Origin of the sequence: Sphingobacterium sp. UBA2480, from assembly GCF_002341965.1 — a bacterium.
Lineage (GTDB): Bacteria > Bacteroidota > Bacteroidia > Sphingobacteriales > Sphingobacteriaceae > Sphingobacterium > Sphingobacterium multivorum.
This window is the reverse complement of the sequence record NZ_DDPA01000008.1, coordinates 230,687-288,357: the sequence shown is the minus strand read 5'-3', so window position 1 is coordinate 288,357 and position 57,671 is coordinate 230,687. Positions and strand designations below refer to the sequence as shown.

Sequence of the window (57,671 nt, the reverse complement as noted above, 5' to 3'; positions counted from 1 at the left end):
ACTTTACAATTGGTACATATACTAATTTATTGAAAATTCATTGGCATTGCAAAAAAGAATAGTGAAGTAATGAAAGAAATGCGTGGGTGAAATAACAGATAACCCTATCTTTTTTTAAAATTGTGGCAAGCGATTGTTGTATTGTTTGTTATATTTATAATGAACAATCTGTATGTTTGAGGTTATTCCAAAAATTAATTGACAAAGACAATCGATTGCATTTCGGTAGCTCAGTAAAACTGACTTTTTATCCACTTTTTTGCTTCGTTTTCAGTCATTTATTTTGCTATCTTTGCTCATCCAAAAAACGACTGTTTATAAGAGAGTTAATTGCCTAATTATTATGTCGCTAACTATCTATAAGCGTTAACTTTTTGCACACATGAGCAATATACACTTCCAAGAAAAATTCGAAAGTCGCCACAATGGCCCAAGTCCAGTTGAAGCGAATGAAATGTTGGCTAAATTAGGCGTTTCGTCAATTGACCAGCTTATTGACCAAACGGTCCCTTCTCAAATTCGTGCTCCAAAGCCTTTAAATCTTCCCAAAGCATTGTCTGAGGTAGCCTATTTAAAGCGTATTGCGGAAATCGCTGAGAAAAATAAAGTTTTTAAATCTTTTATTGGTCAAGGTTACTACGATGTAATCCTTCCGGGCGTCATTCAACGCAATGTATTTGAAAACCCAGGATGGTATACGCAGTATACGCCTTATCAGGCGGAGATTGCACAAGGTAGGTTACAAGCTTTATTGAACTTCCAGACTGTAATTTGTGATTTCACAGGTTTAGAAATTGCCAATGCCTCTTTGTTGGATGAAGCTACGGCTGCAGCTGAAGCCATGTTTATGCTTTATTCAGCTCGGAAAAATAAAGATGCTAATGTTTTCTTGGTGTCGAACAATGCCTATGCGCAGACGATTGATGTATTGAAGACCCGTGCTTTGTCTTTTGGTATCGAGCTTAAAATTGCGGCTATTGCTGAATCAGAATTAACAGACGATGTATTTGCTGCATTTGTTCAATATCCTGCTGCTGATGGCTCCATTGTCGATTATAAATCATTTGCGGCTACAGCTCACAGTAAGCATATTACCGTGTGTGCGGCGGCAGATTTGATGAGCTTAGCATTATTAACGCCTCCGGGAGAATGGGGTGCAGATGTTGTTGTTGGTAATTCCCAACGTTTTGGTGTACCGATGGGCTTTGGTGGTCCTCATGCAGCCTATTTTGCGACACGCGACAGCTTTAAACGTAATATCCCTGGTCGTATCATCGGTGTTACTTCCGATTCAAATGGAAAGTATGCATTGCGTATGGCTTTGCAGACTCGTGAACAGCATATCCGCCGTGATAAAGCTTCTTCTAATATTTGTACTGCACAAGCTCTTTTAGCGATTATGGCTTCTTTCTATGCCGTATACCATGGCCCTGAAGGAATCAAAAATATAGCCTCACGTATCAATGCATTGGCTAGCCTGTTGGATCAAGCAATACAATCATTGGGTTATACGCAATTGAATGCAGCTTATTTTGACACACTACGTGTAGACTTAGGTGGTCATGCTGGTGCTTTGAAATCTGAAGCATTAAATAACGAATTAAACTTCTATTACAATGGTTCGGAAGTTTCAATTGCTATCGACGAAACAACGACATACGAAGATATCAAGACAATTGTCAAAGTATTTGCTAAAATTCAAGGTAAAACATTGAATGACGTAGATTTCGATGCATTGGAAGAGAATTTAGGTTCTTCAATTCCTGCCGATTTAGTACGTACTTCTGCCTACTTAACACATCCAAACTTTAATAGCTATCATTCTGAACATGAGATGTTGCGCTATATCAAATCTTTGGAAGCAAAAGATTTATCGCTTTGCCACTCGATGATTCCATTGGGGTCATGTACGATGAAATTGAATGCTACAGCAGAAATGGTACCAGTTACTTGGGCGAGATTTGGCGGTTTGCATCCATTTGCTCCTGCAGATCAAACTTCTGGATATATGCAAATGATTGGAGAATTGAACGATTGGTTGTCGGAGATTACTGGTTTTGCAAAAATGAGCTTCCAACCAAACTCAGGAGCACAAGGTGAGTATGCTGGTCTGATGGTTATTCGCGCTTACCATGAAAGCCGTGGTGATCACGGACGTAATATCTGTTTGATTCCTGCTTCTGCACACGGAACGAACCCTGCTTCTGCTTCTATGGCTGGATTGAAAGTGGTTGTTGTGAAATGTGATGAATTGGGAAATATCGATATTCCAGATTTAAGAGCAAAAGCGACTGAACATGCTGCAAACTTGAACTCACTGATGGTGACTTATCCTTCTACACACGGTGTATTTGAAGAGTCTATTATTGAAGTCTGTGAAATTGTTCATGCAAATGGTGGTCAGGTTTACATGGACGGTGCGAACATGAATGCACAGGTTGGATTGACAAGCCCAGGCCATATTGGCGCTGATGTTTGTCACTTGAACCTCCATAAAACATTCTGTATTCCTCACGGTGGAGGAGGTCCAGGTATGGGGCCTATCGGTGTTGCAAAACACTTGGTTCCTTTCTTACCTAACCACGAAGTGGTTTCTACTTCTGGTGAAGAGGGCATCTCTGCCGTTTCTGCAGCTCCATTTGGTTCAGCATCAATCTTGCTTATTTCCCATGCCTATATTTCAATGATGGGTGGTGAAGGTTTGACAAATGCGACAAGAACAGCAATATTAAATGCAAACTATATTAAAGCGCGTTTAGAAAATGCATATCCTGTACTTTATTCAGGTACTAACGGACGTTGTGCACACGAAATGATCTTAGATTGCCGTGGATTCAAAAACTTTGGTATCGAGGTTGCAGATATTGCAAAACGTTTGATGGATTATGGTTTCCACGCACCCACTGTTTCTTTCCCTGTTGCAGGAACATTGATGGTTGAGCCTACTGAATCAGAGTCTAAGGCTGAATTGGATCGTTTCTGTGATGCATTAGTTGCTATCCGTGAAGAGATCGCAGCGGTTGAAGCAGGAGAGGTAGATCAAGCTAACAATGTACTGAAACATGCACCACATACCGCTTCGGTTGTAACCGCAGATGAGTGGGACAGACCCTACAGCCGTCAAACAGCCGCATACCCATTGGAGTATGTAAGAGAACGTAAATTCTGGCCTTCGGTAGGACGTGTAAACGACTCTCAAGGTGACCGTACATTGATTTGTTCGTGTCCATCAATTGAAGAGTACGCCGAAGCATAGTCTCGGTTGCTATAATGAAGGCCTCTATATTCGTATAGAGGCCTTTTTTTGTGCAATCTGTTCAGGTGCATGGGTAAAAGAAAAATAGAACGGTACTCTGGTTAAACTTTACCGTCGAAGGATCGTATACAAACAGATTTTAAAATTTAGATTAATTATATTATTTTGTTCTTTTTGGCGTTTTAATTAAAACTGATAATCATGAAAAGACAATGGAAAGTAATGCCTGTTCTCTTAGGACTGGGCCTTTTGGTCGCGAGCTGCGGCAACAGTAAATCCAGTGAAGGGAGTGAAGATGCTAAGGAGAAAGAGGCTGGGATTTCGGATGTAGTTAAAGGAGTATCCAACTTGGATAACCTGAGTGATGGAGCAAAAAAATTGGAAGACCTTCAAGCCAAACTTAAATCCGAAAAACCATTAAGTTCGGAAGAGTTGAAGGCTTTTTTACCGGAAAGCTTAGATGGTTTAAAAAGAACTTCCTATTCTGGCGGATCCATGTATGGGGCAGAGGTTGTATCTGGAGAGGCGACATATACTGTAGATAACCAAAAGGAAATTAAAGTCAATATTATTGATGGGGCGGGCGAGACAGCTTCGGCAATCGTGGGCTTAGCGCAAATGGGCTTCATGGTAGATTCAGAGAAAATTACAGATACTGAAATAGAAAAAACTGGCGAGTTTGAAGGCAAACGGGCAAAAACAACGGATAGCAAAGGAGTGGAAGGCTCAACGGCGAAAAGTTCCGAAATAAGTTATCTCGAGAAAGATCGCTATTTAATTACCCTTCGGGGAAATGGGTATAGCCTGGACGAGCTAAAAGGTTTTTTGACAAAATTAAACGTCAGCGCACTAAAATAATAAAAACGTAATTATACTATAAAGAAGAAATGCATAGTTGATAGGGAAAAGCTCAAACATTGGTTTGGGCTTTTTTAACACTGTATTGTCCCAGTTTAACAACCAACATTGTCCCATATATGCATGAGAAAAGAGCGTTTGGAAAATATCCCGGACAATAAGATGGACTTAATTAATTTGTTTTTATTGGCAAATTTGCCTTAGTTTGTGCTGAAACATTTCAATATGAAGATACTAAAATTTTCCATCAATCTTTGTGTCGCAACGGCATTATTGGCTTCCTGTGCGGGGGGGAAATACGCAAAGACTGAAAGGGTATATAAGAAGCAAGCAAAAGAATTGTCAAAACTCTATAAACAATCGCCTGTTACCGGTCAATTGGAGAAGGTGAATGTCAAAGATCAACAATGGATCGCCTCGATTAATTTCGGTATCCGTAAGCCCAATTTTGTTGTTATTCATCATACAGCACAGGATTCCTTGGGACAGACCATCCGTACATTTCATTCCGCGAAAGCAGGTGTAAGCTCCCATTATGTGGTCGGTCGGGATGGGAAAGTAGTGCAGATGGTCAATGACCTCTATCGTGCGCATCATGCAGGGTTGGGGAAATGGGGCAATGATACGGACCTCAATTCTTCTTCTATTGGCATTGAGCTAGACAATAATGGGACCACTGACCCTTGGACTGATGCACAGATAAATGCCTTGACGCAGTTGCTGGCCTATTTAAAAACGACTTATAGAATTCCGCAGGCAAATTTTATTGGACATATGGATCTGGCACCAACTCGAAAAAACGATCCATCACGTTTTCCTTGGAAAAAACTGGCTGATCAAGGATTCGGTTTTTGGTATGAGGACTATTTAGAGACGCCTCCAGCAGACTTTAATCCGAAAATGGCATTACGTATCATCGGATACGATGTGAGTAACCTGGATGCAGCAATAAAAGCATTTAAGATTCACTACATTCAGCAGGACGTAAATACAGCGTTCATGGGAGAGAATGACCTTAAGATTCTTTATTCCATCTATAAAAAATTCTTATAGTGCTTCACCAAACGAAAGAAAAAAGATCCTGCTTTTTAAAAGGCAGGATCTTTTTTGTATGGTATATGACCGTTATAATTTGTTTTTATATATACTGAAATACGTATCAAAAGCACGTTCATAGATGAGTTTGAACCAGGGCGTAAACTGCTGGGGTGCCTGTTGTATTGCATCTTGAATTTCCTGCCGATTCAAGTATTTTGTTTCGGCAACTTCTTCTTCGTTAAATTCTGGAGTTCCATTAAATTTTCCAAATAAGACATAATCGAATTCATGCTCCGTAAGTCCGTTGTCAAATTGAGCCTTATAAACGAACGAGAAGGTATCTTGAAGGTCCATTGCTGTAATGCCCAGTTCTTCCATTAAGCGCCTTTTGGCGGCCTCTACGTTAGTTTCTCCCAGACGCTGATGCGAGCAACAGCTATTGGTCCAAAGTCCGCCACAGTGGTATTTACTTAAAGCTCTTTGTTGCAGCAGTAATTCATCTTGATCATTGAACAAAAATACACTAAAAGCACGGTGCAATAGCCCTTTTTCATGGGCTTCATATTTCTCCATGCTACCAATCATATTGTCATTGCTGTCAACCAGGATTACATTTTCTTGCGTCATAAGGCATAAAAATAAAGATAGCCCAATTTAAGAAAATTGGGCTAGATAATGAATTTAAATTTTGCAGACGATTTGCTTATACGGTTTTTACAAATTTCTCGTCGTAATTTTCAATATCGATGATATAGCCGTTTTTAATTAAGAATTCAAACAAAGGTTTGGCTTCTTCAGAAACGGGCATATTGTGCGTCGTAATAATCTTATTTTCTTTTTTCAAGAGATAAGGATATGCATAGAGTTTCACATTTTTGTTGAACATTCCAGAGATATAGGAAAGGAGTTCATTTGTGTATAGCTCTTTATTATAATTATCTGAATTGAAAATGTTCTTTAAATTGTAAACGTTGGTTGCAATTCCAATGTTTTTGGGCTTAAAGTTGCTTATAAACTCTGCTAAATGATTATTTCTTCTAAAGTTGCTAACGATAATATTATTGCCTGTTGCACATAATTCGTCAGCTCTAGAAGCAAATTCCTGAAGGTCCTCACCTGTAATTTCATGCGTGTCTTCCAGGACATTTCCCATCAGCACCTCAATTAATACAATGGTGTCTGCGTCAGTTGCACCCGTATTTTTTTTGAACTGTTCAACGGCAAGATTGAAGAGATCAAAGTTTGGAAGGGATTTCTGACGGTATTTGGTACGAAGTAAAATAATGTTCTTTTTGTACAGATAATCTTTGATTTGTACTGCTTTGCCATCAGGCTGGAATATTGCGGCTTTAGCAAATCCCTTTGCGATCAGGTATAAGTTGATGAGACGTTGGTTGACGTTTTCAAACAGCGGTCCGTTTAATTTAACTAGGTCAATCTCAACGGAACCAACAGAAAGGTTATCGACCAATGATTCGATCATGGTCTGCACATTGTCTGTATAATAATAAGCTGCAAATAACAGGTTAACACCAATGATACCTAAAACTTTTTGTTGTAATTGGTTGTCGCTGTCTAGCAGTCTTACATGGACAATAATATCATTTGTAGGGCCTCCCACTTCATGCTGGAAGCGAAGTCCGATCCAGCCATGAGGTTCATTTGTCTTCGTGAAATTGAGCGTTGTTACGGTATCTGCAAAGGCAAAGAATTTTTTGTTGCAGTATTTATCGCCATGAAGCCGTTGGGTAAGAAGATCGAATTCATGGGAGAGCATTTTCTTTAAACGTGTTCTGCTGACGTAACGACCATCAGCCTCTTCACCATAAATCGCATCACTGAAAGCCATGTCGTAAGCCGACATTGTTTTAGCAATTGTGCCTGATGCTGCTCCTGCGTTGAAAAAGTTACGTGCGACTTCCTGTCCAGCACCGATTTCTGCAAAGGTTCCATAAATCTCTGGGTTTAGATTTATTTTCAGGGCCTTTCGTTTGGTTTCAAAAATTTCTCTTGCCATGACGCAAAGGTACAAAAATCAGCCTGCTAGTGAAAATTAAAAGTATGAGTGAAAAAAACAGAATAAAATTAGGCTTGTTTTATAACAAGCCTAATTTATTAAAAGCATAAAATAGCGCACTCGCATGGAGTGCCTGGTTGAATTTGTTGTCCAGTAGCATCCTTTTCGCTTCTTCAAGCGGTATACGATAGACATCGATTTCCTCATGTTCATCCAATGCCTGTTCCTGAACTTTTTTGCCGCCTGTCATCAGATAAGTATAAGTGATATTGCCACTTGTCGCCGGATTGGCATAAAGTGCGGCGATCTCTTCAATCTGATCAAATTGATAGCCTGTTTCTTCAAGCATTTCACGCACAGCGGCATTTTTAGGATCTTCTCCCGCTTCTGTTGTCCCTGCGGGAATCTCCAATGCAATAATGCCGGCTCCATGGCGGTATTGCTTAATGACCAAAAGCTCGTTCTGCTCAGTGATTCCGATCATATTGACCCAATCTGGATACTCCAGTACGTAATAATGATCATTGATCCGTCCATCCGGAAGCTCACAAGTATCTCTGCGCAGCGTGGCCCAAGGCTCTTTACAGATATATGCAGAGGATAATAGTTTCCACTTTTCCATTAGCCTACAATATCTTTCATCATACGGTCAACCTTCTCTTCCAAAACAGTTTGCACATCGACATAATCTGCCGTATCCGTTAAGTTTTCTTTTACAGAACAGTAAAATTTAATCTTGGGTTCTGTTCCTGAGGGTCTGGCAGAGATCACATCGCCATCTACTGTAATAAATTGCAACACATCAGACTTTGGTAACGAGATTGCTCTTCGCTCCCCTGTACTCATATCTGTGGTTTGGGAAAGTTGGTAGTCCCTGATTTCTTTGACTTTTATTCCTCCCAGTATCGTTGGTAGATTGTGACGTAGGCCATTCATCATGGCTTGAATTTCTTCGGCACCAGCTTTTCCTTTTTTTGTAAGAGAAATGAGCTTTTCTTGATAACAGCCAAATTCTTTGTAGATATCTAACAGGACTTCGTAAACTGTTTTTCCTTTTGTTTTGAAATAGGCGGTCATTTCGGCTAGGAAAGCACAAGAGTTTGGAGCGTCCTTGTCACGCACTAAATCGCCTACTAAGAAACCATAACTTTCTTCTCCGCCCACCAGATATTGTGCTGAATCACCTAAATTGGTAATCAATTCACCGATATATTTGAAGCCAGTAAGGGTTTCATAGTGTTTTACACCATAATGATCTGCGATATCGGCTTGTAAGTTGCTGGTGACGATGGTTTTTACAATATATGGATTCGATCCGAGTTGTTTTAGTTCACTTTTTGCACTGAGGACGTAGTATACCAATAAACTGCCGATCTGATTACCATTGAGCAGTTGGAACTCGCCCTTATTATTTTTTACGGCAATACCTACACGATCGGCATCAGGGTCTGTTGCTAATACAAGATCTGCATCAATTTCTTCTCCTTTTTTCTTTGCTAAGGCCATCGCATCTTCCTCTTCGGGGTTTGGATAGATTACCGTTGGAAAGTTGCCATCAGGTGTGGCTTGTTCAGCAACGACTGAAACATGTTCAAATCCCCAGGCCTCCAGCATTTTAGGGACAATGGTAATTCCAGTTCCATGTATCGGCGAAAAAACAATTTTCAAGTTTTTTTGAGCGAGTACCGCTTCAGGATGAATACTTAATTTTTTATTGGCATCGATATAGAGCTGATCAATTTCATCGCCGACGGGAATGATATTGTGTGTGTTCCCTTCAAATTTAATGTCGTTCACAGCATTGATTGCGTTTACTTCATCGATTACATTGTTATCATGTGGGGCTGTCAGCTGGCATCCATCATTCCAATAAGCCTTATAACCATTGTATTCCTTTGGGTTGTGCGAAGCCGTTAGCATAACACCACTTTGACAGCCGAAATGGCGGATGGCGAACGACAGCATTGGGGTCGGGCGCAATGCCGTGAACAGATGTACCTTGATGCCGTTGGCTGCAAACACGTTGGCAACCAGCTGGCCAAAAGCCTGCGAATTGTTACGGCTGTCATAAGATACCGCTACTTTAATCTCCTGATCTGGGAACTGTTTCTTTAGATAGTTGGCTAATCCTTGAGTTGCTTTGCCGATCGTATACTTATTCATACGATTAGAGCCAACGCCCATAATGCCTCTTAAACCTCCGGTTCCAAATTCAAGATCCTTGTAAAAAGAATCCGTAAGTTCCGTCTCCTCATTATTGTCGATTAAATCCTGAACTGCTTTTCGAGTTCCTTCATCATAACTTGGGGTTAACCAATCTTCGATTTTCTTTTGTATGTCCTTATCTAAATTTTTCATTATCGTTAAGTTTGGTTAAAATTTACAAAATACTATGCGTCACATCCGGCATAAGCGCGGTCTATGACTGTAATATACCATTTTTCTCCCTCTTTTGTCACATGAAAAACAAAGGGTTCCTCATGCTCATTGGAGGTCATAATGGCTCTATAACTTCTGGATTCTATATTTCTTAGTCGCTGTAATTCAGTATTACTAATTTTGGCATCAAGAATTTCATTCATGAACTTTGCCGTCTGAGATAGTTCATTCGGGCGGGATTTTTTATCATAATAGAATCCGGATTTATCCCACTTCATCGTACCACAATCAAAAATAGGTAGTTTTCCGGACTTCAAAGGGCCCTTGTACGTTAACTTTTCATAAGAATGATATTCTGGCACAGGTTTAGAAAAATTAAAACTGTTTTGGTGTACATAAGAGTCAAGTGCGCCGGGACGGTAGATCATATAAATTCCCAATTTGGGATGTATGTAGGTATTTATTGTTTTACTGTCCTGTTCCGAATAGGCCTTGGCAAGTTTCTCCAGTACTTCCTCCAGTGTTTCGGAGCTCTCTTTCTTTACGTCCTTTTCAGTCGTGTCACGTTTTTGTATGGTATCTACAGGAATTGAATCCTGCACGATTTTTACAGCCTTATCTTCTTTTTTACTATTTCTGCAGGAGATCGTGCTTGCAGTGAGACAAATAAGAATAAAGAAAAAGAGATTTCTCATGATGATTTTGTTTAGTATTACTTCTTAGAAGTCAAGTTTTCAATGATTGACTTTAAAATAGAGCGCGTTGACGGAAGCCACCATTGTTCGAGGATGTGCTGGATTGTCTCTTCTCTATTCTCGCGCAATTTAAGGATTATTTCCTTTCGGAAGTTCAATTTGGATGTCTGCCATGTCTTTTGGTTGAACTGCGTGATCTGTTTTAATTTTTTTGCTGCGGTATTGAAGAGTATATTAGCGGGAACAATGTCATCAATAAGACCCTGTGTTTTTGCTTCTACAGGAGAAAGCAATTTACCTTCGAGCAAATTCTGATACGCATTCCGTTTTCCGATCCAAAACGCATAAAGCTGAAATATACTTTCAGGGACGATTAGTCCGACAGGAATCTCGTTAAGACCAATCACAAAATTCCCTTCGGCCATAATCCGATAATCGCAGCAGAGCGCCAGTACGCAGCCCCCAGCGGGGCTATGACCAGATATTGCCGCAACTATTGGTTTTGGAAAAGCGGCGAGTAGCGATGTCGCTTCCAGAAATAAATTCCAGAATTCCCGAATTTGTTCTTCATCATATTGGAATAGGGTAATTAGATCAAGTCCTGCGCTAAAGAAGTTTTCCTTGCCAATCAATATTGCACCATAAATAGCTTCATTTTGCTGGGAAGATTCCAAGGTATCTATCAGTTCCTTCAATAGCTGTGTGTCTATGGCGTTTGATTTTCCCCTGTCGAGGAAAATGCTTAAAATATGATCTTCTATTTTGGTTTTAATATGTTCCATAACCTTGTTTCTAAATTTAACGATTTGTTTGCTCTGCTATTGTGGTTTTACGGCTATTAAATATTCGAGATGAGCAATTTTGCCATCCATACTTATTCCCTCAACGGTTAGTTTGTAGGTTCCGGGTTCGTCAGAAGTGAAGAATTCGAAATGTGTTTTCCCATCTTTTGGCGTGATCAGATTCGGTTCCCAGGCGATTGTTGTCCTTAGGTCGCGTGTAAGCTTATTTTGGATTGTTGCATCGTATTGAGGTTTGAAAAAGGTTCGGGGGACATATAGCCCTTTTGGCGTGATCGTTAGAATTCCTGTAGGGGTATACGATGAGGAGATGGCATCTCCCGATTTACTGGTAATCACGATAACACCGTTGCCCCCATACATGCCATAAATTGCCGTGTTTCCAATACTACGCAAGACTTCAACACTCGCAATGTCGGCCGTGTTGATCATATCTATTTGTTCGGGTTCAATATACATTCCATCGAGAACAACTTGCATCGGACTATTCATCGATCTTGTGCTATAAGGGATACCATTTCGAAAAATAACACCATTTAGCCGTCCATTGAGGCATTGAGCAAATGTAGCACAGCCGGATAATTCGTCTGCAGAGATGACTTGATCGGCGTTTCCTGGCCCATTGAGGTTTCTGGAGTTTTTGTCGGCTTTAGTTGTTCTTACCCTGTTGACCTGTACCTCTTCCAATCGGATACTTTTTTCTATAATACCAGCCGCTTCCAATTCGCCAAGAAACTGTTGACTATTTTTCAGTTGTGTAAGCAAGGTGGTATTGATGTCGTTAAGCAACAAGGGTTGATCTTTACTTGCATTAGGTGGTGGGGTGAGCGGGTTGTCGATAACAATATCAACTCTTTTTTTCTCTTTAGGGCCATCACCTGTCACAATAAACTTGACACTGTCTGCAAATAAAAGTTCGTCAAATGAAAATCGGCCATTATTATCGGTCAGTGTATCTATACTCAGCAACATGTTGCTCGTCGGTATAATTGTTACTTTGGCATTTGGAACGACAGCCTTGCGGGCCGTTTTCTTGATGGTCCCAGCTATGGTAAGTCCTTTTTCAGGAGGGAACCCAGGGGTTGCTGTACTTGTATAATTCTTCCAGTCCAACTTGCGCCAACCTTGAATCAGCATGAGATTGTCCAGTTCTGTCAGTCTGATGTTTGTTAAATCCGCAAAGTAATAATTGGGACGTTCAATAAAGCCGCGAAGATCAGATTTCAATAGAAGCTCCGAGACAATAGATGAATAATAGCGGTCTGTCGTAGAATCAACCTTACTGAGGTTTACCACTGATGCAGAGAGCGCAGCAAACCTCGTGGTGTCACTATCTTCATAGTTAACGGAAAGATTTGCGATCACTTTATCGCGTGTTGTGAAGCTGGGTTTGTTGAGTTCTACGGAGACAGGAAGTAAAGTCGATGTCGTATTGTAGTTAAACACGAGTCTTTCCACAATAGGAATCATTTGGTCTGTTAAGATGGACAACTGTAAAACTCCGGATGGCAGGTTTTTTTTGGGAATATTGAATAGGATCTCCGCTCCGTTTAGTTTCTGCTTGGCGGCATGAAGTACAAGGCCATTGTATTGGGCTATTAGATAAATATCTTTGCCATTGACCAAGTCTGCAGTAGCGGAAAGTTGCGCTGCAATCTTATCCTTTAGTACCGAATTTACGGTTAGAACATATCCGGAATTCTGTACAGGCGGTAATGACGCACTTGTTGACGATCCATCTTCGAAGAGGGCTGTAGCGACGTATTTTTTTCCTGTCTGTAAGACGAGCGGGATACTTCCCATTCCCAGTGAATTTGTTTCAAAATCGGCAACTGTTGTTTGATTTTCCTCCACAACTTTTATTTTTGCTTTTTTTCCTAAACCATTAGGGCTAAGGATTTTGAACCCAGTTTTGGATAATATGTTGTTGACTAGTTCGCCACTTTCGGGGAAAATTTGGATGCTATTTTGGTTGTTTGGATCCGGGATGACAAAACTTTTTAGAATACGTCTTTTATCCAGCGAAAGAAATTGTAAAGACAGTGTCCCGCCTTTAAAATCATCTTTCAATTCCAGCGCTATTGTTCCATTATCGTTTGATTTCAGTCGGCCGGATTTCTCTTTATTGTTGTTCGGTTGTAGGGTATAACTGATGTTGTTATTAATCAGCGGGGCTCCCTGAATGGTTTTCAGATTAATCTGGAACATGTTTTCTGTTCCGTTTTTGACCAGTTCACTTTTCGTTATGATATGATCAGATCGACCATTTGTAATGGGGACGACGCGTTCATAGAAATTGGCTACAGAGTCATTTTGCATCCATCGGGTAAATGATCTAACGCGGTAGGAGCCTTCTTCCAAAGTGTCCGGCAGATTGAAGTCGCCTATACTTAGACCGAGTGTAATAGGAATTTTGATACTCTTAATGATCTTATTGGTGGGAGAAATCAATTCTACATTAGCAATTTTACTGATGTTGCTCAAATAATTAAAAGGGGCGGTGGTACAGTAAAGTTTAAACCACATGGTTTCGCCAGCCGAATAATCATTTTTGTCCAAATGGAGATAAATCTTTTCCTTGATGTGCCGTTCATGGTAAGTATCCAGTTTCTGCAAGGTCTGATCGATCTGGGCCGACGCCAGCAAAGCGAATAACAGGCAGTTTACTAACAGCAGTAATTTAGCGTACATATGACTAATGTTTTATGAAAATTAGAAAATATTTTTCCTTTAATCAATTTATAAATCAAAATATTAGTCTCATTTTAAACGATCTGATACCTTAAAATTAGCATAAAAAAAATATCTTTGTGTTATGAATATCCTAATAATCGGTTCAGGAGGTCGTGAATCTGCCTTCGCCTATAAGTTGTCGAAAAGTCCACGTTTAGATCAATTGTTTATTGCTCCAGGAAATGCTGGAACAGGTGCGTATGGTCAGAATGTAAATATTAAAGTTACCGACTTTGCTGCTATTGCTTCCTTTGTTTTGGAGAATAATGTGCAAATGGTGCTCGTCGGTCCCGAAGAGCCTTTGGTAAAAGGTATTCATGATTATTTTTTAAATCGGGAAGATTTAAAAAATATCCCGGTAATAGGGCCGCAGCAAGAGGGCGCTCAATTGGAGGGCTCAAAAGATTTTTCAAAGCAGTTTATGGATCGCCATGGGGTACCTACTGCCGCTTCAAGATCGTTTGATGCAACATCATTGGAAGATGGATTGACTTACCTTGAAACGCAAAAATTGCCGATTGTGCTTAAGGCTGATGGTTTAGCAGCAGGCAAAGGAGTATTGATCTGTGAGACGCTGGAAGATGCCAAAGCGGAGCTAAAAGCGATGATCGCAGACTCAAAATTCGGAGAAGCTAGCCGGGTTGTGGTTGTTGAAGAATTTTTAAAAGGAATTGAATTGTCTGTTTTTGTTTTGACAGATGGTAATTCATATAAAGTACTTCCTTCTGCAAAAGATTATAAACGTATTGGAGAAGGCGATACAGGCCTAAATACGGGGGGCATGGGATCGATATCTCCGGTTCCTTTTGCAGATGAGACATTTTTGAATAAAGTAGAAGAGCGTATTATCCGGCCGACAGTTGAAGGACTTAAAAAAGATGGCATTCCATATAAAGGATTTATTTTCATTGGTTTGATGAATGTGGAAGGAGAGCCTTATGTCATCGAGTATAATGTTCGTATGGGAGATCCAGAGACTGAATCTGTATTGCCGCGTATTGAATCGGATCTGTTAGATTTGCTGGAAGGTGTTGCACAGGGTAATCTGGAGCAACGTTCCTATACGGTATCTCCTAAAACTGCCGTAACTGTCATGTTGGTTGCGGGAGGTTATCCTGGAGATTATGAGTCGGGAAAAGAGATCGCCAATATTGAAAATGTCAAAGAATCCATCGTATTTCAAGCAGGTACGAAAGAAGTAGATGGTAAGATTGTTACTGCAGGTGGACGTGTAATTGCTGTTACCACATTGCAAGATTCGCTGTTCGAAGCCCTTCAGCAGGCAACTGCAGATGCCGGAAGGATATATTTTGAAGGTAAATACTTCAGAAGAGATATCGGTTTCGACCTTATTTAAAAAATATTTAAAATTATTTTTGGAATACTGATTTTAAGGTCTATATTTGCAACTCCAAAAACAACAATGTTATTGGAGTTGCATAAAAAGGCCCGTTCGTCTAGGGGTTAGGACGCAAGATTTTCATTCTTGAAACAGGGGTTCGATTCCCCTACGGGCTACACATCTAAAAGTCAAAACATACAAAAACCTACAAATTAAACATTTGTAGGTTTTTTTGTTTTTCAGTATCTACAAAACTTTCACGAATTCCCAAGAGAAAAGTGAGTCATTTTCTAGAGTTTACTTACTCACTGAAATAGATTTAACATCTTGATCTGTTTTAGTTGCAAGGCTACATTTGTTTCACTTAAATGATGTTGTCATGAGTACGAATTATTCCTTGCTCTTCTACTTGAGGAAACCAAAAAATTATGTTAGTGGCCCCAAGCCAATCTACATGCGGATTACCGTCGAAGATATCCCAAAAGAAGTGTCCACAGGACGAGAATGCGATGCTGCTAAATGGAATTCTAAAGCCAACCGTGTAAAAGGCACAACAGAAGCAGTCAAGACCCTCAACAGTTATCTTGATACGCTCGTCAGTAAAATAAGTACGCTCCATACGACTATGATAGCTGCATGAGAAGAAATTACCGCAGAGGCCCTTAAACTTAGATTTCAGGGAAAGGGTATCAAACGCAAAAATTTCTTGGATGTGTTCAAGGCGCACAACGAGCAGATGGAATCCCTTCTAGGCAATGGATTTAAATCCAATACACTTAAAGGGTATAAGACCTCTTTTTCATATGTTGGCGTATATCTAGAAAAAGAATTTAGACTGCCAGATATTGATACGAGAAAGATTGATCATGGTTTTGTAGCAGGATACGAATTCTTTCTGCGAGCCAAAATGGGTTGTTCAGCTGTATCGGCAGAAAAGTACATGAAACATCTTCGCAAGATTATCAAGATCTGTATTGCGCATCGTTGGATCACCGATGATCCGTTTGCCTTCTACAAGGTCAAGGCAAAGGCCAAAGAAAAGGAGTTTTTAACAGATGCAGAACTTCGTAGGATAGAAGAAAAGCTGTTCAAGATACCACGGCTGGCGCATGTCCGAGATATCTTTGTCTTCTGTTGTTATACTGATCTGTCGTATGCGGATGTAAAGAAACTAAAATGGACTGATATCGCCGAGGGTGTGGACAGAAAGCTCTGGGGCTTCACCTGCAGGGAGAAGACTGAAACATCATCAAATATTCCGATATTACCCAAGGCACTTGAAATTATTGAACGTTATCGTGACTATCCACCGTGTGTGTCAAAGGATATGGTACTTCCTGTGCTGAGTAACCAGAAAATGAATAGTTATCTCATGGAAATCGATGATCTGTGCGAGATCACCAAAGAACTGACCTCCCACAAATCACGCCATACCTTCGCGACTTCCGTCACGCTTGCCAATAGTGTACCTATTGAAACAGCCTCTAAGATGCTTGGACATACGGATATTAAGACCACACAGCATTATGCGAAGCTATTGGACAATAGGGTTGCCGTGGATATGGACGGATTGGAAGGAAAGATTAATACTCAGCCAGCCCCATTGAAGCAAACTGTTGTGAGGACATTATGTACTCCGCAAACTTTTACTTTCATAAGTACAAAATAATAATACAAGGTATGTCATAAGATTTTGGGGAAGTGCTGAACGGAGCAGTGCTTCCCATTTTAAAAAATAGACTTCCAAAAAAAAGGAGAAACTTTGAATTTCTCCATTACCCCGCCATTTCACAGGTATTATGTTGTGTGGAAATTTAATAATCTATATATCTATGTGCAAAATTCCATTCGTCATCATTTGGTTAGATGAAAAACCTGACGCTTCCCAATGGGAGAAAGTTATTCGTTAGAAAGATTGAGATCATAATAATTAAGTCAAAACAATATTCTCTTCAAAGAATAATTGCTAATCAAGATAAAAATCAGATTGAAGAAATTTAGATGAGTTCAGAAGAATATCCAAAATGCCAATATTAGTCAAAAGGATTTTGAAATGCTTTTTCAGTATTGTTTGCATCAACTTAAAAATCTTGCTGTACTAGTGCTAAAAAAAACAGTTAAGTGTACTACGGATCGGAAGCTTACTCACGCAATTCCTATTTTTTAAAATTTAAAATTAAAAAATGATGTCACCAACTTATTAAAAAATTAAATATTCAGCATAAATTAACGATATATTTTTTCCAAATAATTGTTATTAATAAAATCTTAGATAGGATTGAAAAATATTTTATACAAAAAGAAAGTAAGCACCACGAATATAGACGTCATTGGATATATTCGCAGTGCTTATGTTCTTTTGATATATTCGATATAATTTTTTTTAAACCAAAATTATTTACTTTCATATCTTTGGCCAACAGTAAATTATCGCCTCTCAGATTATTATATTTTTTTATATTTTAATTTATTTTTACAACATTTATTTCTATATTGATATGACAATTATAAAAATTTAATTACAATGGAAAAGAAAAAGTTAAAACTGAATGAGAAAGTAATCTCAAAATTGAATTCTGAGTTGACTTCAGAGGAATTAAAAATGATCAATGGTGGTAATGCCGGTTCATTTATCTGTGTTACTAATCAAACTCCTGCGCCAACACCAACGCCAACACCGACACCAAAACCGACAACACCAACACCAACACCAACGCCTGCTGCTGCATTAGCTTCAGCTGAAGACCCAGGTTTATCAATTATTTGCTGTAGCTAGTTAATTCTTTTAGCAATTTAATGTGTAGGCGACAGGAATTCCATTGCAACCCTGTTGCCTATTTTATTTTTTTCAGTTATTTAGTAGACATGAAAAGGAATTAGTCTTATTCGCCCGCTGATAATAACATAATAATTATTAACGAAAAAGTGGATATAAGTTGCAGTAGCCTTCTCATTTTTATCTTTGATTAGCTTTTATTATGGATTCGACTTCTTCTAGTTTACCTCTTAAGTAAGGTCTGTTTTTTGCGACGGCACAACATGAGGTTTAATTATGAAAATCAGGCTTTTTATTACAAATGCAACTATTTTTTTTAAATAAAACTTATACTAGAATATAAATCTTAAGCAAATATCATTTTAATTTAAAAAACATTTAAGAATAAAAAAAATCCTAAAATGCGCTGATCTCTATTTAAAGTAACAATAAATCGAACTATTTTGTTATTTTAAAGTTCTTAAAATTTTATTTAATTTTTAAATGTTAAAACGCTTCCCACATTATAAACAAATAAATCAGATGGACTGTGGCGCCACCTGTCTTCGTATTATATTCAAATATTTTGGCAAGCAATTATCAATTAATAAAATACGAAAACTGAGCCAAACTACAAAAAATGGTGTAAATCTCTTAGGTATTTCTGAGGCGGCTGAGAAATTAGGTTTTCGAACCTATGGTGTTCGTTTGTCCTTAGAACAGCTCCAAGAGATTGAACTTCCCTGTATTTTACATTGGAATCAAAATCACTTTGTTGTTCTTTATAAGATAATTGACAAGAAATACTATATATCCGACCCTGCATTTGGATTAGTTACTTATGACGAAAAAGAATTTGCAAAGAATTGGTTTTCAACCAAGGAGCTACATGCTGGATTATCATTAATACTCAGCCCTGGACCGGATTTTTATCAAATAGATGAAGAAGATCCCAATTTGTCAATAGGTTGGAATAAAATTTTCACCTATTTCTATAAATACAAAAAACTATTTATCCAGTTGGTATTGGGAATGGTTTTAGGTACAGTCCTTTCCTTGATAACGCCATTTCTTACTCAATCCGTTGTTGATATTGGAATCAATACCAAAAATATAAGTTTTATTAACCTAATTCTGATTGCACAGCTAATGCTTTTTATAGGTAGCATATCTGTATCTTTTATTCGATCATGGATCATGCTTCATATCAGCACTCGAGTTAATATTTCGATTTTAACGGATTTATTGATTAAGCTTATGAAGCTCCCTATGAGTTTTTTCGACCTGAAAACGCATGGGGATATTATACAACGCATGTCTGATCAACAGCGAATTGAAAGTTTTTTAACAGGAAGTACCCTCAATACTTTGTTCTCATTAATCAATATGTTGATTTTTGGAACCTTATTGCTTATTTACAATAAAAGCATATTCTTAGTTTTTTTAGTAGCAACGATCTTGTATACTCTTTGGATATTTGCATTTATGAAATATCGACGTGAGCTGGATCATAAACGCTTTAAAATTTCTTCTGATAATCAAACCTATATGGTTGAAATGATTCAGAGTATACACGATATCAAATTAAACAATGCTCAAAAGCAAAAGCGATGGGGTTGGGAAGCTTTACAAGCTAAGCTCTTTAATTTTAGAGTAGAAAGTTTAGCCTTATCTCAGTATCAATCCATTGGCTCGATGGCGATCAATCAAGCCAAAAGTATTTTAATCACTTATATTTCTGCCAAATCAGTCATAGATGGAGAAGTTACTTTAGGAGGTATGATGGCTATTCAATATATTGTAGGCATGGTCAGCAATCCTGTCGAGCTACTACTTGAATTTATGCAGTCTTACCAAGATGCCAAAATAAGTTTGGAAAGACTAAATGAGATATACGAAACTGAAGAGGAGGAGGATATTAAAAAAGACTATTTTACAGAATTACCAAAGGATAAAACCATTGAAATACGCAATCTTACTTTTCGTTATTACGGTGCAGGCAACGATCCGATTTTTACTAAACTGAATTTAACATTTCCCGAAGGCAAAACTACCGCTATTGTAGGAGCCAGTGGAAGTGGTAAAACAACAATTCTTAAACTGCTTCTTAGGTATTATCTACCTGAAGAAGGCGATATATTAGTTGGGGATAAAAAACTAGATCAAATTAACTTTAATGTATGGAGAGATAGCTGTGGATCAGTTCTACAGGAAAATTATGTTTTTGCTGATACCATTGAAAATAACATTGCTGTAAATGAAGAATACCCTGATGCAGAAAAAATACAAAAAGCAATCAATATTGCAAACATGGGAGAATTTATTGCAGATGAACCTTTCGGGCTTGCCACTAAAATTGGAACTGCTGGGAAAGGAATTAGTCAAGGACAAAAACAACGTCTGATGATAGCACGCGCTATTTACAAAGAGCCTGAATATATTTTTTTAGACGAAGCGACCAATTCATTAGATGCAAACAATGAAAAGGTGATTGTGGAAAAACTAAATCAATTTTTTGAAGATCGAACGGTTGTTGTCGTCGCTCATCGTTTAAGCACAGTAAAAAATGCGGATAATATTGTCGTCCTTGAAAAAGGTAAAATTGTTGAACAAGGTACACACAAAGAACTAACAGCTTTAAAAGGAACATATTTTGAATTAGTCAAAAATCAATTAGAAATGGGAAATTAATGATGTCCAAGTATACGTTTCAAGAACAAGAATTACACTCAGAAGATTTACAAGAGATTATCGCGAAACCGCCATCATGGTTATTAAAAAGGGGGATATCTTTTATACTGATAACTATCCTTATGATTATCGGGATTTCATTTTTCATAAAATATCCTGAAATAGTAAATACAACCCTAAAAATCAATACGAGTAATGCACCAAAGGTTATGATGAGCCGGATAAATGGAAATTTAATCAAAATACTAGAAAAAGAAGGCGCCTGGGTACATAAAAATGAAGAAATAGCTTATATGGAAAGTATTGCAGATCATAAGCAGGTCACCATTATTCTTGATTATCTAAAAGATCTACGCAATAATAATATTGTTGAATTAGATTTGGATAAAATATTACCTCCAAATGAAGTGGAATTGGGCGAGCTACAAAATAGTTATCAAAATTTATACTTGGCTTATATCAATTACAAAGCGGTCAACAGCGGAGGTATTTATGAAAAGAGAAAAAATCTAATCAATAGTGAGTTATCCAACTTCAATCAGCAAAATCAACAAATAAAAAAGACCTACGATTTACAAAAAAGAGAATTAGAGTTAGCTGAAAATGAATTTAATAAATATAAAGTGCTAGCGGAAAAAAGAGTCATAAGCCCAATGGAGCTTCAACAAAAAGAAGCAGCTCTTTTATTGAAAAAACAATCTTTGCCCCAAATAGAAAACTATATTATATCAAATATAGGAAGCCAATTGGCCAAAGGAAAAGAACTATTTGAGATCAATAACGAGATAGCTGAAGAACAAAAAAAATTCACACAAGCACTCAATAGTTTCATTAGCGAGGGTGAGAATTGGAAAAAGCAATACATTGTGTCCTCTCCGGCAGAAGGTTACTTAATTTATGGCAATTTTTTACAAGAGAACCAATTTATTAAATCAGGGGATCCTTTATTTTACGTAAATGCGGCTAAAGATGATTACTACGGAGAAATGCTAATCCCACAAAGTTCTTCAGCTAGGGTTAGAGTAAAGCAGGATGTATATATAAAAGTTAGAAGTTTTCCCTATCAAGAATATGGCTATTTAAAAGGTAAAGTAGATTACATATCCGATATCCCCCTTCGAGATAGTGTATTCTTAACAAAAGTTTCTCTAATCAGATCCGATCAAGATTCACTAATCAAATTGAAACCAGGAATGATGGCGGATGCAGAGGTCGTTACAGAAGACCGATCTATTTTTTATCGAATATGGTTGAATGTTACCAAATCAGTTACTTTAAAATAAATGGACAAGTTTAGAAAGATAATACTGAAATTTTAATATGATTCTGCTAACCACGGGGTGGAGACTGTAACATGAACTGTGTCAGAGGAATAATTCAATAAGATTATTTATATTCAATTATTCAAACGACACGGTCATGAAAGAAAAGACCCATTCGACTTTGAACGCTTCAAGGCAGAAGCCATGCAAGGTCTTTACGAAGGTAAAAGTTTATCTCCCAATGATGGCGTCCTAGCGCCGTTAATGAAGCATCTGTTGGAATCGATGATGGATGGAGAACTGGAAAACCACTTGAACGAAGAGAAAGCTTCGGGCAATAGCAACCGTCGAAATGGCAAGACCAAAAAGACTGTCCGTGGCCTTAACACTGGAACATTTGAGCTGGAAACAGGCCGGGATAGATCGGGAACGTTCGAGCCTAAAGTAGTACCTAAGAGACAATTAATCATCACTGAACAGCTTGAGGGACACGTGTTGAGCATGTACGCCAAAGGAATGAGCACGCGCGCGATAAGCGAGTTTATACGCGAAATGTATGCAATGGAGATCTCTGCCACAGAAATATCGCGTATTACAGAAAGCGTGCTTCCCGCGGTAAATGAGTGGCGTAGCAGGCCTCTTGAAGCTGTTTATCCCTTTGTATTCCTAGTGTCTCGTCGTATGTTTGATTTAATCTCATAATATGTTTATTAGATTTGAAGAAAGTGTGGTTAAGACAGTTGTCTCATTGGTAGCAGGACACCGTTCAGGACGTTTCGTCACACGCTTTCTTTCATCTCAAAACTGGATAGTTCGATGGATCTTAAAATCCGCATTTACGACGATAGTTTCATAGATGTTATTTTACATTAAATCAATGCTATGAAATGGATTGGAATTGATGTAAGCAAAATCAGTTTTACGGTTGCTTACCCTACAGAAAACGCTTATCGTTTGGAAATCTTTAAGAACGATTGTAAAGGTATTAAACAGTTTATCACCACACTTCATAAGGGCAATTACCAATGTGTCCTGGAAACTACAGGAACGTACAGTACTCTTTTGCTCTATTTGCTCCAAGAAGCACATATAGCTGTGTCCACGGTAAATCCTAAACAGATTAATCACTTTGCCAAGATGATGCTAAGTGTCGCAAAAACTGATAATCTGGATGCTAAGTTAATTGCTATGTATGAAGAAAAAATGAAACCTGATATTTATAAGATTCCAAGCTTGGCCATTCAAAGACTTCGGCAAAAACGGACTCTACTTCGACAATTTAAGAAGCAATTACGTACGCTTTTAAATATTCAGGAATCATTTCTCGCGCTACCAAAAGTCGACCAAACGGCAAACAAAGCTCTAAAAAAGAGTATTGCTTTCATTGAAAAGCAAATACAAGAATTGAATCTTGATATAGTCGCCGTAACCCGTAATGAATTTTCAAAACAGCTGGATCACCTGACATCTATTAAAGGGATAGGAAATGAGTTGCGACTGAACTTATAATGGCAACTGGTGGTTTTGAGTATTTTAATTCAGCTAAAAAATTCGCAAAATACATTGGCGTATGTCCCAGCTATCAACAGTCGGGAACATCAATTAAGACTAAAGGAATCATTACTCGTCATGGCGATCCAGAACTTCGCTCGCTACTTTATATTGCCTCCTGGTCGGCAATCCGATATAATACCGCGTGTAGGGAATTATATGAACGTTTAAAAATTAAAGGTAAACCAAGCAAGGTGGCGTTAATGGCCGTTATAAATAAATTATTAAGACAGGCCTTTGTAGTTATTATATCGAATACGGATTATGTTGACAATTATACATGTTCAAAAGAATAAATAGTTATAAAAAATTTGGAATTTACACACAGTTGGTGTTACACTCCCACGGGGTGATTTACTTGCAAAAATTTTATTATATTTTAAACTATTTCCAAATTTTAATTTCCAAAAAAATTTTAGAACAGAGGTTTAAATGGCGTCTTGTTTCTTACTTCGATATCTCCCTCATATTGTTCAATCGTATTAACAAAATGATCATTGAATTCATGGACACGGTATTTATAAAGCGGGGTGTCCAGATACCTAGTTTGATTATATCCTGCTATTTCCATTAAAGGAAAAAGCAAAGCCATATCAGATGGCATCCTCAGAATATGTCCGGATGCATTTCTTAAACAATTTAGTTCGGGATCAACTTCAATTAATTTTTTAAATAACTTATATCGGAAGGTTCGTAAATGAGAAATTTTCCAATTTGATTTCCGTAGATTATAGTATTCGTATTCACTATATTTAGCTCCAATTTTTGTATTGTTTCCTATATAATTCATTGCACCATAGGTGAATAATAAATTGGGATCTTGATACACAGCATTTAATATGTTAAATACATACTTGTGTGATAATTTATCATCGCCATCTATAATACATACTATATCTTCATCTTTTATAGAAGTGTTGCTCATCAAAGCATCTATCGTGTTCTTTAGAGCATACTTGCGTTCTGTATTTCTAATCTTGGTAATAAAACTATTGTCTGGAATTAAAGACAGACTATTATCTACTGAACAATCATCAATTAATGTTATGTGATAATTTTTATAATCTTGAATCTTGATAGATTCAAAATATTCTTCAATATAATTCCTAATATTTCTGAAAGGTGATATAGCAAATATTTTATTTTCTAAATGTAATATTGGAGATTCTGCACCTGTAAACAAAAAATTATTAGGCAAAATGCTTTGAAGAAAATTGGTCCAGGTAATGCCTTTTATTGTCTCTTTTACGGCCATAAATGAAGTAATATGGGAAAAAAGAGGTTTTGTTAAAATAAAAGATCGTACTTCAGTTATTCCAAAGATTAGATTTAGGCATGGCGTAAATTTAACGGTATATTCTGTTTGAACATTTACATACATACTAAAAACTCCCTGTTCAACGAGATCATTAATTGTATTTTCAAGTAAGTTAAAATTAAACTTTGTTTCTATGTTATTTCCTGTAATAAAGTAGATTATTTCTTCATCGTTTTGATTCGCCCAATCAATAGCTAATTTTAGATTTTGAAATATATCGTCAGTAATTGGATATTGGACAATATCTAATTCTTTATAAACAAGTTCATTTGAAAATGCTGATTTTGTTAAAAAAAAAGTAGCTATCATAATTGCGTTTAAAATTTAATAATATAATTATACCCAAATAAAATAAAAGGTGTTTAGTTCTCTTTGCATAACTATAGAGTATTGGTTTTTATTTCAATATTTTTTGAAAATCATATTTGATGATATTTTACTTTATTTGCCCTACTGTTTTCTGCATGCAATTGTCTTTCTAAGTAGTTATAAATGATCAACTCATTTTCGCGTTGTCTATTGGGAAATATTCTATTTATGGACATATGTATGTAGCTCGCAATTATATTGTACAATAAAATATTATCATACTTTTTAGTTTTATTCGTTAACTCTATTATTATATCTTTAATATTTTTGGATCTAGAATCTAATATTTTATTAATAACAGTTTTTGCATCTCCCTTCTCATTTATTTTAATGAAATTATTGATCCTGTTAATTTTATTATAAGACTTTTTTTGGATATTGAATTCTTGGAAGAAATTATCACGAATTAGTGCGACAAATTTATATTTGTCTTTAATTATTTTAAAAAAATCATCTAGATATCTTTCAGTGCTTTTTATGGCAAACCACATTCTGAGATTGTCTTCGCCATCGAATTTATTGAAGTGATTTAAAAATTTTATTGTCCAATAGCTGTCAAAATGAAAAAAACTTTCCGCATACGATGTCAATAATTCACCTCCGTACCTATTAAATTCCGGAGCGTATTCGTCAACCAATATTCTATGATATTCAACTTTTTCAAGAAGATTTGTTATTAATTGTATTATTTTAACATTTTTTTCCTCGTAACCCACCGCATTTTGAAAACGTAATCTCAAATGAAAACCTGTTTCGTCAATGTATCGTATGAAAAAGAATTTTTCAAATAAATTTTTATTTTTATTTAAAAAATTGTAAATAAAAATGGATAAAAAATCTTCTAATGGCTCTCTATTTCCATAAATTTTTAGAAAAAGCCATTGGCTATTAATACTATACTTCTCTTTCCGGATCTTTCGATTACTAATAGTAGAGGTTATTATGTCTGGCTTTCTTTTGTAAATCGGGATTATAAGCTCATTGACATAAGGGTCACCTTTTGTGTCATGTACGAGGGAATTTTCAGCTGTGAATAAAAATTCCTTTAATATAATGTTCTTTCCTTTTTTTAAGTAATCAATTAAAATTGACTGACATTTATGACTTTTAAAGTCCATATATAATTCGTTGTCTCCGTTAACTATGCATACTATATCGGGAATATTTAACTTTCTTTTTACGATAGTTAAATATTCTTGATAATCACTTATTAATTCGATCTCTTTAATGTTTAAAACCCAAGTGGCTCGGCTTAATATTAAATTCTTATACATTACTCTAGGAAGATAAGACTGATTTTGAAGTAGTCCCCAATTCCAAAAGTCACTAATTGGGACATTTTGAAACTGTAGATCGCCTAAAAACTGGTATACAGGTAATGTATTAAGACGGAAATTGTGAGCAGAAGATAATCTTGGAACTACTTGTTTTTTGAGAGTCTTGCTCTCTAAAATAATTTTATTATTAACAATAGATACAAGAAGATCTTGGAGCGGTATAATACTATTTATTCCAACACTTGGCATTGCAATGAATGGGATTTCATATTTACGTAATGGAGGCCTTTGGCTAATATTTCCCACTTGATCGTTTGGATAATGGACTATCTCTGCAAAGAGACAATGGGGATTACTTAATTCTTCCGTCAATGTTAATTCATTCAATAATAGACGTAATTGCTCATCTCCGTAAGCAAACCGCCCTAAAATATTTGTTCCTCCTGTTACGCCTCCAAATCCCGTTAAATTAAAAATAAAGTTATTTCTGCCCTCTTTTAATAACGAGCCAACCATTGATGAAAAATTTGGAAAAAGAGATTTATCCAATATTTTTTTAGGTCTTAAGATAAGGTCATTTTCAGTAATTTCGATAAAATTTTTTTCACTTTGTACAAATTCAATATACTTTTTTAAAATGAAGTTGGATATTGACCCTAGTTCATTTATAGGAAAGGTAGCTTCTTCATTGAGAATGCCTCCTAACATTTCTATATGTTTATTAATACTATTGTTTTGGTCAACACTTCCTACATACCCAATACCAGTACTAGGGTCTAAAACTTCTAAAAGAGGAATTTTTTGATCACCGTATCGTACTTGAAATAAGTGCTTAAAGTTTTCTAAATTTTGATTTTGTTCCTCATAGAAAAAATCTTGAAGCTCTTCAACTTGTTTAATAATTGTTTCGACCGTCTCAGAATTAATTTCACCTATCATAGTTTTAGGAAATAGTTCGGCAATAAAACCTATATCTTGAGAGCCTGTCAATTTGGATATGCTTTCATTTAATTTGTCCAAAAATTTCAAATCACACGACGGAGCTTTACATAACTTATTTATTTTGATCAATTCCTCCTCTATTTCTCTTTTCAAAATAATGTCGTTGCCTTTTATTAACATTAATAATTGTGCTAGAAAATCATCACCTGTAATAGATATGTTAAAGTTAGAAACTATAATTTGAGCATTAATTAAATCGCTTATATAGTCTTCTGCTTCTTTTAAAGAGATTTCAGGGAATTTTTCAATAAATAAATATGAAAGATCTTTAAAGGATATGGCTCCCTTTTTAAGAGTTCTTACAATATTATTAAGATATTTATCTTTTTTGACAGATGTTAGGTAATAATCTTTTTTGTTATTCTGTTTTATAAGTTTAAAATATCTATAACTGAATTTTGTGTTATAAAAGCTGTCGTTAAGAATTAATTTAGATTTTTCCAGTATGTTTTTGTAGTGTTCATCTTTTAATAGATTTACCAATTTTTCAACTGTATTCAACGTAAGTCTAATTTTAATCGAATTTTCATGAGAAGTTTCCAACAGTATATTAGACTCTTTAGCTAAATTTAAAATACTGCAGCCTGCAAATGTTGCGAATGGAGTTGTTCTAGTACATGATCTTAACCAATATTTGTGTAACGACAACAATAGTTTATTACTATTATTATCGTCTTTGTTCCATTTGTCAAATAGATCTTTGGATGAAATAAGAACGCCAGCTTTGAATAAAAATAATTCATTATTTTTATTTAATTTTTCAAATTTATCTATAAACGATATTGAATATGCTGGGGTTCTAAGAACAATTTGCTTTGGCGTTGTATATAAGGTTGTTTGGTTCGTCATATGAAATAAATAATTTAACTTTATTATTAATGAATTAGCATTAATCTTTGCCAAGACGTATTCTTTAAAATTTCTGAAAAAAGAATGAAAGATGTACCTAATAAGCTCCCTAAAAAAGTAAAAGATTCTTCGCTATCGTTGCTATCTAATTCATGTGAGTAAAGTTCAACTGTTTTATTTAACCAAAAACGTCTTGCATTTGAAATAGAACCGTCATTGAATACGGTATTAAAATGTGTAAGTAGTAAAGATACACTAGAGCTTCCGTGGCATACATATGAATTCATTCTTTGGGCCTCATTAAATATATTATTTTGAATAACGTTCATCATTATATCTTTTGCAAAAGCTAATTTTGAGAGATTTTGAAAACATTGTGCATATGCAGAGATACATAACGCGATGTTTAAATCTCCATGACACCAACCGTTATAAATCATATATTCTTGCAGATTAGCTTCGATTCGGAGTTCTTTGGAGTATTCATTAATTATTCTTTCATTAATCCTCATCGGGAATCTACATTTTTTATCATTTTTATTCCTATCAAGTTGCGTTATAAAATTTATATTCTTTTCAATTGCAGTTTTAACACGTGTGTGTGTTATACCAAATTTGTATAATCTACACAAGAGGGAAATAATACTTGCCTGACCGTGCGCAGTTCCGAGAAATATTTGATCACTATTAGGTGACACCTTATTTTGGAAATAGAGTTCATTTTCATTTTCACATGCTAGGTTTATAAAGGATTCTATGTTTTCTTTGACAAAAGAAAAAATAGAATGGTCATCCATGTAATATGATAAACAATAATACCCACTTGTGAGTCCATATAAATAATCAACGTTACCGTCTTTTGTTTCTGTAAGTATTAAATTCTGTAATCTATTTAACAAAACTTTTGCTGAAGTATCGTCTAAGGATATATTTATTAAGTCGTCTGCCTCCAATATTTGGAACATAAATAGGATAGACGGTATTCCCTCTAAAATACTCATTTTATTAACTAAATCTATTTTATCTAGATTTTCAATTAGATCTTCGATTAAATGTGTTGCTATTTCAGTGAATTTATTTGACCCGTGTATCTTTCCCATATAAGCCCAAAAGAGAATTTTGCAAACAATATCAAGAGCGGTGTCCCTTTCAAAATTCAGTTCTTTCGGAATTTTATTGCTTGATTTCAAAATTAGTTTTTTAATAAATGATGGTTTAAAGCGATTATTTTCTGCTTTAGGTTTCATATTGTAAATTGTTTTAATTAATTTTGAAAATTATTTTAATAAATTTTTGATAAACGAGTGATACCTTTTATTTTACCATTGGGATCCGGTTCTAAATTGAGGAATACGATTTCCTCAATATTTAAATGTTCTTGGAAAAAGGCTATTTTATCATAAATGGAAGTAGGACTTCCTAAAATTGGATTATAAATTAGTAGTTCAAGCTTATTTTTTACTGATAGCCATCTTTTTTTTGCTAAAAAACTTGATTGTTCACATAAGCCTGCGACAGTGAAGTTTATTTGTGGTTCTTTTCCCCAAGTTTTCAAATAGAGCTCTCGGTATTGGTCAATATTTGCTCTCACTATAGACAGTGAATTAACTATATTTGTCTCAAAAGGGATGTGAAATAATGATACTGAACAATTTAAACCTTGAACTGCAAAATGGTTGAAATTATTTCTACCAGAAGTTAGCCCCCATATTTCTGGCTTAATTAAACTACATGGCGGCATATTCAATGCCAGCTTTTTATCAGTAAAGAAGCTACATAATTTCGTTATATTATCTAAATATTGGCCCTTATGTTCAATCCCAAGAGACTCAATGATTTGAACTGGAGCGCTGCCTTTTGCGAGGCCAAGATCAATTCTTTCGGGAAAAAGACTTGCGAGCATTTTATACTGCATTGCAATTTCATACGGTTTATGTATTCCTAATAGAACACCGGCACATCCAACTTTTATGTTATTTGTTAACCCTGCAATTAGTGCAAGTAATATTTCAGGACTATACCAGGAGGCATTTGAAAAATAATGCTCTCCTAACCAGAATCTATTAAATCCTAACTCTTCTGCTTTCTGAGCATATTCGAATATATAATCTGTAAAATTATTTGGGATTGTATACCCTACTCCGAATTCTAAAATTCCTAATTTCATTACTTATTTATGTTATTGTCTAAAATATAGTTGCAAATATCTTCACAATTTAAATTTTTTGACTTCAAAATACCTTTAATGGTAATCGAGTTAATCTTTTTTTTGCTCACTATATAAGTGAAATCTTCAACTAAGGAAATCTTAAAATTTACCCAAACTTCATCTTTTGCCAAAAAGATGAAGTCGGTGAAATTAATTAGAAAATCTATATGATTTCCCTTGAAAAAAAACTGCTTGATAACCAGCCATTTTTGAAGAAGTTCATAGCCTGCTGGGCAATTATGAAGATTAACACCTGAAAAGATCTTATTGTAGATTCTGTAGTCTTGTAGCTTATTGCCAACTATTCTTAACTGGGAGTAAATCTTGATGCAAAGACCAAAGTATTGAATTGAAAAAAAGGATAGAATTGAAGTATCAGTATAGTGAGGTTTGATGTCGTGTTTTACAGTATCGTGAATTAAAATTCTGCCATCAAAAAGGCATTTTAATATGAAATTAATGGATGAAATACAATTTGTGATATCACCTTTTTTTATATAAATTTTTGCTAAATTATAATGTTGTTCTATATATCGAAAGAAAAATGAATTCAAGCCCCAAACTATTAATTCTGAGATGTGGAAAAGACAAAGTTTTGTTAACTTTATAGCTCTCTCATAATTTGAATTTATATAAAAATAATAAGCATCACAAGATAATTTCCATTGTTTTATAAGAACGGATTCTCTTTCGGTAAAGTTCTCTTTTGTTGATATTTTCCAAATCTTTTCACTTAGCCCGATACAGTGATTAGATTCAGGCGATTCGCAATTCCGAATATGCTTAACTAATCCACCGTAAGCCATTGTATATTCTTTGATAATTTGATATTTATTTTTATCAATATTAAGAATTTCGGTAAAATCCTTTTGAAGATAATTTTTCTCGATATCTATTAGAAAATCCTTTAATTTGATATTGTCTTCTTTAGAAGTATTTTCGATTAATTCCAGTAATTGAAATTTGGCGTCGTTGTTAAGTTGTTTTAAATCATCTTTTTTCATTATTGCGGAGTATATTTAAGTCTATCTTTCAACAGCTTTAAACCATTTTAGCGCGGCTTTTACTTTTGAATCATTGCTAATATCTTCATAATTATCGCCCCCTTTAATTTCTAGGTCAGGAGATACAAAAGTTTCATAACAAAGTCCCTTGTTGTCTTTTATAAAAGCAGTCGAATATGTATAAAAAAGGTCTTTTGATAACTTAACCAGTTCTGTCATGCTCGCAAATCCTTTTGTTTTCTCTCCAATAAATATTGTATTATCTGTTCCTTTGAAAGCAAGAGCAGCTTGTTCACCTGCGCTACTAACAAATGGACCTATAAGAATCGCGATTTTTATTTTTTTGAAATCGTGCTCTTTTTTAGTAACAGAAATTAGTTCATCTCCTTGGTAAATATGATTATCTATATTTTTTAATATTATGGAAGAACTATTGCCTTTAATAATAGAAAAGATTGTCCCATTTCCAAGTAGAGAACTTAAACCTGAAATTATTATAGAATAAGTTCCTCCGAGATTTAACCTAAGATCTATAATAATACCCTTTAATTGGTTTGATGATAATACATTCAGCGAATCCTGAAGTCGTTGAGCCATTTCTGACACTTTTTTACAGATACTTTCCTGATCCATAAAATCTTCTATCGGAAGTTGGATTGAAGGAACAGCTAAATAGCCATATTTATTTTGGATTATTTTAGTCCTAAATGCATATTTTTCGTCTAGGGCATATTTGTATATAGTGGAATCATTATTTGTAGATTGGCGACTTTCATAAATTGCTTTAATAATCCTTCCTTTGTATGAGAATAATCCGTGATAATCTTCTAGTTTTGTGTATAACTTTTCTATTGCGGGTAATATACTATTAATCGAATCTGATGCTTCAGGGTTGATTGAATTGTAGAGTTCCGGAATAAATTTATCCCAATTGACCTTAGCTTTATAAATTGAATTTAGTTTTATTTCATTTATCACAGTATCTAAGATCTTATTTTTTTGCGAGTAACACTCTTGTTTAGAAAATAAGAATGGTACCAATAACAATAAATATTTATATATATTCATTTTAATGGTTTTTTTAGTACAAGTAGTTAAAGGATATATTATGAGCAATTAAGTAGATTTAAAGCTAATCCACTTAAGCCCGATAAACCAGGAGTCAAAGATTTTAAATCTGTATTTTTATTCTGAAATATTGAATATAAGTCGAATAATGTAGAGGGTTTGGTCTCTTTTCTGTGTTCATAAAAATCTAAGAAATCAATGTAAGACGGAATGCTATCGCAAGTTTCATTAACAGCTAACTCAGTATCTAATATTAATCTAATTCTATTATTTATTTTTAGCAAAAAATCATTATCGAAAGGGAGTATCTTGTTTGATATTCTCGAGAGATGAATCCTACTTAGTATATAAGTAACCAATCCTCCTAGACCGTAATCGAAATTGCAGTTAACGATTCGATTTGGATCTATTTCCATAACCATTTTATCTATATATTCAAATATTTCATCTACCTCAAAGTCAATAAAATTATTTTGACATAGATAGGATAATCCCCATCCGATACCACATAATCCTGATGAGAATCCATAATATGAATCAGGGGTAATATTTGTAAATAGCATTTCCAGCAAATTATCAGCTTTTTGAATATATTTTGTGTTATGTGAGATATTAGCGTAATTATAATACATAATAATTACACCCATTAATCCATTTGCAATTCCTTTTTCAAGTTGATCATCAACTTGTTTTTCTAAGATTGATAATATTTCTAAAACTGCATGTAGATTTCTATCAGTTTCACTATTAATACTTCTATTGTTAATTTTTGTGAATAATTTGTAATTCTTAAAATCAAAGTTAGTTGTGAAATATTGACGTAGATCGTCTCTTTTTTGTTTGCTTTTATATATTAAATATTCTACTTGTATGATTATCTCACGAGTGTAAAGAGACTTAAGATTGTATTTTAATCTACCTTTTATTTCTTCAGGAAGCAGAGTGTCGATTATTAAAAGCTTATTATATAAAAAATATTTATTATCATTATTATACGGTACAGGACTTTCATTATTTCTAAATATATGACCGACTACAGTGTCTAGAAGTAATTTACAGTTACCTCCAGCTAGCCAAACTTTCATACTGATAAATGCTTCATCACAACCGTAAAACATTAACCCTTCTAATCCTTTAAGATTTTGCCAAAATTTTTTTCTACATGCATATGCCGCACCCAAAACACAAGGGATTAGCATATTGTTATCTGTTACGTTACTTATATCCTTTATATAGTTCCATTTTGCATCTAAAATTGAATTTTTATCTTCAAGATCAACGTAAGCTCCATAAGATATCTCTGTGTCATACAGATTGACTAGCTGACCATTTTTCTTTACTAAAGATCTTGTTTGGCAACATAATAAAGTCTTATCATCTTTTGTTAGTTCATTGACAATTTTTTTGACCCAATTATGATCATAAAACCTCATGTGAGCATCTAATAAGAGGAAGAAAGGAGTTTGTGAAATTTCGATACCTAAATCCCTAGATGCGGCAACTCCCATACGATCATTATTAACTATATAGGTAACGTTTGTTTGTTCAGCTACCAGTTGATAATCATAGTCATCATCTGAAGCATCGTTTATTAAAATTATTTCAACATCATTGTCTGAAAAATCTAAAATATTTCTTACAGTATTCTCTACTTCTATACCCTCATTTAAAAAGGGTATTATAATTGATAATATCTTATCCATCTAATTTGTAAATATGTGTGATAATTTAAATGTCACACCCGAACTAAATATTCCTATTCTTTTTCACATCGTAACTTTTTATGATTACGGCACAAAATTAACCCGTTATTAAAGGCAAAACATTACCAAACTTATAAGCAATAGGAACAGAAATTCTCTAAAAATTTTTAAAGCAACTTCCTTCAGTCTCACGCCATTTTGTAAGATAAAATAATTTGCATGGTTTGTTAAATACAGGTTTGTAAATGTTATAAAATTAATTCCATTATATTGTATTGGTTTTCCGGTTTTTCATATTAAAGATCCAATAAATTGAACCATTCTGATATAAGTTATTATGATAATGTTTCTATGTGGTTATCATAGTCATCTATAACATGGAAATAAATCCACAAACTAGTATATAATTTTAACTTCTCAAAAATCAAATAATAGATTAGTCTATCGAAATATTATTTTTTTAACTGTATTTGAAGTTCTCTTAATAATATTTATTACAAAATTAAAACTTGAAACTAGGTTATCTTAATGATTTTTTCGATAAACTATAGATTTGAAGGTGAAGATAGGCAACAAATATACTTTGAAGTTATTGTTGCCTAGTCCTCAAAAAACAAAGTAAATACCGTTATTTACTACAACACAAAATTGATAAACCTGGATCTTCAGCTGAAGCTAATACAGCAGCAGGTGTTGGTGTTGGTGTTGGTGTTGTTGGTTTTGGTGTCGGTGTTGGCGTTGGTGTTGGCGCAGGAGTTTGATTAGTAACACAGATAAATGAACCAGCATTACCACCATTAATCATTTTTAATTCCTCTGAAGTCAACTCAGAATTCAATTTTGAGATTACTTTCTCATTCAGTTTTAATTTTTTCTTTTCCATTGTAATTAAATTTTTATAATTGTTATACCAATATAGAAATAAATATTGTGAAATTAATTTAAAATATAGAAAAAAATAAAGTGATCTGAGAGTCGCTTGTTTACTGTTGGTCAAAATTACTGCACTAAATGATCTTAGTTTTTAAAAAAAATATATTAAATGCATCGATACGAATAATAAGCGTCATTAGATACATATCAAATGACGCTTATATTCGTGTCACTTATTTTCGTATTCGGGATTTTTGGATAAAATATTTTTCAAACCTATCTAAGATTGTCCATTCAAACACCGAAAGGCAAAGTGGGATCACCGTGACCTGCAATCGTCGATGACATTGAGTACTCTAAACCTTCGGACGTTGGCAAGCGAACTATCCATAAAGTCAATTAATTTAATCCTAGAAGGAATGTAGCGTTTGAGTTTGATTATAAGTTTTAAATTGATTTCCGTTAAATTCACAGCATCCTTTTTCTGTTCCACTCAATGCTTTCTAAGCTTATCTTACCATAAAAGGTAAGAATTGTGCTCGTAGGCTATCTTTCTCCAAGATCCATTAGCTTTCAAATTATGCCGTGATCATCTTTCTATATGTATATTAGTACATTCTGAGACTCACGCAGACGATCTTACAGGCTCTAGAGATTCTGATCCGCAATTAGTCTGTCAACCCGTCAACTAGCTCTTTGCACTTACAGAGCTTAAGAGCTCTTTTTCTATTATATCTTTTAAGATAAGGTGATCCAAACTCAAGTCGCAAACATTCGTTATAAAGTTTTAATACGGTTCTTAATTGATTTTCTAGTCTAATTATTCAGCTCGTCAAAGTCGCTCCCAGCTGATGGCACCGATTTACGAATTTCTCTGATCAATAGGATCAAAACTTCCATTTGATAAACTCATTGACAATTACAAAGAAAACGACCAACTTTATGCCCATCTATACGATTGAAAAAATTAAGGTGGAGCACTGGGAAGATTGCTGGCACTAAATAGTAGTACTGCTTCGCATATAAATTATAGATAATCGAAGCTTAAAACGGTTTCATCCGTGTAATAGTTTCCAGCAGGGAACGGAAATTATTTGCATTTGGAGGCAATTCTAAGCTGGAGAAATTGTGAGATAGAACTCGTTGCAAAATAAGTAAATCATTCAATAAACAGTATCTGATATTGGAGAATCATAAAGATAGCGGACTATATCGGTCGTAACATCAAAGATTTTTCCAAAATAATAATCTATTCAAGTATTTGCGATAGATTTTAACTTATATTTGTAGCATAGGCACTTGCAGCTAAAACGTATATCAAACCAGTGAGTAATTCGGTGAGTAGAAATAGGGATGGTTTGTAAATTGCTGATAAATAGATTGATGCAAGTAGGGTTCGATTCCCCTAAGGGCTACAAAAGATAAAAACCTGCAAATATTTTGCAGGTTTTTTGTTTTTAATATATACTGGCGCTTAACATATAAGAGCTTTTGCTTTAGCATATCCAAGCTCAATCCCTGCATGCTCGAGAGCGATTTGTAGTCGTATTGACCACTGGGAGTAAGTAGGATATATGAGGGGAACCCTCCTTTGTTAAAGGTGTTCATTATCTCAGTCAAGACTTTTGAATCAACAAAAAGATGTGTGCCGGGCTGATCTAATTCCAATACTTTATTTTGCCATTTTTGCTCGTTTGATCCCGAGGAGGTGCATAGATATACAAATTCAATTGGTAATTCGGAGACTTGTGATTCAGCATGTAATTTTTTACTATAGGGCATAGCCTGGATGCATGGAATACACCAAGTCGCCCATAGATCAATGATAACCAGCTTTCCTGCGAAGACAGACTTTAACGTTTTAAGAAGATCCTCACCAGACTTATGTTGGTCAATATAAAGAGTGCTACCAGAGCTCGTCTTTATAATTAGTTTTCCCAAAGTTGAATCCTCAGGTTGAATAACCGCTGATGCAGCACTGATAGAATCAATTTGAGCGATCTTTCTTGTTAACGCCTTAATTTGTGAATCTAAATAATCTTTGGACCAACTAGTATGTAGTGTCGGTCTTAATTCTTCATAGAGCTTACATTGCTCTTTGATATCTCTATCTTCAAATTGTAATTTTAGCAGATCTGCATAAAAGGAGGGAAGCACTTCGTCGTAATATAACGCTAGATTTATGAAACTAAATTTTTTCTTTGTTTTTTTAAAACCTACAACTTGCATGTAATAATTCAGAAACTGGAAATATTCATGCGAATTATTTGATATGGAATAGACGGGAGTGAGCAATTCCCTGATTGTGTCTACTTGTATTGAATTTCGAAATAGATATTTAAGCTTCTTCGCATAATAGATTGATTTTGTTTCCCCCTCAATCAATGTTTGATAAGTGTCGCTAAATTTCGCATAAAATTTCCTATTGATTTGTTGTTGAATGGCAAAAATGCTGTCTAATTTTGCTATATAGTTATTATCTTCAGTAGCGATTGAACTTATTTTGTCGGAAAAATTTTCATTATATCTTTTATTGAAAAGGATATACTCATTCATAATCCGGTTTTTATCACCATCTTTTCCACTGAATTTTATCCCATCACCTGTCATGTAAACAGATTTTTTCTTTAATTTAACAAGATCAAAAGTGATTTCAAGGTATTCATCACTATAGAGACAGGTATATACATAATCACCAAATGTAAACCAGATCTGACGATTTGGAAGTTTATCCGGTAATGTAATAAGAAAAGATCCATCTTGATCTAGCTTGATGCTATAGGAAGATTGTATTGGATTTCCGACGTTTACAAGACTGTACTTTATCGTTATATCCTGGAGATCATTAGCCGACCAATTGACTACGCGTCCCTTAATTTGGGGGTATGATTTTTTCAAAGAGTGTTGACTATAATTAGGGGCCGTTATTGGAAAATCATCTGACTTGGTTTGCCCTAAGATCCTTAAAGGGATAATAAAAATAAGGAGATAAAATAGATTAATTTTCATAATTTGTTTTTTGATTTACTTAAAATTTGAAGTACAGATTCTTTCTTTTGTCTTGCGATTGGTACTATTGAATTATCTTTCATTAAAATATAGGCTGATTGTCCCTTGGTGATCGATAAAACATGTTCTGAATTAATAAGATGGCTTTGATGCGTACGGATAAAACCATATGCATGGAGCATGTCATCATATTCTTTAAGTGTTTTACTGATAATGATCGGTCTACGGCTAGTAAGATATATTTCTGTGTAATTATTGTCTGCCTGACAGCGGATGATATCCGAAATAGAAACATATAGCGTTTCTCTTCCTGCCGGTAGGGCTATTTTGTGGGTCTTTCGCTGTTTGTTCGTAAGATTTTGAATCAGATTTTCTAAACTTAAATTGTATTTTTTTAATTTAATTTTTGAGATAGCTTTCTCTAACGCAGTTTCTAGCTCCGCAAAATTAAGTGGCTTTAAGAGGTAATCTAATGCTGAAAATTTAATCGCCTGAATACCAAATCTGTCATACGCGGTGACGAAAATTACTTCGAAATCTCTGTTCTCTAGCGCTTGTAATAAATCAAAACCATTTTTATCGGGCATTTGGATATCAAGAAAAACCAATTCGGGTTTTTGATTATTAATCAAAACAGTTGCCTCTTCAACGTGTATAGCGGTGCCTACTAAACGTAAAGTGCTCTCAAATTTATCTAAGTATCTTTTTAATATTTCGATGTTGTTGATCTCATCATCTACAATTATATAGTCGATCATGGTATTATATGTTAGCTATCCAATGGGAAATGACAATACAGATTTCTGTCATGTTTGAATTTGCTTTGATTTGAATTTGGAAAGAGTTTTCAGGATAAAGCTGTTCCAAAAGAGCCAATCGTTCCTTGGTTAATCTTAAACCATAACCACCCGTAGCCTCGATGGCCTCCGTATTAAATCTCTCTCCGTTGTCAGCTACACCGAGTACTAGATCGTGTCTTTGTTGATCGATTGTGACTACAATTTTTCCTTTAGAACCTAGCGTTGAAATGCCGTGTTTTACAGCATTTTCCACAATTGGCTGAAGTAATAAGTTTGGAATGTCAATCAAATCGTTATGGATCTTTAAATTATTCAATATGTCATACTGGAATCCAAATCTCAATTGTTCCATTTGTAAGTAGTCATCTAATAATTGGAGCTCTTCGCTGAGTGTATTCATTTCTTTTTCTGCATTCTCTAAAGTGGCTCTGGTCAATGAAGAGAATTTAGTTAGGTAATGATTGGTACCTTTAAAGTCCTTCTTTTGGATTAAGTTCTCTATCGAGTTAATGGCATTAAACATAAAATGAGGATTTAGTTGAGATTGTATATTTTTGATTTGAAGAGTAAGTGTTTGCCGTTTTTGCTCAATCTTTACGAGACGTTTGCGCGTTCTATATCGAAGTGTAAAAAAAACAATCACAATGATTGTTAGGCTAGTGAGAGCTGTTGGCCATAAAACGGGCCAGAGTGTGGAGGAAAATTGTTGTGGAGCTTGTATAATATGATAAGGTATTCTCAGAATCTCATTGGTATTGTAGGTATTAATGTCTCCTGTTTTATGGATCAGCAATTCGTATTCCCCTATTTCATTCAGATATTTATTGGAAACTTCAAATTTTTTAGCTTGTGTCCACCATTCAAGCTGAATGGTGTCAGCGCTGTTTTTTATCTTTTTGATCAATTGGACAGAATAAGGAGTGGTAGCATGATCCTCAAATTCAAGATTCAGCGAAGTGATGCTGTCTTTATTGAAAGTAAGATCTAAGGGCGCGCCAGTATATTCGTCGTATTGATGTACATAACCTTTATTAAATGATCGATCTAGTAAATTGAAATAACCATATTCACTCGGCCCACGGGCGATGATTTGCTCGAGTATAGGACGTTTGTTTTTCCGCCAATCCAAGATGTAACCGTCTCTAATGCCGTAAATTTTTCTGTGTCTGACTTCAACTAGAATTAACTTTCCAGGATAATTGAACGTGCCAATTGAACCATAGGGGACTTTCGCTCCATATTTCATAGAAAGTGTGGGGATAGGAGCCCAAGGCGTGAGTTCGATGCTGTCATTTTCGACAACTCGATAAAGAAAATCCTTATAATTATCTTTATTGATACCCATAGCTATGATTATAGCATCAGAACTGTCCGGTATAAAATAGCTATGATAGGTTTTAGATAGATGTTGAACCTTAGGCGAGATAAAGTTTTTGAGCTTCGGATTTAGTTTTATACCTAAAAGAATCGGTGAATTAGGCACTTGCCTTAAGCCTTTGCCCGGCAGTGTTTTATTGTTGTCAAAGTCCTCGAAGATATGCGATATATATTTATCAGATTTTACAAAGACGATATCACTTCTTACCATCATCCGTTTATCTGTAGAATAGCCATTAAAATGAAAATTTTCTCCAAAATAATAGTCATTGCCTTGTGGGTCTTGTGCTGAAGTTCTGAAAATTTGAATTAATAAAAATATTAAGAATAGCCTCTTCATTATTTATAGTTTATTAATCGAAAATGCTCAAAATATATTGAAACTGCGAATAAGGTTGAGAGATTGGAATGATTTGCTGAGTATTTGGAAAATACACAGGTTAACAGCATCACTTTGTTGATACAAATAAGCAGTTTATTGAGATAATTCTATAGTATCAGAATCTTTACAATCCCTAAATTTGAGTAATCAATTATAGAAAGAAACCTTAGAGAAGCATTTAGAAAGTCAAATCAGAAATCATTCGTCCATTTTCTTCGTGAAGAAAAATAATGTAGAACGTCGGAATGTGAGCAGATAAGGTCAATATTTATTGGGTGTATAAGATAGAAAATTAGTAGAAAAGTAATTTAAAAATCGGAAGACTTTGAAGAAACTGTCATAAAGTCTTTTTTTAGCTTAAAAAAGCTAATACCATTTAGCTTAATATAAAAGTAACCAATTATGTGGAAATTAAAACTAAGCGTTCGCTCGATGATGAGGCGGGCCTCAATCCGTTCGTCCTAAAAATACCCCCTGAAATAGCTTTTATGCTGACGAAATTTTAATGGATGTATCAGAAGATCAATGACTCTGGGATTCATTGGCGGTGATATGTAATGTTTATAGAATAAATTCTAACCAATAATAATATTTTATGAAAACTAAACAAGCAGCAAGCGGCAGCTGGCTATTGTATCGATTAATCTGGGCTATTGTCTGGCTAAGTTTAAGCGTTGTAGGTTGTAAAGAGGATAAGCCTGCCGCTGTAAATGAAGGAATTCCTTTTGATCCTTCTCAGCCTGTAGTTGTGTCTGATTTTGCACCGACATCCGGAGGTGTTGGCCAGCGCCTTGTTATCTATGGCAAAAACTTTGGAAACGATCCAAAGAATGTTTCGGTCCTTATTGGCGGAAAGCAAGCAGTCGTTGTCAATGTATTGGGTGAGTCTCTGTACTGCCTTGTGCCTAAACAGGCTTTTAGAGGGGATATTGAGGTTCGCGTGGGTAATCAGGACAAACAGATTGTTGGTAAAGCAGAAAGGCTGTTCGATTATCAACGTAAGATGGTTGTCTCAACGCTTGCAGGCTATAGAAATGCGCGTGGTGATGAACCCTGGCGGGATGGAAAATTTAAGCATGCTGATGAAAATAAAATGGCCAGCGGTTTTTGGGAACCTTCTTTTATGAAGTTTGATCCTGCCAACCCCAAACATCTCTGGATGACCTTTGATAACAATAATGGCTTATACCTCGTCAATTTCGAGGATAGTACCATCACCAAAAAACGTTCGGATTTTGACCGCCCCCGTAGTGTTGATTTTACGCTCGATAAAAAGTATATGATTATTGCAGAGGATCGTGGCGGAGAAAATGATCGGGCGACTTATCGCTTATCGCGTGACAGAAACTGGCAGGATAGAGAAGTTCTAACGACTTATAAACAGTGTAATGGTGCCTCAATCCATCCTGTGAATGGAGAAATGTATTTCAATAGTTATGAAAAGGGACAATTTTTTCGATTCGACCTCAATAAATATTTTAGCGAAGGGCTGGGTGTTAAAGATTATGAGACATTATTTGTGGTGCATGATCCACAGTGGGAGTACAAGATTTTCATCCATCCGACGGGTAACTATGCCTATATCGTTGTCATTAATCAAGGCTATATTCTCCGGGTAAACTACAACTGGGAAAAGAAACGATTTACACAGCCCTACCTCGTGTGTGGTCAAATTAGAGCTTTTGGTTATCAAGATGGCGTCGGCTCTTCAGCGCGCTTAAATAATCCCTATCAAGGTGTATTTGTAAAAAATCAAGCCTATGTTGATGCGGGTAAGAATGATGCGTATGATTTCTATTTCACGGATCAGATGAACCATGCGATACGGATTTTAACCCCTGAAGCAAGCGTTACAACCTTTGCAGGTAGGGGAAGTTCTAGCCTCAATAGTAATCCTTACGGTTATGTAAACGGGGACCTGCGACTAGAAGCGCGTTTTGATCGTCCTTCAGGTATTGCTTATAATGAAGCGGAAGGAGCGTTTTATATTGGAGATCAAGCCAATCGTCGTATTCGTAAGATTGCGCTAGAAGAGATGGACCAAGCTAGCCAAAACCAATAAACTAAAAAGAATTATGAAAAGATTATTACTGCTATGTACGCTACTGCTCACGGTAATTGGCTTAACCATGGCCCAAGAAAGCGTGGAGGTTATTGGGCTAGTCTCCGACGCTCAGAAGACACCTTTGATCGGTGTGAGCGTGTCGGTAAAAGATGCTCCGGGATGGGGTGTGGTAACCGATAATAATGGACGATATAAAATTAAAGTCGATCGCTATAAAACACTTATTTTTTCCTCTGTTGGCTATCAAAAAAAGGAGGTTTTGGTAAAAGATAACTTGACTATCAACGTAACCTTGCTGGAGGCGGAAACGAGTGTGTTAGATGAGGTTGTTGTAACGGGTACTGGTACACAAAAAAGGTTGACATTAACAGGGGCTGTCAGTACAGTGGATGTCGAGACCATGAAATCAAATCCTACATCCAGCATTACAAATGCGCTCGCCGGAAATGTACCCGGCGTGATGGCGATGATGCAATCTGGCCAGCCCGGTAAAAACATTTCTGAATTTTGGATACGTGGGATCTCAACTTTTGGCGGTGGGACCGCTGCCTTGGTCCTCGTTGACAATATTGAACGGGATATCAATGATATCAACATCGAAGATATTGCTACCATTACAGTGCTCAAAGATGCCGCTGTAACGGCGATTTATGGATCTAAGGGGGCTAATGGTGTTATTTTAATTACTACCAAACATGGTAAAGAGGGAAAAATCAGCATTAACGTAAAAGATGAAAATATTTACAACACGCGGACCATTACGCCCGAGTTTGAGGACGGTGTAACTTATGCAAACCTACTGAATGAAGCGCGTATTACGCGAAACAATGCTCCGGTCTATCAACCCGAAGAACTCGAAATCTTGCGATTGGGCCTAGACCCCGATCTTTATCCGAATGTGAACTGGAAAGATATGTTGCTCAAAAAAGGAGCGATGACCTATCGTGCGAATTTAAATTTAAGTGGCGGCGGACCAACTGCCCGTTATTTTGTGTCAGGAAGTTACGTTGATGAGGGCGGGATGTACAAAACAGATGAAGCCCTGCGTAAAGACTATAATACAAATGCGAATTTTAGACGTTGGAACTATCGCTTAAATACGGATATCAATGTGACCAAATCAACTTTGCTTAAAGTTGGTGTGGCTGGAGATCTCAGTAAAAGGAATAGCCCCGGATTAGGTGATGATTTCTTTTGGGGAGTACTATTTGGATATTCACCCATAAGAACCCCGATAATGTACTCTGATGGCCGGGTTCCTGCGATCGGTGAAGGCAATATGACAAATCCATGGGTAGTAGCAACACAAACAGGGTTCAATGAGAACTGGACCAATAAAGTGCAGACCAATATTACCCTCGAACAAAATTTTGATTTTATTACTAAAGGCCTTCGTTTCCGGGGAATTGTCGGCTACGACACTTTTAATGAGAATAATATTCAGCGACGAAAATGGCCTGAGCAATGGCTTGCCGAACGTGCAAGAGATGAAAATGGTCAAATAGTTTATCGGCATATATCAGATCCGAGAGAAATGTATCAATACAGTTTCTCCAAGGGAGATCGACGTGAATTCTATGATCTGATGTTTAATTATGATAGAAATATTGGTGATCATAATATCGGAGCGGTTGCTCGATTTACACGCGATGCTCTTGTAAAAACGGTAGATCTCGGCGATGATATAAAAAATGGTATAGCAAGACGTAATCAAGGAATGGCCGGTCGAGTTACCTACAATTGGAAATCACGTTATTTTGTTGATTTTAACTTCGGTTATAATGGATCAGAGAACTTTGCCATTGGTCAGCAGTATGGATTTTTTCCGGCATTTTCAGGGGCTTGGAATGTTTCAGAAGAAACATTTGTCAAAGAAAATATGCCTTGGATGAATATGTTCAAGATCCGCTATTCTTGGGGTAAAGTGGGGAACGATCAGCTAAAAATTGGAAACGATCAAGAGCGTTTCCCTTATTTATACACAATTTCTGGAATTTCTAGTGTTTACAAGTGGGGAGACTATGGCGTTGATCGGAATTATACGGGCTTAAGATATAGCCAAGTTGCTTCGCCATATGTGACCTGGGAGATGGCTGTCAAGAAAAATTTAGGCTTTGACCTCGCCTTGTTTAAGGATAAAGTTATTGCCAACTTGGATTTCTTTGATGAAAAACGGACCGGAATTTATATGGAACGTAGGTATTTGCCAAGCTTGGTGGGCTTGGAAAGTACACCAAGGGCAAATGTGGGGGCGGTTAAATCACGTGGTTTCGATGGACGGTTGGAGTATAAGGGAAAATTGGGCGAGGTGAATCTGACAGGGCGAAGTAATATTACCTATAGTAAAAATGAAATTACGACAATCGATGAAGAAAATAATGTGTATGGTTATCAAAATCGAAAAGGCTACCGTGTAGATCAGGCGGTTGGATTGATCGCTTTAGGGCTTTTTAAAGATTACGATGATATCCGCAATAGTCCAAAACAAACATTTGGGACCTACCAACCAGGTGATATCAAATACAAAGATGTAAATGGCGACGGCGTTATCGATGATGGCGATCGGGTCGCTGTCGGAGCAACCAGAAGACCCAATCTAATCTATGGTGTGGGCGCGTCGGCAAGCTGGAAAAATTTGGATATCAGTGTGCATTTTCAGGGAGCAGGTAAATCTACTTTCTTCACCTATGGAAAGACTGTATATGCCTTTAGCGAAGGCGAGTGGGGGCAAGTGATGAAAGGAAGTATGGGCGATAATCGGTGGATTTCAGCCGATATTTCTGGAAATCCAGCGACGGAAGATCCGAATGCTTCGTACCCGCGCCTGAGTTATGGCCCTAATCCGAATAACTTCCGGGAGTCTACCTTTTGGCTGCGTAATGGTCAATATCTCCGACTTAAAACTGTAGATATTGGTTATAGCTTGCCCAAACATCTGGCCAATCGTATCCGGGCAAATAGCATTCGATTTTTTGTCATTGGTAGCAACCTCCTGACTTGGTCAACATTTAAATTATGGGATCCCGAATTAGCAAGCCCACGGGGAGAAGATTATCCATTGCCAAAGTCGTTCACTTTTGGTGTCAATGTTAACCTTTAAAATTTAAAGAAATGAAAAATAAGAAATTATATGTTGTATTGATGCTTCTACTTGGCACAGGCGTCATTTCTTCCTGTACAAAAGATTATTTAAAGTCTGATCAATATTTCAAAGACCGCCTCACAACCGAGAAAGTCTTTAAGAGCAAGCTCTATTCGGAAGAGTGGCTTGCCAATGTATTTTTAGAATTCAAGGGTGAAAATGCAGATGTAGCAAGTAAAGGGCTTACTCCGCATTGTTTTGCAGATGATATGTACTATGGTGATCGCGATAAAGATTATGATCCATCAAAAAATGAATTGTCTTACAACATGTTTAAGATGGGCCTTTATACGGAGAATGATAAACAGGGGACATGGGCGCAATGTTACCGTGGGATTCGGAATGCAACCACCTTTATTCAGCATATTTATATGAATACTGAAATGTCTACTGCTGAAATTGCGGATTACCGCGGGCAAGCGCGTTTTGCACGGGCCTATTTATACTGGCTTTTGCTTCGTAAATATGGACCGATTCCATTGTTGCCAGATGAGGGCTTAGACTATACGGATAGCTATGATAATTTGGCGGTTCCACGTAATACGTATGAAGAGTGCGCTAACTATATTAGTGATGAAATGTTGTTGGCGGCAAAAGAAATGGAAGCTTTAGGTATGAAAAGGAGCCAAGACGGTTCTGCCCGTCCGAGTGTAGGTGCAGCTTTGGCAACGCGAGCCAAAGCCTTACTGTATGCTGCAAGTCCGCTGGCCAATGGTAATAATGCAAGTATTGGGGCAAGGTTGGTTGACAATCAAGGAAAACGTCTCCTTTCCGCAGAATATAAAGAAGAGAAGTGGGCTAAGGCTGCGGCAGCGGCGCGAGATGTTATGGAACTAGGCGTGTATCAACTGTATTGGACAGGATTACAAACAACAGGAAATGATGCCACCGTAATACCGCCTAAAGACAACAATTTCTCGGAAAAGAGCTGGCCCGATGGCTGGGCAAATATCGACCCGGCTAAATCTTATGCCCAGGTATTTGACGGTACGTTGCCAGCCTCTGGAAACCCTGAGTTAATCTTCACACGTGGTACCAATCAGGAGAACGAAGGGATTGATGCTATGGTTGCCCATCAGCTTCCACGTTCGGCAACTGGATGGAACACACACGGGCTGACGCAAAAACTTGTAGACGCTTACTATATGGATAATGGTTTGGATGTACCGGGAATGGATAAAGAAATCGGTCGTGGAAATGGTTCAAATCGCTTGAGCGGCTATGTTTCACAAGAAGATTATGACAAGGGAAAATACAAGCCCTTGCGCCCGGGAGTCTCTTTGCAGTATGCGAATCGCGAACCTCGCTTTTATGCTTCTGTTGCTTTCAATGGTAGTTTCTGGACATTGTTGAACGAAACACAAGAACGCAATCGGAACCAACAGGTGTTCTATTACCGCGATAATGACAAGGGGAATGGGTTTAACTCGTCCAATGCCTATTGGCTCCGTACAGGTTTCGGTGTTAAAAAGTTTGTTCATCAAAATGATACTTATGAAGGAGGAAGTATGGCTCGTATCGTGCCAAAAGCGGAGCCAGCAATTCGATATGCGGATATTTTACTCATGTACGCTGAAGCATTAAATGAGCTGGGCGGATCCTATAGTATTCCATCTTGGCGAGGTGGTGTTTACACCATTAGCCGAGATATCGCAGAGATGAAAAAAGGAATACAGCCTGTACGGATTCGCGGTGGCGTACCAGATTACAGTGTAAGTGTATATAGCAATAAAGTCGAGCTGAGAAAAACATTAAAACGCGAGCGTTTTATCGAGCTTATGGGAGAGGGGCAACGTTACTATGATTTACGCCGTTGGATGGATGCTCCCGTCGAAGAGGCTCTGCCTATCTATGGTTGTAATATCCTCATGAACCAAAAAGATCGGGATCTCTTTCATCAGCCAGTTGCGGTATGGGCTTTGAAAACAACTTTTGCAGATAAAATGTGGTTTTGGCCGATTAGTCATAGCGAACTAAAACGCAATAAGAACTTAACACAAAATCCAGGATGGACTTATAACGATTAATCAAATAGATATCTTATGAACAAGTTATATATACAATTCTTTCTATTGCTGATACTCTCCATTTTTGGAGCATGCAATGATGAATGGAAGGAAGAACAATATGAACATTATATTTCCTTTAAAGCTCCTTTAGATAACAACGGGGTCGCTAATATTCATGTTCGTTATAAGGATGCTGCTAAAAGCACCTTTTTACAACCTTTGATTGTGAGCGGATCGACCAATAATGAATCAAATTTTTCGGTTCAGGTTGGAGTGGATGCGGATACTTTGAATGTGCTGAATTTTGAAAGATTTCAAAACCGGAAAGATTTCTATTATCAACAATTAAGTAGCAATTATTATTCGTTCCCTGCTACAGTAAACATTAATGCCGGGGAAAATACAGGCTTACTGGCTATAGATTTCTCTTTAAAGGGCATTGATATGACTGAAAAGTGGGTATTGCCGCTTACAATTATGGACGACCCTTCAGCGAATTATAAAGGACATCCGCGTAAGTACTACAGGAAAGCGATTCTTCGCGTTAATCCCTTCAACGATTATTCGGGTAATTATTCGGGGGCTGCCCTCTTAACCAGAATGGAGGGGCAAGAGAATGAAACCCCCGTAGTGAAAAGTGAAATTAGGAGCTATGTCGTCGACGAAAATACTGTTTTTTTCTATGCAGGAAATATTGACGAAGAACGACAAGACCGACGGAATTACAAAATATATGCAACCTTTACCAAGACTGGAACAGTGACTTTCCGGTCAGATAATCCGAATATTAAATTTGTTGTAAATAAAGACGCAAGTTATACCATCTCAGAAGCAATGGACAAAGTTCGCCCCTATTTGAAATGGCGTTGGCTTACGATCAATAATATTGATTATGAATTTACGGATTATACCATGATTCCAAATGTGCCGATTCGCTATAAGGTTGCTGGATCGCTTACTTTAGAACGGAAGTTAAATACGCAGATTCCTGACGAAGACCAGGCAATAGAATGGTAATTTCTACAAACCATTTGTAAGACTATTGGTTATATCTATGATATAAAAATAGTTTTTATGATTGGAATAGTAGGCGGACTAGGCCCATATGGAGGCCTGGATATTACGAAGAAAATTATAGATGAGACGGCGGCAAGGTCCGATCAGGAACACTTGCCGCTCTTGTTATTCTCATGTCCAAATTTGATCCCTGATCGTACGGCGCATTTATTGGATAAATCCAATGTTAATCCCGGTAAGGCTATTGCCGCAATTTTAAGACAACTTGAAACGGCTGGAGCGACCATAGCCGCGATTCCGTCCAATACGGCACATGCAGAACCTATTTTTTCGGTTGTTCAAGATGAAATGGCGCGTATGGGGAGTGGGTTAAAACTATTGCATATCGTTCATGAAACGGTTCGGTTTGTAGAGGAAAATTATCCCGACACGACAGTAGGCATTTTATCTACTGCAGGAGAACAGATCTGTAGTTTATATCGGGAAGCATTTATCCGAAAAGGTTTCGTTGTTATTGAGCCTGAAGGAACACAGCAAGAGAAGGTAAATAATGCAATCTATGATGAAGACTATGGAATAAAGGCCCAACCGGTACCGATTGCGAATAAAGCAAGAGAGGATCTATTGTTGGTCATGGACGACCTGAAAAAGAAAGGCGCACAGGTCATTATTTTGGGTTGTGCAGAATTGCCTTTGGCTATTCCCGAACGGGATCACAATGGGATGATTCTCATAGACCCGAATAGAATTCTTGCTCGTGCACTTGTTCATTCGTTTGCTCCGGATAAATTAAAAGCGCTGTAGCAATGTCTTTTGACAAATTGGCAGATTTTGGTTTCGTATTGCCGTTGGTATGGGTTTTGCCTCCTGATAGCGAGAAGCTTATGCAGTAAGGAGGACAACATGCAAAAGATAATACATCGGGAAAATGACCGTGGTCACGTCGATTTTGGCTGGTTGAAAAGTGCACATTCATTCAGTTTTGGACAGTATCTTGATCCCGAAAGAATGAATTTTGGTGCATTGCGGGTATTGAATGACGATCAGGTAGAGGGCGGACAAGGTTTTGATCGGCATGGTCACCACAATATGGAAATTGTTAGTATACCACTCGAAGGGACACTTATACACCAGGATAGTCTAGGCAATGGCCGTACGATTCAAACAGGAGAAGTGCAGATCATGTCTGCAGGTACAGGTGTGCAGCATGCCGAGTTTAATAGCAATCAGAAGGATCTTGTTAAATTTTTACAAATTTGGGTAATCCCCAACGAAATAGGGTTGGAGCCCAGATACGATCAGAAATCCTACCTTCAACTGGATCGGAACAATAAATTTGCAACGATTGTTTCACCGGATAAAATGGATCACCATGCTGTACATATACATCAGGATGCCTATTTTAACTTGGGAGACCTAGAGGCAGGTAAAAAGATAGAATATACTGTTCATTCTGAGCAAAATGGACTTTATCTTTTTGTTTTGGAAGGAAAGATCGCTGTAGCAAATGAAATGCTTTCAAGAAGGGATGCCATTGGTTTATACGAAACAGAAAAAATAAGCATTGAGGCTTACTATGATGCATCATTGCTGCTAATTGAAGTGCCGATGTATTAGGTCGATGAAAATGAAGCTTACTATGATATATCGTTATTGCTGATTAAAGTTCCGGTGTATTGGATCGATAAAGAGTTATTCTTGAATAGGGAGGTCATTTGATAGATTCCCTATTTTTCTTAAATTGGATGAAGAAGACATAAACTCATGGATAACCTATTTCAACCTTTCGAAACGCGAGACGTTTTGCTTATTATGTTATCAGTCTTAATAGGCCTGCTGATCGGGATTGAACGTGAATATCGCAATAAGTCTGCGGGTTTGAGGACGTTTATATTGGTGAGCTTTGGATCTTGTCTTTTTACGATTCTTTCATTAAAAATTGGCTTGGCAAATCCAGATCGATTAGCCGCAAATATTATTACGGGTATCGGTTTCCTAGGTGCAGGCGTGATTTTCAAAGAAGACAATAAAGTAAGTGGTATAACGACCGCTACGACAATTTGGGCTACAGCTTCTTTGGGTATGTGTGTTGGTGCCGGATATATATTTTTAGCTTTTATTGGTGTGGGCTTGGTTCTGATGATATTAGCGCTGCTAACTTATCTACAAACCTATATTGACAATTATCACAAGATAAAAGACTATGAACTGCAGACCTTATCTGAAGCAGATTTTGAACATACGGAACAGTTAATCCGAAGTATGGGCTTTAAAGCTGTCGTCATAAGTCAACGCTATAACAAAGAAAGTTTGAATACCGTATGGCGATTGACGGGGAATGTTAACCAGCATAGAGCGCTTGTAGAAACCCTGCGGCGTGATAGGCAGGTGGTGGCCTATCAATATTAAGGAATTACGATATCGTTTGCTTTATTTATTCATCATCATCCGTTTCCTGAGTTGGGGTTATCTGCTGTAATAAACTGTTTACTTCGTCCTCCGTCGCTGTTAACTTGGCTTTGCAGACTTGAATGAGGTCGGAAGCCCTCTTGATTTTTCCCGCGAGCTCATCAATGTTTGTTGTGCCATTTTCTATTTCCCTCACGATAGTTTGTAACTCGTTAAAGGCATCTGTGTAGGTATAATTCTGTCCCATTATGCTATGCTTGATATGCTTTCTTTAAATTTTGTATGGCGATGCCAAATTAAGTATTGTTCTCATCTAGGTCTTCCTGCGGAGATTTATCTGTCACAGTACTGGTAAGCTCTCCATATTCGAGTATCGTCTGTATTACATCGCCTTGAGATACTTGTGTCACCGACTGCAGTAGTTTTCCGTTAACCTTAGTAATTGAAAAACCTTGTTTCAATAGTCTAATTGGATCAGATAGCTGAATAATTCGTTCGGTATGAGCCAGTGCCGTTTTGTGCTCATAAAAGCGCAATTTTAACAAGGCGTTGAGATCATGTTGAAATTGCTGGATGGCCGCCCTCGAGGTCTGAATTTCTCTCTTTCCGATCCATTGTATATGCGTTGCCAGTTGAGATAAGATATTGTGCTCTTCTTTAAATCGGTTAAGAACGAGCTGCTGTATACGCTCTGCAGCCCGATCGACTGGAATAGCAAAATTATGAAACTTCTGAATCAGAAAATCGGCCAGCTCACTGGGCGTAATCGCGTTTTTATAGGCTACCATTTCGCTAACTGTATAATTCGTCGAATGCCCAATACCCGTCAATACGGGGATGGGAAATATAGCGATAGCACGAGCTAGCAAGTAGTTGTTATAACTGGAAAGACCAACCTCACCGCCTCCACCACGGATGATGGCGACCACATCGTACCTGTCTATTTTTTCAGCAATAATGGCAAGTTGATTTATAATAGAAGGTACTGACTTGTCTCCTTGTAACAACGCAGGGAAGAGCGTGGATTCGATGCGGTAACCCCAAGGGTTTTGATTAATAATCTTGTAAAAATCAGAAAGCCCCTTACTTGTTTCTACTGAAATAATTGCCAATCTTTTGGGAACCACAGGAAAGTCCAGTAATTTATTAGACTCATATATGCCCTCTGCTTTCAGCTTTCGAATACTGTCTAACTTCTCCTTTTCAAGTTCACCTAAGGTAAAAGTCGGATCAATATCAACAATGCGCAAGCTTAACCCATACATGGGGTCATAGGAAATACTTGCCTGAAATAACATTGTGATCCCTTCTCGTAAAGGTTCTTGCGCGACTTTAAGAAAATTGTTGTTGATACGATTGTAATCAGCTTTCCATAGGATCGACCGAATTTCAGCGACAATTTTACCATCCTGTTTTTCTACCAGTTCAGGATAACAGTGGCCAGAATGCGTATAATGATTGAGCTTGTTCATTTCAGCTTTGATCCAGTACAAACTCTTATACCGCTCTGCAAGTGTCTTTTGGATACTGCGGCTGACTTCCAGCAAGGAAAATATCGTTTTATCTTGAATCAATTCTGGCATTAGTCAAACTTACAGAAAAAACCTTCATGATGCAATTGGGGGCAATGCCAATTGGGGTTCCCATGAACTGCGCATAGCCTGAAGTGGATGGTAAAATAGTAGATCAATCTAGAAACGCGCAATAGGTATAAGTAACAAAATTGATTTTTTTTCGGGCGAACCTATTCCTTCGTTATTTAATTCGTATTTTTATTTGATAGAACCTAAAAAACGATAAAAGCAGAATGAAAAAACGATTTTTTGGGGCATTATTTGCAGGTTTGTTCTGTATTAGCCCCCTGTTTGCTCAATATAAGTCTACGATTAAAAACGAAACGATACTGTTTAATAACCTTGATCAGTTGCTGCCTTTAAAAAATCTGGATCAACTTCGTATCGCAGTTGTTGTTCCTAACGCGGCAAAATATAGGATGTTTACAGACCAACTGGCTCGTTATGCAAACACCAAAGTTTTTGATTTTAATAAATTTGATGAGGACATCAAATATTATAATACCGTTATTGTGGCGGGAAAGGAAGATGATTTAGATGCCGATTGTCTAACACAGTTGAAGCAGGCTGTATTAAACAATAAAAAAGTTATCCTTTGCCATTTTTTTGAAAATGACAAAAACAAAAAGAGCCTATCTGAGCATCCACAATCTGATTTGATCGAATTGCTTGCTCCTTTTTCAGAAATTGGACAGCAGCAGATGGCAATGTCTATCTTTGGTGGGATTTCTATTACCGCCGGTAACGTCAAAACCACACAGACAAGAATACAATATGGCGCTGCCTCAAGTTCTAATCTGAACCTGACTAAATTGACGAAGAAAATTGATGCCATTGCACAAGAAGCCATCGATAAGCAGGCAACTCCAGGAGCTGTAGTCATGATTGTGAAAGACGGACAAGTGCTCTTGGAGAAATCTTACGGATTTCACACGTATGCGAAAGCTATTTCCACGAGAACAACTGATATTTTTGATCTCGCATCTGTCAGTAAGATTGCCGGAACTACTCCTGTCATTATGCGTCTTACCGAGCGGAATATTATTAATTTGGATAGTACCATGGGACACTACTTGTGGCAGGCAAAGTATACCAATAAAAAGGATATCAAGCTTCGTTCCGTCATGTTACATGAAGCGGGGTTTACACCTTTTATTCCCTTTTATAAATATCTGAAGGGGGGCGATGTTGTGTCGGCCGCCGACGATAATCATCAGGTGAAAATGGCCGATAACAGCTATATCCTCAACAATTATTACCGCGATATCATGTGGCCAGAGATGCTAAAATCACCGGTAAAACCAACGGGAAATTATGTGTATAGTGATATCAGCATGTATGTTATGAAAGAAGTTGCAGAACATCAGACTGCTGAGCCCATGCAAGATTATGTGCAGGAAAACTTTTATAGACCATTGGGGATGACCCGTGCGGGCTACCTTCCCCGCGAGCGTTTTGCAAAGGATGAAATCGTTCCTACCGAGCAGGATACCTCCTTTCGAAAAACATTGTTAGAAGGCTATGTACACGATCAGGGTGCGGCAATGGCTGGCGGTATTGCTGGGCATGCCGGATTATTTGCTACCGCAAATGATTTGGCAATCTATGGTCAGTTGCTATTGAATAGAGGCGAGTATGGAGGTGAGCGTTACTTTAAAACAGAAACAATCGATTTATTTACCTCTAGGCAATCGGCAAGCAGTCGGCGGGGATTAGGTTTTGACCGCTGGGATCCGAATCCGAAAAATGAATATCCATCTAAGTTAGCGAATAGCACTGTATTCGGACATACGGGCTATACAGGAACATGTATTTGGATCGATCCGCAAAATCAGTTGATTTATATCTTTTTATCCAATCGTGTACATCCTCAGGTGAGTACCAGACTTTTGGATCTGAATATCAGAAGTCGGATTCAGGACGCTATTTATGAAACGATCAATGAAAGTCAAAAATGATAAAAAGCCTCTTATTACTTGGACTAGCAATGACAACACTCAGCAATGTTGGATATAGTCAAGACTATAAACAGATACACCAAGATTTGGTGGTCGTCGACGGACACAATGATGTGATTTATGAGTCCATTTTCCAGGGAAAAGATATCGGCCAGCGAATAAGTACGGGAGCGACAGATTTGCCTCGACTGCGGGAAGGCGGTGTAGATGTGCAGGTCTTTGCTGTGTGGTCCGATGACGCGAAGTGGAAATCCGGAGCATTTAAGCATGCCAATGACCAGATCGATGCATTAGAAAAGATGATTGCAGCAAATGCCGATAAAATAAGTTTGGCAAAATCTTCAGGTGACATCGATGCGATCTTAAAAACAGGTAAAATAGTTGCGTTGATCGGTGTGGAAGGTGGAAATATGATTGAAGGAAGTGTTGACCATCTGGTCCGGCTTCATGAGCGCGGCGCCAAATACCTCACTTTGACCTGGAACTACAATTTGCCTTGGGCAAGCTGTGCCGCGATGGAATCGGGAGATATGCGTTCCAAAGATAAAGGGTTGACAGCGCAAGGGCGAGCAATTATCCGCAAAATGAACGAATTGGGGATGATGATTGATCTGTCTCATGGAGGAGAGCAGACTTTCTATGACGTGCTGTCGATAACGACCAAACCGATCTTGGTTTCGCATAGCAACGCCTATGGATTATGTCCACATTTCCGTAATCTGAAAGATGAACAATTAGAGGCGCTGAAAAAAAATGGCGGCGTTGTTGGTGTGAATTTTTATTCAGGTTTTTTGGATCCTGCCTATGAAACAAGGCTTAAGGGTTTGTATGCAAGTAAATTTGGCGATACCGGAGATACAAAATTGAGTACCTGGGCCATGTATGAAAAGTTGCCAAAGGAACTTCAACGGCAAGCCGATGCTCCACTGTCGAAATTATTGGATCATATTGACTATTTGGTCAAAAAAGTGGGTATAGACCATGTTGCTGTAGGCTCGGACTTCGATGGTATAGAATCCTCACCCCAAGGTCTAGAAGATGTTTCTAAATTTCCGTTATTAACCAAAGCGCTGTTGGATAGAGGATATACAAAGACGGATGTTGCGAAGATTATGGGACAAAATTTCTTGCGGATCTTAAAAGAAAATGAAGGATAAACACGTCGGCTTTTTTAAGGCTTTTCAGTGGGGTTCCAGTATACATGCAGTATTGTTGAGGTATTGCTAAAGCAGTGATGTAGTATATAGTAATAATACATCGTATGAACTTAACCCTATCGAAGCAGCATTAGTGAAAGGCTAACCAGTCCTTGCGTATGGTCTTGGTGAATATATAATACGTACGACGATGATATTGCGCTTTTAACAGCTATAAATTTGTAATTTCGTAGTATGGCAAAATCAAAATCTGCATACTTCTGTCAAAACTGTGGCTACGAGTCTCCCAAATGGATGGGGCAATGCCCTTCTTGTAAGCAATGGAATAGTTTTGTTGAGGAAATCGTCGAAAAGGCGAGTTCAAAAGTGCCTGAATGGCGTAGTTCTACTACAGGAGGAAGCACAAAGAGAGCGAATAAAGCTGCGATCATCCACGAAATTGTCTATCAGGATGAATTACGGATATTGACTCCTGATCAGGAGTTTAACCGGGTTCTTGGCGGCGGTATTGTTCCAGGGTCATTGGTCCTTATTGGAGGCGAACCGGGTATTGGGAAGTCGACGTTGATGTTACAGCTCGCTTTATCGATTCCACAAGTGAAGACCCTTTATATTTCTGGGGAAGAAAGCGAACAGCAAATTAAGATGCGGGCAGAACGATTGTCACAATCATCCAAAGCAAATTGTTATATTCTTACCGAGACATCTACTCAAAATATTTTCAAGCAGATCGAGACGGTACAGCCCAATGTCATAGTCATAGATTCTATACAGACTTTACATTCCTCACAAATTGAATCGGCGCCAGGATCGGTTTCTCAGGTACGCGAATGTACCGCAGAGTTGCTTCGGTTTGCAAAGGAAACGAGTACACCAGTTTTTATTGTAGGGCATATTACCAAGGATGGGTCTATTGCAGGTCCCAAGGTTTTAGAACATATGGTGGATACGGTGCTTCAATTCGAAGGTGATCGCCACCATGTCTACCGAATTTTACGGGCCGTAAAAAATCGCTTTGGATCGGCTTCAGAACTCGGGATTTATGAAATGCAGGGGTCGGGACTGCGGGAAGTGTCGAATCCTTCGGAGATTATGATTTCCCAACGCGATGAACCTGTAAGTGGGGTTTCCATTGCGGCGATGCTCGAAGGAATGCGCCCTATGATGATTGAAGTGCAGGCGCTGGTGAGTAATACGGCATTTGGAAATGCACAGCGCTCTTCCACAGGTTACGACACGAAGCGATTAAATATGCTGTTGGCTGTTTTGGAGAAACGCTTTGGTTTTAGGTTAAGCGCACAGGATGTGTTTTTAAATATTGCCGGTGGGTTGCGTGTTGAAGATCCTGCGATCGATTTGGCTGTCGTTGTTGCAATTATTTCTTCACAACAGGACATCGCGATTCGCTCTAATCTGACTTTCGCAGGTGAGATTGGTTTATCTGGCGAGATCAGAGCTGTAAATCGTATAGAACAACGGATCCAGGAGGCTGAGAAGCTGGGCTTTGATGGTATCTTTATCTCTAAATTCAACACCAAAGGATTGGACGCTAAAAAATATAATATTGCCATCCGTCCGGTTGCCAAATTGGAGGACATCTTCAGTGCCTTGTTTGGCTAGCGGATTAAAAGAGGAGTATACAAATAAAAAGACCATGCTTTCTTAAAGCATGGTCTTTTTATGTATTGCCTATCGTTTACTTTTTCAATACTTCTTTCAATTT

42 protein-coding genes, 1 tRNA gene and 1 pseudogene (1 of these 44 cut by a window edge) are annotated in these 57,671 nt (G+C 37.0%); 23 read left to right on the top strand and 21 right to left on the bottom strand.

What is annotated here, in order from left to right; translation table 11 throughout:
- The first annotated feature begins 382 nt into the window (after positions 1-382).
- The 3 genes from gcvP (at position 383) to B3600_RS19960 (ending at position 5,167) form a co-directional block, all read left to right on the top strand.
- On the top strand, positions 383-3,256 hold the full coding sequence (gcvP, locus tag B3600_RS19970) for an aminomethyl-transferring glycine dehydrogenase (RefSeq protein WP_286754192.1): 2,874 nt from the start codon (positions 383-385) through the stop codon (positions 3,254-3,256).
- 201 nt (positions 3,257-3,457) lie between these two features.
- Positions 3,458-4,114, top strand: a complete 657-nt coding sequence (locus B3600_RS19965; protein ID WP_286754191.1) for a hypothetical protein — start codon at positions 3,458-3,460, stop codon at positions 4,112-4,114.
- 225 nt (positions 4,115-4,339) lie between these two features.
- Positions 4,340-5,167 (top strand): N-acetylmuramoyl-L-alanine amidase, encoded by an 828-nt coding sequence (locus B3600_RS19960; protein ID WP_286754190.1) that lies wholly within the window; start codon positions 4,340-4,342, stop codon positions 5,165-5,167.
- 72 nt (positions 5,168-5,239) lie between these two features.
- Here the strand turns inward: B3600_RS19960 and idi are convergent, their stop codons facing one another.
- The 7 genes from idi to B3600_RS19925 form a co-directional block, all read right to left on the bottom strand.
- Complete coding sequence (gene idi, locus B3600_RS19955; RefSeq protein ID WP_286709763.1) at positions 5,240-5,779, bottom strand: isopentenyl-diphosphate Delta-isomerase; 540 nt, start codon at positions 5,777-5,779, stop codon at positions 5,240-5,242.
- A gap of 76 nt (positions 5,780-5,855) precedes the next feature.
- Positions 5,856-7,169, bottom strand: a complete 1,314-nt coding sequence (locus B3600_RS19950) for a nicotinamide mononucleotide adenylyltransferase (protein ID WP_201639933.1) — start codon at positions 7,167-7,169, stop codon at positions 5,856-5,858.
- Between the two features lie 79 nt (positions 7,170-7,248).
- The gene (locus B3600_RS19945; RefSeq protein WP_286754189.1) at positions 7,249-7,791 is read right to left on the bottom strand and encodes an NUDIX hydrolase; all 543 of its coding nucleotides are present in this window, start codon (positions 7,789-7,791) and stop codon (positions 7,249-7,251) included.
- A complete protein-coding gene (locus B3600_RS19940; RefSeq protein WP_286754188.1) occupies positions 7,791-9,527 on the bottom strand; it encodes a phospho-sugar mutase in 1,737 nt (578 codons plus the stop codon). The genes B3600_RS19945 and B3600_RS19940 overlap by 1 nt, the downstream gene beginning before the upstream one ends.
- Before the next feature lie 32 nt (positions 9,528-9,559).
- Positions 9,560-10,243 (bottom strand): hypothetical protein, encoded by a 684-nt coding sequence (locus tag B3600_RS19935; protein ID WP_286754187.1) that lies wholly within the window; start codon positions 10,241-10,243, stop codon positions 9,560-9,562.
- Between the two features lie 17 nt (positions 10,244-10,260).
- The gene (locus B3600_RS19930; protein ID WP_070562530.1) at positions 10,261-11,025 is read right to left on the bottom strand and encodes an enoyl-CoA hydratase/isomerase family protein; all 765 of its coding nucleotides are present in this window, start codon (positions 11,023-11,025) and stop codon (positions 10,261-10,263) included.
- Between the two features lie 36 nt (positions 11,026-11,061).
- Entirely contained in the window at positions 11,062-13,734 is a 2,673-nt protein-coding gene (locus B3600_RS19925; protein WP_286754186.1) for a carboxypeptidase-like regulatory domain-containing protein, read from the bottom strand.
- 124 nt (positions 13,735-13,858) lie between these two features.
- Between B3600_RS19925 and purD the strand changes: the two genes are divergently transcribed.
- The 10 genes and pseudogenes from purD (at position 13,859) to B3600_RS19875 (ending at position 23,673) form a co-directional block, all read left to right on the top strand.
- On the top strand, positions 13,859-15,133 hold the full coding sequence (gene purD, locus B3600_RS19920) for a phosphoribosylamine--glycine ligase (protein ID WP_286754185.1): 1,275 nt from the start codon (positions 13,859-13,861) through the stop codon (positions 15,131-15,133).
- An 89-nt stretch (positions 15,134-15,222) separates the two neighbouring features.
- Positions 15,223-15,294: transfer RNA gene (locus B3600_RS19915), tRNA-Glu, on the top strand.
- 203 nt (positions 15,295-15,497) lie between these two features.
- A complete protein-coding gene (locus tag B3600_RS19910) occupies positions 15,498-15,758 on the top strand; it encodes an Arm DNA-binding domain-containing protein (RefSeq protein ID WP_286754184.1) in 261 nt (86 codons plus the stop codon).
- 72 nt (positions 15,759-15,830) lie between these two features.
- Complete coding sequence (locus B3600_RS19905; RefSeq protein ID WP_286754183.1) at positions 15,831-16,787, top strand: site-specific integrase; 957 nt, start codon at positions 15,831-15,833, stop codon at positions 16,785-16,787.
- A gap of 855 nt (positions 16,788-17,642) precedes the next feature.
- On the top strand, positions 17,643-17,894 hold the full coding sequence (locus B3600_RS19900; protein WP_286754182.1) for a hypothetical protein: 252 nt from the start codon (positions 17,643-17,645) through the stop codon (positions 17,892-17,894).
- 483 nt (positions 17,895-18,377) lie between these two features.
- On the top strand, positions 18,378-20,564 hold the full coding sequence (locus B3600_RS19895) for a peptidase domain-containing ABC transporter (protein WP_286754181.1): 2,187 nt from the start codon (positions 18,378-18,380) through the stop codon (positions 20,562-20,564).
- Positions 20,564-21,847: an HlyD family secretion protein gene (locus B3600_RS19890; RefSeq protein WP_286754180.1), complete on the top strand. Its 1,284-nt coding sequence runs from the start codon at positions 20,564-20,566 to the stop codon at positions 21,845-21,847. The genes B3600_RS19895 and B3600_RS19890 overlap by 1 nt, the downstream gene beginning before the upstream one ends.
- A gap of 183 nt (positions 21,848-22,030) precedes the next feature.
- Positions 22,031-22,495 (top strand): annotated as a pseudogene (locus B3600_RS19885) (transposase); the annotation flags it as partial.
- A gap of 213 nt (positions 22,496-22,708) precedes the next feature.
- Positions 22,709-23,335: an IS110 family transposase gene (locus B3600_RS19880; protein WP_286754178.1), complete on the top strand. Its 627-nt coding sequence runs from the start codon at positions 22,709-22,711 to the stop codon at positions 23,333-23,335.
- On the top strand, positions 23,335-23,673 hold the full coding sequence (locus B3600_RS19875) for a transposase (protein WP_286754177.1): 339 nt from the start codon (positions 23,335-23,337) through the stop codon (positions 23,671-23,673). The genes B3600_RS19880 and B3600_RS19875 overlap by 1 nt, the downstream gene beginning before the upstream one ends.
- A 119-nt stretch (positions 23,674-23,792) precedes the next feature.
- Here B3600_RS19875 and B3600_RS19870 read toward each other — a convergent pair whose 3' ends face one another.
- The 11 genes from B3600_RS19870 to B3600_RS19820 form a co-directional block, all read right to left on the bottom strand.
- Positions 23,793-25,004, bottom strand: coding sequence for a glycosyltransferase family A protein (locus B3600_RS19870; protein ID WP_286754176.1), 1,212 nt, complete (start codon positions 25,002-25,004; stop codon positions 23,793-23,795).
- Between the two features lie 110 nt (positions 25,005-25,114).
- The gene (locus B3600_RS19865) at positions 25,115-28,246 is read right to left on the bottom strand and encodes a lantibiotic dehydratase (protein ID WP_286754175.1); all 3,132 of its coding nucleotides are present in this window, start codon (positions 28,244-28,246) and stop codon (positions 25,115-25,117) included.
- A complete protein-coding gene (locus B3600_RS19860; RefSeq protein ID WP_286754174.1) occupies positions 28,219-29,439 on the bottom strand; it encodes a lanthionine synthetase LanC family protein in 1,221 nt (406 codons plus the stop codon). Before B3600_RS19860 ends, B3600_RS19865 begins: the two co-directional genes overlap by 28 nt.
- A 35-nt stretch (positions 29,440-29,474) precedes the next feature.
- Positions 29,475-30,359, bottom strand: coding sequence for an LLM class flavin-dependent oxidoreductase (locus tag B3600_RS19855; protein WP_286754173.1), 885 nt, complete (start codon positions 30,357-30,359; stop codon positions 29,475-29,477).
- The gene (locus B3600_RS19850) at positions 30,359-31,405 is read right to left on the bottom strand and encodes a hypothetical protein (protein WP_286754172.1); all 1,047 of its coding nucleotides are present in this window, start codon (positions 31,403-31,405) and stop codon (positions 30,359-30,361) included. The genes B3600_RS19855 and B3600_RS19850 overlap by 1 nt, the downstream gene beginning before the upstream one ends.
- 21 nt (positions 31,406-31,426) lie before the next feature.
- Positions 31,427-32,473: a S41 family peptidase gene (locus tag B3600_RS19845; RefSeq protein ID WP_286754171.1), complete on the bottom strand. Its 1,047-nt coding sequence runs from the start codon at positions 32,471-32,473 to the stop codon at positions 31,427-31,429.
- A gap of 38 nt (positions 32,474-32,511) precedes the next feature.
- On the bottom strand, positions 32,512-34,176 hold the full coding sequence (locus B3600_RS19840) for a glycosyltransferase (RefSeq protein WP_286754170.1): 1,665 nt from the start codon (positions 34,174-34,176) through the stop codon (positions 32,512-32,514).
- Positions 34,177-34,804: 628 nt separating this feature from the next.
- Positions 34,805-35,059 carry a hypothetical protein gene (locus tag B3600_RS19835; protein ID WP_286754169.1) on the bottom strand — a complete coding sequence of 85 codons (255 nt, stop codon included), beginning with the start codon at positions 35,057-35,059 and terminating at the stop codon, positions 34,805-34,807.
- Positions 35,060-36,366: 1,307 nt separating this feature from the next.
- On the bottom strand, positions 36,367-38,058 hold the full coding sequence (locus B3600_RS19830) for a TlpA family protein disulfide reductase (RefSeq protein ID WP_286754168.1): 1,692 nt from the start codon (positions 38,056-38,058) through the stop codon (positions 36,367-36,369).
- Positions 38,055-38,816, bottom strand: coding sequence for a LytR/AlgR family response regulator transcription factor (locus B3600_RS19825; protein ID WP_286754167.1), 762 nt, complete (start codon positions 38,814-38,816; stop codon positions 38,055-38,057). Before B3600_RS19825 ends, B3600_RS19830 begins: the two co-directional genes overlap by 4 nt.
- Positions 38,817-38,820: 4 nt before the next feature.
- Entirely contained in the window at positions 38,821-40,575 is a 1,755-nt protein-coding gene (locus tag B3600_RS19820; RefSeq protein WP_286754166.1) for a sensor histidine kinase, read from the bottom strand.
- Positions 40,576-41,212: 637 nt separating this feature from the next.
- Between B3600_RS19820 and B3600_RS19815 the strand changes: the two genes are divergently transcribed.
- From B3600_RS19815 to B3600_RS19785, 7 genes are all read left to right on the top strand, one after another.
- A complete protein-coding gene (locus tag B3600_RS19815) occupies positions 41,213-42,679 on the top strand; it encodes an IPT/TIG domain-containing protein (protein WP_070562418.1) in 1,467 nt (488 codons plus the stop codon).
- 13 nt (positions 42,680-42,692) lie between these two features.
- The gene (locus tag B3600_RS19810) at positions 42,693-45,782 is read left to right on the top strand and encodes a SusC/RagA family TonB-linked outer membrane protein (RefSeq protein ID WP_286754165.1); all 3,090 of its coding nucleotides are present in this window, start codon (positions 42,693-42,695) and stop codon (positions 45,780-45,782) included.
- Positions 45,783-45,793: 11 nt separating this feature from the next.
- Complete coding sequence (locus tag B3600_RS19805) at positions 45,794-47,851, top strand: RagB/SusD family nutrient uptake outer membrane protein (protein WP_070562409.1); 2,058 nt, start codon at positions 45,794-45,796, stop codon at positions 47,849-47,851.
- 15 nt (positions 47,852-47,866) lie between these two features.
- On the top strand, positions 47,867-48,850 hold the full coding sequence (locus B3600_RS19800; RefSeq protein ID WP_286727518.1) for a DUF4973 domain-containing protein: 984 nt from the start codon (positions 47,867-47,869) through the stop codon (positions 48,848-48,850).
- A gap of 57 nt (positions 48,851-48,907) precedes the next feature.
- Positions 48,908-49,654 carry an aspartate/glutamate racemase family protein gene (locus tag B3600_RS19795; protein WP_286754164.1) on the top strand — a complete coding sequence of 249 codons (747 nt, stop codon included), beginning with the start codon at positions 48,908-48,910 and terminating at the stop codon, positions 49,652-49,654.
- Positions 49,655-49,753: 99 nt separating this feature from the next.
- On the top strand, positions 49,754-50,467 hold the full coding sequence (locus B3600_RS19790) for a pirin family protein (RefSeq protein WP_286754163.1): 714 nt from the start codon (positions 49,754-49,756) through the stop codon (positions 50,465-50,467).
- Between the two features lie 147 nt (positions 50,468-50,614).
- On the top strand, positions 50,615-51,259 hold the full coding sequence (locus B3600_RS19785) for an MgtC/SapB family protein (RefSeq protein WP_286754162.1): 645 nt from the start codon (positions 50,615-50,617) through the stop codon (positions 51,257-51,259).
- A gap of 25 nt (positions 51,260-51,284) precedes the next feature.
- Here B3600_RS19785 and xseB read toward each other — a convergent pair whose 3' ends face one another.
- Both xseB and xseA read right to left on the bottom strand, forming a co-directional pair.
- Positions 51,285-51,506, bottom strand: coding sequence for an exodeoxyribonuclease VII small subunit (gene xseB / locus B3600_RS19780; protein WP_070562394.1), 222 nt, complete (start codon positions 51,504-51,506; stop codon positions 51,285-51,287).
- Positions 51,507-51,555: 49 nt separating this feature from the next.
- Entirely contained in the window at positions 51,556-52,842 is a 1,287-nt protein-coding gene (xseA, locus tag B3600_RS19775; protein ID WP_286754161.1) for an exodeoxyribonuclease VII large subunit, read from the bottom strand.
- Positions 52,843-53,066: 224 nt separating this feature from the next.
- Between xseA and B3600_RS19770 the strand changes: the two genes are divergently transcribed.
- The 3 genes from B3600_RS19770 (at position 53,067) to radA (ending at position 57,568) form a co-directional block, all read left to right on the top strand.
- Complete coding sequence (locus B3600_RS19770) at positions 53,067-54,791, top strand: serine hydrolase domain-containing protein (RefSeq protein ID WP_286754160.1); 1,725 nt, start codon at positions 53,067-53,069, stop codon at positions 54,789-54,791.
- Positions 54,788-55,948 carry a dipeptidase gene (locus B3600_RS19765; protein WP_286754159.1) on the top strand — a complete coding sequence of 387 codons (1,161 nt, stop codon included), beginning with the start codon at positions 54,788-54,790 and terminating at the stop codon, positions 55,946-55,948. The genes B3600_RS19770 and B3600_RS19765 overlap by 4 nt, the downstream gene beginning before the upstream one ends.
- Before the next feature lie 234 nt (positions 55,949-56,182).
- A complete protein-coding gene (radA, locus tag B3600_RS19760; protein WP_286754158.1) occupies positions 56,183-57,568 on the top strand; it encodes a DNA repair protein RadA in 1,386 nt (461 codons plus the stop codon).
- 76 nt (positions 57,569-57,644) lie between these two features.
- On the opposite strand, the gene B3600_RS19755 is transcribed toward radA, so the two are convergent.
- A protein-coding gene (locus B3600_RS19755; RefSeq protein ID WP_286754157.1) for a peroxiredoxin family protein crosses the window boundary here: on the bottom strand, positions 57,645-57,671 show its 3' end. It continues 657 nt past the right edge of the window; only the last 27 of its 684 coding nucleotides appear in the window; its start codon lies beyond the right edge, outside the window; the stop codon is at positions 57,645-57,647.

What these genes read in the sequence shown, in the direction of transcription:
- gcvP (WP_286754192.1), top strand. Translation starts at nt 383, where the DNA reads ATGAGCAATATACACTTCCAAGAAAAATTCGAAAGTCGCCACAATGGC.
- B3600_RS19965 (WP_286754191.1), top strand. Translation starts at nt 3,458, where the DNA reads ATGAAAAGACAATGGAAAGTAATGCCTGTTCTCTTAGGACTGGGCCTT.
- B3600_RS19960 (WP_286754190.1), top strand. Translation starts at nt 4,340, where the DNA reads ATGAAGATACTAAAATTTTCCATCAATCTTTGTGTCGCAACGGCATTA.
- idi (WP_286709763.1), bottom strand. Translation starts at nt 5,779, where the DNA reads ATGACGCAAGAAAATGTAATCCTGGTTGACAGCAATGACAATATGATT.
- B3600_RS19950 (WP_201639933.1), bottom strand. Translation starts at nt 7,169, where the DNA reads ATGGCAAGAGAAATTTTTGAAACCAAACGAAAGGCCCTGAAAATAAAT.
- B3600_RS19945 (WP_286754189.1), bottom strand. Translation starts at nt 7,791, where the DNA reads ATGGAAAAGTGGAAACTATTATCCTCTGCATATATCTGTAAAGAGCCT.
- B3600_RS19940 (WP_286754188.1), bottom strand. Translation starts at nt 9,527, where the DNA reads ATGAAAAATTTAGATAAGGACATACAAAAGAAAATCGAAGATTGGTTA.
- B3600_RS19935 (WP_286754187.1), bottom strand. Translation starts at nt 10,243, where the DNA reads ATGAGAAATCTCTTTTTCTTTATTCTTATTTGTCTCACTGCAAGCACG.
- B3600_RS19930 (WP_070562530.1), bottom strand. Translation starts at nt 11,025, where the DNA reads ATGGAACATATTAAAACCAAAATAGAAGATCATATTTTAAGCATTTTC.
- B3600_RS19925 (WP_286754186.1), bottom strand. Translation starts at nt 13,734, where the DNA reads ATGTACGCTAAATTACTGCTGTTAGTAAACTGCCTGTTATTCGCTTTG.
- purD (WP_286754185.1), top strand. Translation starts at nt 13,859, where the DNA reads ATGAATATCCTAATAATCGGTTCAGGAGGTCGTGAATCTGCCTTCGCC.
- B3600_RS19910 (WP_286754184.1), top strand. Translation starts at nt 15,498, where the DNA reads ATGAGTACGAATTATTCCTTGCTCTTCTACTTGAGGAAACCAAAAAAT.
- B3600_RS19900 (WP_286754182.1), top strand. Translation starts at nt 17,643, where the DNA reads ATGGAAAAGAAAAAGTTAAAACTGAATGAGAAAGTAATCTCAAAATTG.
- B3600_RS19895 (WP_286754181.1), top strand. Translation starts at nt 18,378, where the DNA reads ATGTTAAAACGCTTCCCACATTATAAACAAATAAATCAGATGGACTGT.
- B3600_RS19890 (WP_286754180.1), top strand. Translation starts at nt 20,564, where the DNA reads ATGATGTCCAAGTATACGTTTCAAGAACAAGAATTACACTCAGAAGAT.
- B3600_RS19880 (WP_286754178.1), top strand. Translation starts at nt 22,709, where the DNA reads ATGAAATGGATTGGAATTGATGTAAGCAAAATCAGTTTTACGGTTGCT.
- B3600_RS19875 (WP_286754177.1), top strand. Translation starts at nt 23,335, where the DNA reads ATGGCAACTGGTGGTTTTGAGTATTTTAATTCAGCTAAAAAATTCGCA.
- B3600_RS19870 (WP_286754176.1), bottom strand. Translation starts at nt 25,004, where the DNA reads ATGATAGCTACTTTTTTTTTAACAAAATCAGCATTTTCAAATGAACTT.
- B3600_RS19860 (WP_286754174.1), bottom strand. Translation starts at nt 29,439, where the DNA reads ATGAAACCTAAAGCAGAAAATAATCGCTTTAAACCATCATTTATTAAA.
- B3600_RS19855 (WP_286754173.1), bottom strand. Translation starts at nt 30,359, where the DNA reads ATGAAATTAGGAATTTTAGAATTCGGAGTAGGGTATACAATCCCAAAT.
- B3600_RS19850 (WP_286754172.1), bottom strand. Translation starts at nt 31,405, where the DNA reads ATGAAAAAAGATGATTTAAAACAACTTAACAACGACGCCAAATTTCAA.
- B3600_RS19845 (WP_286754171.1), bottom strand. Translation starts at nt 32,473, where the DNA reads ATGAATATATATAAATATTTATTGTTATTGGTACCATTCTTATTTTCT.
- B3600_RS19840 (WP_286754170.1), bottom strand. Translation starts at nt 34,176, where the DNA reads ATGGATAAGATATTATCAATTATAATACCCTTTTTAAATGAGGGTATA.
- B3600_RS19835 (WP_286754169.1), bottom strand. Translation starts at nt 35,059, where the DNA reads ATGGAAAAGAAAAAATTAAAACTGAATGAGAAAGTAATCTCAAAATTG.
- B3600_RS19830 (WP_286754168.1), bottom strand. Translation starts at nt 38,058, where the DNA reads ATGAAAATTAATCTATTTTATCTCCTTATTTTTATTATCCCTTTAAGG.
- B3600_RS19825 (WP_286754167.1), bottom strand. Translation starts at nt 38,816, where the DNA reads ATGATCGACTATATAATTGTAGATGATGAGATCAACAACATCGAAATA.
- B3600_RS19820 (WP_286754166.1), bottom strand. Translation starts at nt 40,575, where the DNA reads ATGAAGAGGCTATTCTTAATATTTTTATTAATTCAAATTTTCAGAACT.
- B3600_RS19815 (WP_070562418.1), top strand. Translation starts at nt 41,213, where the DNA reads ATGAAAACTAAACAAGCAGCAAGCGGCAGCTGGCTATTGTATCGATTA.
- B3600_RS19810 (WP_286754165.1), top strand. Translation starts at nt 42,693, where the DNA reads ATGAAAAGATTATTACTGCTATGTACGCTACTGCTCACGGTAATTGGC.
- B3600_RS19805 (WP_070562409.1), top strand. Translation starts at nt 45,794, where the DNA reads ATGAAAAATAAGAAATTATATGTTGTATTGATGCTTCTACTTGGCACA.
- B3600_RS19800 (WP_286727518.1), top strand. Translation starts at nt 47,867, where the DNA reads ATGAACAAGTTATATATACAATTCTTTCTATTGCTGATACTCTCCATT.
- B3600_RS19795 (WP_286754164.1), top strand. Translation starts at nt 48,908, where the DNA reads ATGATTGGAATAGTAGGCGGACTAGGCCCATATGGAGGCCTGGATATT.
- B3600_RS19790 (WP_286754163.1), top strand. Translation starts at nt 49,754, where the DNA reads ATGCAAAAGATAATACATCGGGAAAATGACCGTGGTCACGTCGATTTT.
- B3600_RS19785 (WP_286754162.1), top strand. Translation starts at nt 50,615, where the DNA reads ATGGATAACCTATTTCAACCTTTCGAAACGCGAGACGTTTTGCTTATT.
- xseB (WP_070562394.1), bottom strand. Translation starts at nt 51,506, where the DNA reads ATGGGACAGAATTATACCTACACAGATGCCTTTAACGAGTTACAAACT.
- xseA (WP_286754161.1), bottom strand. Translation starts at nt 52,842, where the DNA reads ATGCCAGAATTGATTCAAGATAAAACGATATTTTCCTTGCTGGAAGTC.
- B3600_RS19770 (WP_286754160.1), top strand. Translation starts at nt 53,067, where the DNA reads ATGAAAAAACGATTTTTTGGGGCATTATTTGCAGGTTTGTTCTGTATT.
- B3600_RS19765 (WP_286754159.1), top strand. Translation starts at nt 54,788, where the DNA reads ATGATAAAAAGCCTCTTATTACTTGGACTAGCAATGACAACACTCAGC.
- radA (WP_286754158.1), top strand. Translation starts at nt 56,183, where the DNA reads ATGGCAAAATCAAAATCTGCATACTTCTGTCAAAACTGTGGCTACGAG.